Below are 55,429 nucleotides of genomic sequence, written 5' to 3'. Positions count from 1 at the left end.
CCAGGAGCCGTACAGGGCCCGCTCGCGCTCGACGAGCAGCGGCAACGGCTCGGAGCAGGTGACCAGTTCCCGCAGCGGATACCGGGTCAGGATCTCGTCGACCTCGGGGGTCAGCGCGTTCGCCAGACGGGTGTGCAGGGGGAGGGTGTCGTCGCCCAGGGCCCGGGCCGCCGCCGCGACCCGCTCGCGCTCCGCTCCCGCGGGCATCCGGGCGGCCGCGCGCGCGTACAGTTCGGCGCCCTCCTCCAGGACCAGACCGGTGTCGATGCCCGCCGGGATCTTCATCCGGGCGTGCCGCCGCCAGGTGGTGAGCGGGGCACTCCAGGCCTCCACGTGATACGTCCAGCGGCCGGTCGCGTCCGGGGTGACCTCGGCGCCCCAGCGGTCGGTACCGCGCACCAGCTCCCGCATCGGGGTCCAGGGACCGGGCCGGCCCGCGGGGTCGCACAGCACCACATTGGCGCCGACGGCGTCATGACCCTCGCGGAAGACGGTGGCGGTGACCCGGAAGGTCTCGCCGGGGACCGCCTTCGCCGGACGCCCGCCGCCGTCCACGGCCGGTTGCACGTCACGCACCGGAACACGGCCGATGGCCTCTGTCGCCTTCATGGGTCTCACCTCCGCCATGCGCGGAGCCGGGCCCGTGGCCCGGCTCCGCGGTCCGTAGTGCGCGGGCGGACGAGGTGTCCTCCCGCGGGGTCCGCCTGCGGATCACTGCCGCGCGGAACTCCGGTCCGAGGGCGGACCCCGCCGGACCTTCCCGCTCAGCTGGGCCCGCCCGCCCTGTTCCCGCAGATAAGTGACGAGGCTGGTGCGCAGATAGCGCTCGGCCGCGTCCACCGCCTCCCGGGCGCAGCGCTTGCCCATCAGCACACACAGCGTGTAGCCCGAGTCCTCGAAGGTGGACCGCACCTCGCGGTCCTGCGGCGAGGCGAGCATGACGCGCTCCCACGCCCGGTAGCGCCGCAGCTGCCGGGCCACCTCGGCCTTCGCGGGTAGCAGCATGGCCGTGTCTTTCCTTCCGACGCTCTCGAGTGGGCACGTGTCCCCGACGGTCGGGGAGCGTCCGGGCACGGAAGGGCACGGAGCCGTTACGGCGAATCGAGGCTTTCACTCATGGTGCACGGATGACGACGGAGCGTCTTGTTGGATCTTCAACCACCCCACGCGGCTCTCGTGTTGCACGAATGGCGTAGCGCCCGCACTGTGGGAGGTGACTCAGAAGCGATCAGTGCTCACGCTACGCGTCGGGAACGGATTTCCGGACGGGTGAGGGGAGCGGGAGCCGCGCCGGGTGAGGAGCCAGCGACAATGAAGACCGCAGTGCCCTGCTACTACCACCTCGACGTGGAGGTCAGCCCGGAACGGGTGGGACAGGTCAGCCGCATCTTGGCCGCCCATCTGCGCTACTGGGACCTCGACAACCTCGTGGACCCCGTCTGCCGCGGTGCCGAACTGCTGCTGACCGCCATCGACCAGCATGCGACGGACAAGCACATGTCCATCGAGATGTGGTGGAACGGGCAGCATCTCATCACCGCCATCGGTGACGACGACCGTGATCTGCGCCCCGATCAGGACCTGCGGTCGTGCCTGGCGCACCTCGCCGCCACCAGCGACGGCTGGGGGTGCTGTGCCCCGGAGACCGGCAGCAAGATCATCTGGTTCTCGCAGCGAGCCCGGTCCGGTGAGCGCGTCCCGCTGGTCACGACCGCGCCGGCGCCCAGCCTGCGCCGGACGCTCCGGGTGCCCCGCGCCGTCCCCGTCGCCCAATTGGCCGCAGCCGCCGAAGGCGTCCTGGAGGGCGCCCGGTGACGGCTCGGAAGTCCCGGAAAGGGGTGCCCGTATGGAGCGGGCACCCCTACCCGTTGGGCGCCTCCTTCGACGGACAGGGCACCAACTTCGCCCTGTTCAGCGAGGTCGCCGAGCGGGTCGAGCTGGTCCTGGTGAACGACGCCGGCACCCAGCGGCCGGTGCCGCTGACCGAGGTCGACGGCTTCGTCTGGCACGCCTACCTGCCCGGCGTCGGGCCCGGGCAGCGCTACGGCTACCGGGTGACCGGCCCCTGGGACCCGGAGGTCGGCCACCGGTGCAATCCGGCGAAGCTGCTCCTGGACCCGTACGCCCGGGCGGTCGACGGCCAGATCGACAACCACGCGTCCCTGTACGAGCGCACACCGGGCGGGCCGGCCCCGGCCGACAGCGCCGGGCACTCCATGCTCGGCGTGGTCACCGACCCCTACTTCGACTGGGGCGACGACCGGCCGCCCCGGCGGGCCTACTCCGACTCGGTGATCTACGAGGCCCATGTCCGCGGCCTCACCCGCACCCATCCGGAGGTACCCGAACGGCTCCAGGGCAGCTACGCCGGTCTCGCGCACCCGGCCGTCATCGAGCACCTGACCTCGCTCGGCGTCACGGCGGTCGAGCTGATGCCGGTCCACCAGTTCGTGCAGGACGGGGTGTTGCAGGACCGGGGCCTGTCCAACTACTGGGGCTACAACACCATCGGCTTCTTCGCCCCGCACCACGCCTACGCCGCCTTCGGCAGCCGGGGCCAGCAGGTCAACGAGTTCAAGGCGATGGTCAAGGCGCTGCACGCGGCCGGCCTCGAAGTGATCCTCGACGTGGTCTACAACCACACCGCCGAGGGCAACGAGATGGGCCCCACGCTGTCCTTCCGGGGCATCGACAACGCCTCCTACTACCGGCTGGTCGACGGCGACTGGGCGCACTACTACGACACCACCGGCACCGGCAACAGCCTGCTGATGCGCCACCCCTACGTCCTCCAGCTGATCATGGACTCGCTGCGGTACTGGGTGACCGAGATGCATGTCGACGGCTTCCGCTTCGACCTCGCCGCCACCCTGGCGCGGCAGTTCCACGAGGTGGACCGCCTTTCGGCGTTCTTCGACCTGATCCAGCAGGACCCGGTGATCAGCCGGGTGAAGCTCATCGCCGAGCCCTGGGACGTGGGGGAGGGCGGTTACCAGGTCGGCAACTTCCCGCCGCTGTGGTCGGAGTGGAACGGCAAGTACCGGGACGCCGTACGGGACTTCTGGCGGGCGGAGCCGGGCTCGCTCGGTGAGTTCGCCTCCCGGCTCACCGGCTCCTCCGACCTCTATCAGCACCGGGGGCGCCGGCCGCGCGCGAGCGTCAACTTCGTCACCGCGCACGACGGTTTCACCCTGCGCGACCTGGTGTCCTACAACGACAAGCACAACCAGGCCAACGGCGAGAACAACCGGGACGGCGAGAGCCACAACCGGTCCTGGAACTGCGGCGCCGAGGGCGACACCGAGGACCCGGCGGTCCTCGAACTCCGGGCCCGTCAGCAGCGCAACTTCCTCGCCACCCTGCTGCTGTCCCAGGGCATCCCGATGCTCAGCCACGGCGACGAACTCGGCCGCACCCAGCGCGGCAACAACAACGCCTACTGCCAGGACAACGAGGTCTCCTGGACCGACTGGGAACTCACCGAGGAACAGCGGACGCTCAGCGACTTCAGCCGGTACGTCATCGGGCTGCGCGCCGCCCACCCGGTGCTGCGCCGGCGCCGCTTCTTCCGCGGCGAGACCGCCGTGCACCGCGGACAGCCGCTGCCCGACCTGGTCTGGCTGCTGCCCGACGCCAGCGAGATGACCGACCAGGACTGGGAGCGTCCCGACGCGCACTCGGTCGGTGTCTTCCTCAACGGCGACGCCATCGCCGAACGCGACCCCTACGGCCGGCGCCTGGTCGACGACTCGTTCCTGCTGCTCCTCAACAGCTTCTGGGAACCGGTCGACTTCCGGCTGCCCGACGACTCCTACGGCGAGCGCTGGACGGCCCTCATCGACACCGCCGAACCCGACGGCATCCCCGACGAGCGTGAGCGCAAGGCGGGGACCAGGCTGCGTGCCGAGGCCCGCAGCCTGGTCCTGCTGTCCCGGCCCTCCCGCGGCAAGGGCTGAGGAACCGGAGGGATCAGGGACGCAAGGGGCGCGCGGTCACGGTGAACTGCGCCCCGTCCGGGTCGCGCAGGATGGCCTCGGTGTCCTTCTCCTGCAGGACGCTGCCGCCGTGCTTCTCGGCCGCGCGGGCACACTCGGCGACGTCGTTGGCCGCGAAGTGGATCTGCCAGTGCGGCCGTACGGTGGGATCGGGGGCCGCCTCCACCGCCCCGGAGTCGATCCGGGCCACGGCGTCGCCCCGGCTGCGCAGCACGACCTCGCCGCCGTCGTACTCGACCTCGCAGCAGCCCTGTTTCTCGGAGGCCCAGCCGAGCACCTCGCCGTAGAAGATCGCCGAGTCGAAGGCGTTGCGGGTGTGCAGGCGGATGAAGGTGGGTGCGGCCTGCCGCCAGATCTCCCAGTTGGAGACCAGCTGGCCCTCCCAGATGCCGAAGATCGCCCCGTCCCGGTCCGCGAGCAGTGCCGCACGGCCGGGCGGGAAGGACAGCGGCCCCACCGCCGGCGTACCGCCGCGCTCACGGGCCCGGGCGACCGCCTCGTCCGCGTTCTCGACGGCGAAGTACGGCGTCCAGGCCACCGCCATCTGCCACATCGCGGCGACCGCGGCGATGCCCGCGACCGGCACCCCGTCCGCCAGGGCGATCCGGAAGTGGTCGCCGAGCCGGACACTGCGCCATCGCCAGCCGAGTACGGCGCTGTAGAAGTCCTCGGTCGTCTGCAGGTCGCGGCTGGTCAGGCTCACCCAGCACGGGGCGCCGAAGACCGAGTGCGTGGAGACGATGTCTCGCTGCTTCTTCACGGGGCCGGGGGCAGGCGTGTCGTTGTTCATGGCACTCGCGTCCTGGGGTCGGGGCCGGCCGGGGGAACCACCGGTCTGACACCAGTGTCCAACCGGAAGCGGCCGGGATGCCTGCCGAGTACCCCGGTGGCACTCCACCAGGCGAGTGACGACGACGGGGGAGTGGGCGAGAGCGGGGGCGGACTCGGCCCTCCACCGGGGCGATGCCCGCCGAGATCCGTGCCGAACCGCAGGACGCCGCCGACTCGTACGGGCCTACGCGGATTCCCGGCGCACCGTCCGGGTGAGACTCAGCCCGTCTCGGCGAGCAGCTCCTCGCGCAGCCGCTCGAAGCAGGCCGTGAGCAGACGGGACACGTGCATCTGCGACACGCCCAGCTGCTCGGCGATCCGGCTCTGTGTCATACCGCGGAAGAACCGCAGGTAGAGGATGAGCCGGTCGCGCTCGGGAAGGCTCTGCAGGCAGGGCTCGGCCGCGGTGCGGTCGACGACCAGGTCGTAGCCCGGATCGGGGCCGCCCAGGGTGTCACCGAGCGCGTAGCCGTCGGCGCCGGACACCTCGGCGTCCAGCGACAGCGCCGAGAAGCAGTCCAGGGCCTCCATCCCGGTCCGCACCTCGCTCTCGGTGAGCTGGGTCCGCTCCGCGATCTCGGCGACGGTGGGCATGCCGCCCGGGGAGGCCTGGTCCAGCTCCTTGAGGGCGACCCGGACCCGGTTGCGCAGTTCCTGGACCCGGCGCGGCACGTGCAGGGTCCACATGTGGTCACGGAAGTGGCGCTTGATCTCACCGGTGATCGTCGGCACGGCGTACGCCTCGAAGGCCCGCCCGCGCGCCGGGTCGTAGTGGTCGACGGCCTTGACCAGCCCCAGCGCGGCGACCTGGCAGAGATCCTCCAGGGCCTCCCCGCGGCCGCGGAACCGTACGGCGATCCGCTCGGCCATGGGCAGCCAGAGCTCGACCAGCCCGTCCCGCAGGGCCCGGCGTTCCGGGCCCTCGGGCAGCCCGGCCAGCCGCACGAAGTCCGCTGCCGTGTCGGGGGCGTCGTCGTGTGGATGGGGCTTGGTGGTGACGGTGGTGGCACGCATGGGGCGCACCTCCCTCAACGGGTGCTGTGTGGACGGACACCGTGGGAGGAACGCACCTCGGACCCCGGGGAGAACACGGGGGCACCGGCGGAAGGCGGCTCCCACGCACGTGCCTCCGGTCCGAAGCACTGACAAGCAGATGCCCCGAATGGGGCAAATCCAAACAATCCGCCTGAAAGGGCGAGATTGCTGTCGCCACTTCGGCCTCCGGCTCTTGACCGTCCCTTGGGTGGGATTACCTCTGTAGCAGAGGTAATCTTCCAGGTGTGAAATCGGAGACGTTCCCGGAAGAGCTGGCCGACGCGCTCGTCGGGATTCAGCGGCTGATCCGCCGCCGACTACGCCGCGGGCTCGCGCTGCCCCGGCTGCGCGGCGCCGAGGTGGAGCTGCTGCGGCTGGTCGAGGCGCGGCCCGGGATCGGCATCTCGGACGCGGCCAAGGAGCTGTACCTGGCGAGCAACTCGGTGTCGACCCTCGTCAACCAGCTGGCCAGGGACGGCTTCCTGCTCCGCGAGACCGACCCCGGGGACCGCAGGGCCGCCCGGCTGCTGCTGACCGAGGCCGCCGAGAAACGCCTCGCCGACTGGCAGCGGCGCCGCGCGGACCTGGTCGTGAGCCATGTGTCACGGCTCGACGAGGCGGACCGGGCGGCGCTCGAGGCCGCGCTTCCGGCGCTGCGCAAGCTGGCCGTCACCCTGCACGAGGAGGCCGAGGAATCATGACGCCGGACACCACCGCAGTCGCCTGCACAGGGCTCTCCTACACCTTCGGGGAGACCAGGGCCGTGGACGGGCTCGACCTGACCGTCGGCGAGGGCGAGGTCTTCGGACTGCTCGGCCCCAACGGCGCCGGCAAGACCACCGCCATCCGCTGCATCACCACCCTGCTTCCGGTCCCCGCCGGGATGGTCCGCGTCTTCGGCCATGACACCGGCCGGGAGCGGATGGCCGTCCGCAGACTGCTCGGCTACGTCCCGCAGCAGCTGTCCGCCGACAGCGGGCTCACCGGACGCGAGAACGTCGCCCTGTTCGCCCGGGTCTTCGACGTCCCCCGGCGCGAGCGCGCCGAGCGGGTCGCACAGGCGCTGGAGGCCGTCGACCTCGCCGACGCCGCCGACCGGCTCGCCGGCACCTACTCCGGCGGTATGGTCCGCCGGCTGGAACTGGCCCAGGCCCTGGTCAGCGCGCCCCGGCTGCTGATCCTCGACGAGCCGACCATCGGCCTCGACCCGATCGCCCGCACCGGGGTGTGGGACCAGATCAACGCCGTGCGCGAAGCCACCGGCATGACCGTCCTGGTCACCACCCACTACATGGATGAGGCCGACCAGCACTGCGGCCGGGTCGGGCTGATGCACCGCGGCCGGATCCGCGCCCTCGGCACCCCCGACGAGCTCAGGCGCGGCCTCGCCGAACGCCAGGGCACCGACACCCTGCCCACCCTCGAAGACGTCTTCCGCGACGTGGCCGGCAGCGGCCTCGACGACCAGTCAGGAGGTTTCCGCGATGTCCGAAGCACCCGCCGCACCGCGAACCGCGTCGGCTGAGCGCACGGCGGCAGCATCCCTGCTGCTGACGCCGCCCCAGCCGCGCTCCGGGTGGCGGCTGCTGCCGGCCCGGGTCGTCGCCATGTGCGCCGTCGAGCTGCAGAAGCTCCGCCACGACCGCACCGAGCTCTACACCCGGGCGATACAGCCCGCCCTGTGGCTGCTGATCTTCGGGCAGACCTTCACCCGGATCAAGGCGATACCCACCGGCGGCATCCCCTACATCGACTACCTCGCGCCCGGCATCATCGCCCAGTCCGCGATGTTCATCGCGATCTTCTACGGCATCCAGATCATCTGGGAACGCGACGCCGGCATCCTCAACAAGCTCCTCGTCACCCCCACCCCGCGCTCGGCCCTCATCACCGGCAAGGCCTTCGCGGCCGGGGTGAAGTCCCTGATCCAGGCCGTCGTGGTGATCGTCATCGCCGCGATCCTCGGGGTCTCGCTCACCTGGAACCCGCTGAAGCTGCTCGGGGTCGGGCTGGCCGTCGTCCTCGCCTCCGCGTTCTTCTCCTGCCTGTCCATGAGCATCGCGGGCATCGTCCTCAGCCGTGACCGGCTGATGGGCATCGGGCAGGCGATCACCATGCCGCTGTTCTTCGGCTCCAACGCCCTCTACCCGGTGGCGATCATGCCCGGGTGGCTCCAGGTGGTCAGCAAGATCAACCCGCTGAGCTACCAGGTCGACGCCCTGCGCGGGCTGCTGCTCGGCACGCCCTCGCACCTCGGCCTCGACTTCGCCGTGCTGGCGGTCGCCGCCGTCCTCGGCATCACCGCGGCCTCCTCGCTGCTCGGCCGGCTGGCCCGCTGAGCCGGCCGCAGGGCTGACGGACGCCGACGTGATGTGCGGCACGCGGCCGCGACCCGTCCCGGGCCCCCGGGGCGGGATAACCGCTGCGCAACGCTTGATCAGCGATCAAAGCGGGCGAACCCCCTGGCCACAGCGCATTCCGCTCATTTGACAGTGCGCTGAGCGCACAGATAAACAGCGGGGGTCGAGAGGGGCACTGTGTACGAGCCGAACGTGGTCGGGGACTGGCACGAGTACGACGAGCATGCCGGTCTGCGGGTCCGCGTCCACCGCCTGGAGGAGTCCGAGCCGCCACGCGGCCGGGACGACGCCGCGGCTGGGCTTACGTACTTCAGTGCCCGGGTGACCATCGAGAACCGCGGCTCCCGTCACTTCAGCGTGCAACTGGAGGACGGCCAGATCGACGTCCGGGTCGGCCCCGACGGCGAGGGCGCGTTCATCGACTGGCGCAACTCCCAGTTCATCGAGGGCTTCGACGTCTACCCGCTGCGCCGCGCCACCGCCGTCCTCTACGCCGCCGGCCCGGAGGCCGCCCTGACCCAGGTGGACATCCAGGTCCACCTGCGTGTCGACGAGGAGTGGACGGAACGCCGGCTGTGGGCGGGCGGCATCGGCGTGCTGGAGTCGACCACCGCCGCGGCCTGCCAGAGCGCCGCACCGGGCAGCCTGGCCCACCAGGTGACCGCCTTCCTCAAGGACCAGACGGAACCAGGACCGACCACTTCCTGAGCGACAACGCGCCCCGGAAGGGGCGCGGGGATGTATTGAATGTGCGGCTGCCGCCGCGTGGGCGCGACCAGCCACGACGACGCCGCACCCGAACGACGACCCATCACGGCGCGGCGCCACCAGCGAAGCCCCTAGTGCGGGATGCCGTCGATGATCTCGCGGGCGCCCTGGCGCAGCAGGGCCACGGCGACCGAGGTGCCGAGCGTGGCCGGGTCGAGCCGGCCCGCCCACTCGTGCGCGTTCAGCCGGGTCTTGCCGTCCGGGGTGAACACGCAGGCGCGCAGCGACAGCTCACCGCCGCCGTCGACCCGGGCGTAGCCGGCGATCGGGCTGTTGCAGTGGCCCTGGAGCACGTGCAGGAACATCCGCTCGGCGGTGGCCTCCCGGTAGGTGTCCGGGTCACCGAGCCCGCTGACCACGTCGATCAGCTCGGAGTCGCCCTCCCGGCACTGCAGGGCGAGGATGCCCGCGCCGATCGGCGGCATCATCGCCTCCGGGTCCAGCACCTCGGTGATCACGTCCGTGCGGTCGATCCGCTCCAGGCCCGACACCGCGAGCAGCAGCGCGTCGGCGTCCCCGGCGGCGAGCTTCTCCAGGCGCCGGTTGGCGTTGCCGCGGAACGGCACGCACTCCAGATGCGGGTGGGTGGCCGACAGCTGGGCGACCCGGCGGACCGCGGAGGTGCCGATCCGGGTACCCGGCGGCAGCTCGTCCAGGGTCAGGCCGCCCGGGTGGACGAGGGCGTCACGGATGTCGTCCCGCTTCAGGAACGCCGCGAACACCGTCCCGGCGGGCAGCGGCCGGTCCGCCGGCACGTCCTTCACGCAGTGCACGGCGAGATCCGCCTCGCCGGCCAGCAGGGCGGCGTCCACTTCCTTGGTGAACGCCCCCTTGCCCTCCACCTGCGACAGATCGCCCAGCCACTTGTCGCCCGTCGTCTTCACCGGCACGACCTCGGTGCGCACCTGCGGATGAAGAGCGGCCAACTCGGCCCGGACCCGGGCCACCTGAGCGAGCGCCATCGGGGAGTCGCGGGAGACGATACGGATCAACTCTGGCACGGACATGGGGACACGATAGACCTTCGTGCCGACCGCGCATTCCGACATGCTGTCGGCCGCCGCGCACGGCCGCCGTGGCCGGGCCGGGTGCCGTGCGCAGCGGGCGACGGGCCTGCCGCAGGTCACGGCGCCCGGCCGGGCGCCCGGGTCAGGCTGCCGGGTCGAAGGTGATTCCCGACGGCTTCGCCGAGCTGAGGTGGGAGGCGAAACTCGCGTCCTTGAGGCCGAAGTTGGCGCTGCCGAAGTCGTAGGCGCTCAGTTTGTCGCGCAGGCCTGCCGGATAGCCGTTCCAGCCGACCAGCGGCGGGTACTGCCAGGTGCCCTTGTGGTTCTCCGGCGGCTCGTCGTTGGAGTTGGCCAGCCGGAAGCAGTGCGTGCTGACACCGTCCTTGTGGTAGACGATCTTCGCGTGGGTGCCGTCGAAGCGGACCTCGGACGCCGCGTGCACGGTGAACGAGCCGTGGTTGGACGTCGACACGTACTTGATCTGGCCGCTCTGCACCCACACCACGACGTGCTCCCAGTCGTGCCGGTGGCCCCCGATGCTGCTGCCCGCTATCGCCTGGTCCTTCTCGAAGTACAGGCCGTACAGGTAGGCGCACCAGCCGTTGTTGCACTTGTAGCGCGAGTAGCTGTTGGTGTTGTCGAGGTCGGAGGCGTCCCGGCACGAACCGTTGAGCGCGCCGGTCGGGTTGAGGCCGCCGTTGACCGTGCCGTCGGGGCCGATCGCGGGCGTCGGATAGCAGCCGTCGGTGTCGTAGTCGAAGGCCGGCTGGTAGGTCTTCTCGACGGTCTCGGCGTTGGCGGGCAGCGCCTGCGGCGGGGCGGCGAAGGCGGCGGCGGGGAAGGCGACGACCAGGGCGGCGGCACCGGCGAGTCCGGTCAGCCATCTGCGGCGACCGATGCGGAACGTCCGTGACGACACGGGGTCCTCCAACTGCGGTGGGGGGAAGGGACGTTCAGCTTCCCCTTCGGTCAAGACCTTGCCAAGACGGCCTGGGCGTCCCGCCGGTGAAGCCCCGCCCAACAGTCGGTCGGCGTGCGCCGGATCCGCGCCGGTCGGCGTGCGCCGGATCCGCGCCGGTCGGTGTGCGCCGGATCCGCGCCGGTCGGTGTGCGCCGGATCAGCGCCGGTCGGTGTGCGCCGGATCCGCGCCGGTCGGTGTGCGCCGGATCCGCGCCGGGTCGATGTGTGCCCGATCAGTGCCGGCGAGGGTCAGTCGACGCCGGCCGGCAGGTCCGCCGCGGACTCCTCCGGCGTGAGGTCCGGGCGCAGCCGCAGCCAGGACGGCTGGCGCAGCAGTCCGGCCCGGGTGCGGGTGCTGTAGTTGACCTCGCCGACCAGCCGGGGCAGCACCCAGTGCGCGCCCGGCACCGGCGGGACCGGGTCGAAGGGGCACGCGTCGGTGCCGGCGACCCGCAGCAGCGCGGCCAGTTCGGTCCGTTTCGCCTCGCTCCAGCCGGTGCCCACCCCGCCGACGTATCGCAGCCGTCCGTCGGCGGACCGCTGGCCGACCAGGACCGCGCCCGGCAGCCCGGTCAGGCGCCCCTTGCCCGGCAGCCAGCCGCCGACGATCACGTCCTCGGCGCGCATGTTCCGGATCTTGATCCAGGCACGGGACCGCACCCCCGGCTCGTACGGCGAGTCCAGCCGCTTGCAGACCAGACCCTCGAGGCCGTGTTCCCGGGTGGCCCGCAGCGCCTCGGCGCCGTGCCCGACGACGGCCCCGGGCGTCGACCAGTAGGGGCCGTCGAGCCCCAGCGACTCCAGCCGGGTGCGCCGCTGCGCGTAGGGCACCCGCAGCAGCGGGCCGCCCTCCAGGTGCAGCACGTCGAACAGCACCAGATGGACCGGGACCCGGGCCGCCATCCGCGCCGCCCGGGCCGGGGCGTGGGCCAGACCCATCCGGCTCTGCAGCAGCTGGAAGTCGGCGCGCCCGTGCTCGTCGAGGGCCAGCACCTCGCCGTCCAGGACCGCCGGAACCCTTCCCAGCATCGCGCCCAGCGGGCGCAGTTCGGGATAGGCGGCGGTGATGTCCTCACCCGACCGGGCGCGCAGCCGCAGACCGCCGTCACCGGGCAGATAGACGACCGCGCGCTGACCGTCCTGCTTGGTCTCGTACGCCCACCGGGCGTCCTGCGCGGCGGGCGGCAGCCTGCCGGGTGTGGCGAGCATCGGCGGGATCAGCGGCAGGGCGGTGGTCACGGCAGGAGATGTGAACCGAGTACGGCAGCGGCACGCGTCCCGCGGCGCCGGTTCCCCCGAACAGCCGTCAGGAGCCGCTCGCCGGGGGCCGCAGCCGCACCAACCCGTCTGATGGGCCATCACCACGCGTTGGGCCCGGCCGCGGGCGTCCGGCTTGGTCATCGCCCGGTGGATGTGAGGGGCTGTGCGGGTACGCCGGACGGGGCCCGTGGAGCGGGCCGCCCCCCGAAGGCACGGCCCGCTCCCCGCCCGGTCGCTCAGTGCACCGACTCGGCCGCGGGCTCGGCCGGGGCCGAGTCGGGCTCCGCGTCCACCGGCCGGTGGCCGGGCAGGAAGGAGGCGAGGACGAAGGCCAGCACGGCCGCGCCCGCACCGACCGCCATGACGACCTTGAACGCGCTCTCGGAGGGCAGGGTGGCGCCGCCGAGGCTGATGGTCAGCTGCGCCAGGATCACGCCGGCGACGGCGCTGGCCACCGACGTACCGATGGACCGCATCAGCGTGTTGAGGCTGTTGGCGGCGGCCGTCTCCGACGCCGGGACGGCGCCCATGATCAGCGCGGGCATCGCGCCGTAGGCGAAGCCGACACCGGCGCCGATGATGCAGGAGACCAGGATCAGGTGCCAGACCTCGGACATCAGGACGATGTTCAGGCCGTAGCCGGCGGCGACGATCACCGCGCCGGTCATCAGCGTGATCTTCGGGCCCCTGGCCTTGGTGATGGCGGCGGAGACCGGGGCGAAGGCCATCATGACCAGACCCTGCGGGGCCATCACCAGACCGACGGTCATCATCGACCTGCCGAGGCCGTAGCCGGTCTGGGCCGGCAGCTGGAGCAGCTGCGGCAGCACCAGGGACATCGCGAACATCGAGAAGCCGAACGCGATCGAGGCGAGGTTGGTGAAGAGCACCTGACGGCGAACCGTGGTGCGCAGGTCGACCAGCGGCTGGGTGGTGCGCAGCTCGAAGTAGCCCCAGGCGACCAGGACCACGACCGCGAGCGCGAACAGGCCGAGCGTGGTGCCGCTCGCCCAGCCCCAGTCGGCGCCCTTGGAGACGGCGAGCAGCAGCGAGACCAGGCCGACCGCCAGGCCCACGGCGCCGACGGCGTCGAAGCGGCCCCCCGAGCGCACCTTGGACTCCGGCACCAGGAACAGGACCAGCGCGAACGCGACGGCACCGAGGGCGGCCGAGGTCCAGAACAGCACATGCCAGTCGAAGTGGTCCGCGATGAAGGCCGCGGACGGCAGGCCCAGCGCGCCGCCGACGCCCAGCGACGCGCTCATCAGCGCCGTCGAGCCCGCGAGACGCTCCGGCGGCAGCTCGTCGCGCATGATGCTGATGCCCAGCGGGACCACGGCGGCCGCCAGACCCTGGAGGGTCCGGCCGACGATCATCGGGACCAGCTCGTCGCTGAGCGCGCACACCACCGAGCCCGAGACCAGCAGCACCAGGCTGATCAGCAGCATCAGCCGCTTGCCGAACATGTCACCGATACGGCCGGCCACCGGGGTGGCCACGGCGGCGGCCAGCAGGGTCGCGGTCACCGCCCAGGCCGCGTTGGACGCGGAGGCGTCGAGGTACTTCGGCAGCTCCGGGAGGATCGGGATCACCAGGGTCTGCATCAGCGAGACGGTGATACCGGCCAGGGCCAGCACCGCCACCACCGCGTTCGGATTGGGGCGTGCCGGTCTCGGGGACCCGACGGACCGGACAGGGGCTTCGGACATGGGAGAGGGCCTCCATAGGCGGAACAGGGCAGAACAGGGAGCCGGCAGAACAAGGAGACGGCGGGACAGGGAGCGACGCGGCCACCGGGCTCACCGACGCGCTCCTCGGGCTGTGGCCGGCGCCCGTCACCGCTACGCATCGAAGGTGACGACGACCTTCTCCGCGGCGCCCGGTGTCAGGGCCAGCTCGAAGGCGTGGTGGACCTCGGTGAAGGGGACGCGGTGGCTGATCAGCTTCGCGAACCGCTCGTGGTGCTCGACCAGTTCGGGGGTGACCTCGAAGATCTCGGTCGGGTAGCCCTGCGAGGCGACCAGGGTCAGCTCGCTGCGCAGCATGCCGCCGAGATCGACCTCGCCCCTCTTCTGGACGGCGACCATGACCAGCCTGGCGTGCCACCTGGCGTTGGCCACCACGGTGTCGAAGACGGCCGGCGCACCAGCCGCGTCGATGAAGACGTCGGTGCCCGGGCGGGGCTGGCCCAGCGCGTTGGCGCTCTGCCCGTGCAGCTCGGTCAGCCGCGCGGTGACGTCCTCCTCGGCCGAGTTGACGACCGCGTCCGCGCCCACGGCCAGCGCCTTCTCCAGCCGGGCCGGGATGACGTCGGCGACGACCACGTGTCTGACGCCCCGCAGCTTCAGCCAGATCGCCGCGCCCAGCCCGATCGGTCCGGCGCCGAACACGACCACCTTGTCGTCGGGTCCGGCGGCGGAGCGGTTGACCGCGTGCCGGGAGACGGCCATCGGCTCGTTGAGGGAGGCGACCTCGAAGGGCACGGTGTCCGGGAACACCGCGACACTCCGGCCGGCCTCGGCGTTCTCGATCAGCAGGTACTCGCTCAGCGAGCCGTACCGGCCGCCGCAGCCGATGATCCCGGTGGGCGCGTCCTGCGGGTTCACGACCACCCGGTCGCCCACCTTCAGCCCCGTGACCTCGGCGCCGGCCTCGACGATCTCGCCGGCCGGCTCGTGGCCCAGGGCGATCGGGACCAGGTCGCCGCCCAGGTGGGCACGGGAGGGCATGCCGCCCATGTGCAGGAAGGTGACGTCGGTGCCGCAGATGCCCCCCGCGCGGATCTTCAGCAGCACGTCCTTGGGGCCCGGTACGGGACGTTCGACGTCCACGACCTCGATCCTGCCGACGCCGCCGGTCTGTACGGACTTCATCGTGGCCATGGGGTGACTCTCGCTCTCTGGGGGTGCTGACGCGGGCGGGCGTCCGGCTTCGCCCGGCGGTGGTGCGACCGGGGAGGTGCCCTCGGGCCGGGTGCCGGGCCGGGGGGAGTGGGCCGGTGTCCCGGCCCGAGGGCGGCGCAGGTCCCCGTCCCCACGGGTCCGGCGCCAGGGCCTGTCCGCCGGGGCAGACCCTCGGGGCGGCCGCCGCTCAGTGGCGCCCCGGTTACTTGAGTTAGGCAAGCACATGTGGCTTACTTGAGTCAAGCAAGCTAATTGCCCGAGCATCGAACGAATGGGTCAACCCATGTACGACAGCTCTCCCGCACCCCGGCCGCCGGCCCGCGGCAGCGGACAGCGGCTCCTGGTCGCCGTCGGCGACCAGGACACCGCCGATCTCCTCACCACCACCCTGGAGCTGGCCGGCTACCGGACCGGTGTGGCGGGCGGCGGGGCCGAGGTGGCGCGGCGACTCGTGGCGCAGCGGTTCGACCTGGTCGTCCTGGACGCCGAACTGCCCGGCATGGCCGACCTGGCCCGGGGGCGCTTCGAGCCGGTGTACCGCCCGCCCGTCCTGCTGCTGGCCGCCTGCGAGTCCCTGGCCCGGCTGGTGCCCGAGATCGGCGCCGGTGAGCGGGACTACGTCACCAAGCCCTTCCGGATCGCCGAGGTCCTCGCCCGGCGACCGGGCTGGACGTGACGGACCGTACGGTACGTCTGGCCGACGGGTCCCTGCTGCCGTACGACGGGCTGATCGTGGCCACGGGTGTCCGGCCGCGCCGGCTGCCCGGGGAGGGCGCGCACGTGCTGCGCACCCTCGACGACACGCTGACCCTCCGGGAGCGGATCGGGCCGGGACAGCGGCTGGTGGTGGTCGGCGCCGGGTTCCTCGGCGCCGAGGCCGCCGCCGTCGCCTGGAAGCTCGGGGCGCGGGTCACCCTCCTCGAACCGGCGCCGGTGCCGCTCGCGCACGCGGTCGGTGAGGAGGTGGGGAGGGTGCTGGCCCGGGCCCACCTCCAGCGCGGCGTGGACCTGCGGACCGGGGTCGCCGTCGCCGAGGTGACCGATGACGGGGTGCGGCTCGCCGAGGGGGAGACGATCGACGCCGACGAGGTGCTGGTCGCCGTCGGCTCGCTGCCGAACGTGGAGTGGCCGGCCGGGAGCGGGCTCACCGTGGGCGACGGGGTGGTCTGCGACGAGTACTGCGAGGCCGCGGGGGACGTGTACGCGGCCGGTGACGTCGCCCGCTGGTACAACCCGCTGTTCGGGGTGTCGATGCGGATCGAGCACCGGACGAACGCGGCGGAGCAGGGGATGGCCGCGGCGCGCAATCTCCTCAACCCCGAGGCGCGCAAGCCGTTCGCGCCGGTGCCGTACTTCTGGTCGGACCAGTACGACATGAGGATCCAGGCGTACGGGTATCTGCGGGGTCACGACGAAGTGCGGGTCGTGGAGGGGGAGTTGACGGCGGGGCGGTTCGTCGCCGGGTACCGGACCGGGGAGCGGTTGAGCGGGGTGCTCGCGGTGGGGGTGGCGCCGAAGGTTCTTCGGGGATGGCGGCAGGCGATTGCGGTCGGAGCGGGGTGGGGGGAGGCCGTGAACTGAGACGGCGGTTTCGGTGGTGGGTGAGGTGCGGGCCGGATGTGGCTGGTCGCGCCCACGCGGCGGAGCCGCATGTCGATACGGCCCCGCGCCCCTATCGGGGCGTCAGACTCACCGCGTTGGCCACTACCACCGCTCCTGTCCCCGCCCACTCCGGCATCCCCGGGCTCTGCCCCAGTACCGCCCAGCCGGCCACCGCTGCCAGGACCGGGTTGACGCTCATGAACAGGCCGAACGTCCGGGCCGGAACCTGGCGCAGGGTCAGGAGGTCGGCGAGATACGGCACCGCCGACGACAGGACACCCGCCGCCACCGCGCACAGGACGGCCCCGGCCGTCGGCGGGTGCCGTAGCGCCACCACGACTCCGATCGGCAGGAACGTCAGTGCCGATACGGATGCGGCCGCCGCCGACCCCTGCGCTCCCGGTATCCGCCGCCCCACCACTCCGTTCAGCAGGATGTACGACGCCCAGCAACCCGCGGCGATCAGGCCGAGGCCCATCCCCAGGTAGTCCGTCGACGGCTGGGGGCGCATCAGCACCACCACCCCGGCCGCCGCCAGCGCCGCGCACCCCGCGTCCACCCGGCGGCGGGACGCGGCCAGGGCGATGGTGAGCGGGCCCAGGAACTCCAGGGTGACCGCCAGACCCAGACCGACCCGGTCGATCGCGGTGTACAGGGTCAGGTTCATGGTGCCGAGGACCGCCGCGAGCAGCAGCACCGGCCACCACTGCCGCCAGGTGAAGGCGCGCAGCCGGGGACGGCCGACGGCCACCAATACGAGTGCGGCCACGTACTGCCGTACCGCCACCACGCCGAGCGGGCCGAGGACCGGGAAGGCCAGGGCACCGATCGCCGCGCCGGTCTGGTTGGACAGGCCGCTGCCGAACATGGTCGCCACGCCGGCCAGGCGTCCCGGCTCGGCGGCGGCGGCCGTGGTCGTAGGGGCCGGGCGTATCAGGACTCGTCGCATGACAGCAGATTCCGCGCCGCCGAGCGTTGCGCAAAATGCATGCCTTCCCGGATCTATACGCTTCACGTATGGATGACGTCGAGCTGCGGCAGCTGCGCTGTCTGGTCGCCATCGTGGACGAGGGCACCTTCACCGACGCGGCGATCGCCCTGGGGGTGTCCCAGGCCGCGGTGTCCCGCACCCTCGCGGGGCTCGAACGGGCCCTGGGCGTAAGGCTGTTGCGGCGCACCTCGCGCGAGGTGACGCCGACCGCGACCGGGCTGCGGGTGGTGGAGCGGGCCCGCCGGGTGCTGGCGGACGTCGCCGACCTGGTGCAGGAGGCCGGCTCGGGGCACACCCGGGTGCGGATCGGCTATGCCTGGTCGGCGGTGGGGCGGCACACCGTGTCCTTCCAGCGGAGCTGGACCGCCGCGCACCCCGGGACCGACCTGCATCTCGTGCGGGTGAACACGGCCTCCGCCGGACTGGGTGAAGGAGCCTGCGACCTGGCCGTCGTACGGCGGCCGCTCGCGGACCGGCGGTTCGACACGGCGATCGTGGGGCTGGAACGGCGGCTGTGCGCGGTGGCATCCGACGACCCGCTGGCCCGGCGCCGCTCCGTGCGGCTCGCCGACCTCACCGGCTGGACCGTCCTGACCGACCGGCGCACCGGCACCACCACTGCTGAACTGTGGCCGGCCGCATCCCGCCCGGCCGTCGAGGAGACGCATTCCGTCGACGACTGGCTCACCGAGATCGCCGCCGGGCGCGGTGCCGGCGTGACCCCGGAATCGACCGCCCACCAGTATCCGCGGCCCGGCATCGTCTACCGGCCGGTGCGGGACGCCGAACCGGTCGCCGTCCGGCTGGCCTGGTGGCGGGACGATCCGCACCCGGCGCGCCAGGGGGTTCTGGAACTGCTCAGCGAGCTGTATCGCACCGGCTGAGCGCACGGGGCCGCCGGTTCGCCCGGCAATACGGCGGACAAAATTGTTGACAATCTTGTTTGGCTAGATTTACGTTCGACAGGCACTCACTCAGGGAGGGCAAACGATGCCGAAAGAAGCCCGTCCGAGCACCGGAGAGCAGGCCAAGCAGCATGCGCTCGCGCTGTTGCGGCAGGCGATCCTGCACGGCGAGATGGCCCCGGCCCAGCGGCTGGTGGAGAACGAACTCGCCGAGGAGTTCGGTGTGACGCGGGCCAGCATCCGTGCGGCACTGATCGATCTGGAGGCCCAGGGACTGGTCGAGCGGATCCGCAACCGCGGTTCGCGGGTGCGGGTGGTGACCGTGGAGGAAGCGGTCGCGATCACGGAGTGCCGCATGGTCCTGGAGGGACTGTGCGCGGCGAAGGCGGCCGTCGCGGCCGGCGACGAGCACCTCGCCGAACTCGCCGACCTCGGGACGGCCATGACCAAGGCCGTCGCGGACGGCGAACCGGTCACCTACTCCGAGCTGAACCACGCGCTGCACGACAGGATCCGGGAGATCTCCGGCCAGCAGACCGCCGTGGCACTGCTGGAGCGGCTCAACGCCCAACTGGTGCGGCACCGCTTCCAGTTGGCGCTGCGCCCGGGGCGTCCGCAGCAATCCCTGAACGAGCATCTGGCGATGATCGAGGCGATCAGGGCCAGGGACCCGCAGGCGGCCGAGGCGGCCGTCCGCGCCCACCTCACGAGCGTGATCGACGCACTGAGCGACTGAGACGCCCGGGGCTGGGTGGGCGCACACCTGTCCACCAAGGAGATTTCTGCAATGACGCACGCCAACGCGCCTTCCACCCCACCGCGATCCACCCTGGTCGTCACCGCGCACGCCGGGGACTTCGTGTGGCGGGCGGGCGGAGCCATCGCCCTGGCCGCGTCCCGGGGCGAGAAGGTCACCATCGCGTGTCTGACCTTCGGCGAGCGCGGGGAGTCCGCCAAGGCGTGGCGCGAGGGCAAGAACCTCGAGGAGATCAAGGCGATACGCCGGGAGGAGGCGGAGAAGGCCGCCGCCGCTCTCGGCGCCGAGGTCCGCTTCTTCGACGCCGGCGACTACCCGCTGGTCGCCTCCGCCGAGCTGACCGACCGGCTGGTGGCCGTCTACCGCGAGACCCAGCCCGACGTCGTGCTCACCCACCCCGTCGAGGACCCCTACAACGGCGACCACCCGGCCGCCAACCGGATGGCCCTGGAGGCGCGCATCCTGGCCCAGGCCATCGGGTACCCGGGCGAGGGCGACATCATCGGCGCCCCGCCGGTCTTCTACTTCGAGCCGCACCAGCCCGAGATGAGCGGCTTCAGGCCCGAGCTGCTCCTCGACATCACCGAGGTCTGGGACACCAAGCGCAAGGCGATGGAGTGCCTCGGCGCCCAGCAACACCTCTGGGCCTACTACACCGACCTCGCCGTCCGCCGCGGCGTCCAGCTGAGGCGGAACGCCGGCCCCAACCTGGGCCTGGCGCACGACACCATGGCTGAGGCCTTCATGCGGCCGTTCCCGCAGATCGCGAAGGAGCTGGCATGAGCGGCGTGATCGTCACCGACCCGCCGAAGGCGGAGCTGAAGGACGTGGACGCCCTCGCCGGTTTCGGTGTCGCCACCGTCAGCGAGGCGATGGGCCGGACCGGCCTGCTGGGTCCGGGGATCCGGCCCGTCCAGCAGGGCGTGCGGGTCGCGGGCACGGCCGTCACCGTGCTCAGCTGGCCCGGCGACAACCTCATGATCCACGCGGCCGTCGAGCAGTGCGGCGCGGGCGACATCCTGGTCGTCACCACCACCTCGCCCTGCACGGACGGGCTGTTCGGCGAGTTGTTCGCGACCGCCCTGCGGCAGCGCGGCGTACGCGGGGCCGTCCTGAACACCGGGATCCGCGACACCCAGGAGCTGCGGGACATGGGCTTCGCCGCCTGGTCCCGGACGGTCTCCTCGCAGGGCACCGTCAAGGCCACCGGCGGCTCGGTCAACGTGCCGATCGCGATCGACGGCCAGGTGATCAACCCGGGTGACGTGATCCTCGCCGACGACGACGGGGTCGTGGTCGTACCCCGGGAGCGGGTCCGCGAGACGGCCGAGAGGTCCGAGGCGCGCGAGGCCAAGGAAGCCGCGACCCGCGCCGCGTTCGTCGAGGGCCAGCTCGGCCTGGACCGCTACGGACTGCGGGACACCCTGAAGCGGCTCGGGGTCGAGTACCGGTCATATGAGGAGTACAAGGGACCCGAGGAGCACGAGGAGTCCGCCCCGTGAGCGGGCCCGCGGAGGTGCGCTGCATGCTGATGCGCGGCGGCACCTCCAAGGGCGCCTACTTCCTGGCCGAGGACCTGCCCGCCGATCCCGCGGCCCGCGACGACCTGCTCCTGCGGGTGATGGGCAGCCCCGACCCGCGCCAGATCGACGGCCTGGGCGGTGCCCACCCCCTCACCAGCAAGGTCGCGGTGGTCGCGCCGTCCGCCGACCCCGAGGCCGACGTCGACTACCTCTTTCTCCAAGTAGCCGTCGACCGGCCGGAAGTGACCGATCGTCAGAACTGCGGCAACATCCTCGCCGGAGTCGGCCCGTTCGCCGTGGAGCGGGGGCTCGTGGCCCCCGGTGACGGTGCGACCTCCGTACGGATCCGCATGCTCAACACGGGGGAGCTGGCCATCGCCGGCTTCCCCACACCCGGCGGCCGCGTCGACTACACCGGGGACGCCGAGATCTCCGGCGTGCCCGGCACGGCCGCCCCGGTGGTGATCGAGTTCCCGGCCGGGCAGAGCCCGCTGCTGCCCACCGGGAACGTCCGCGACACCGTCGCCGGTACGGCGGTGACCTGCGTCGACAACGGCATGCCCACCGTGCTCGTCGCCGCGCGCGACCTCAGGGTCACCGGGTACGAGACGCCCAAGGACCTCGAGGAGGACCTGGCGCTGGCCGACCGCCTGCACGAAATCCGGCTGGGGGCGGGCAAGTTGATGGGCCTCGGGGACGTGGAGACCGCCACCGTGCCCAAGCTCAGCCTGCTCGCCCCGCCCCGCGACGGCGGCGCGGTCACCACCCGGACCTTCATCCCGGTCCGCTGCCACACCTCGATCGGCGTCCTCGGCGCCGCGAGCGTGGCCGCGGGCCTCAGGCTGCCCGGCAGCGTGGGGGAGGGGATCGCCCGGCTCCCGGAACACGGTGACCGGATCCGCATCGAACACCCCACCGGATTCCTGGAGATCGACACCAGCGTCGACCCCGGATCCGACGGCTCCCCGCCGGCCGCCCGCCGCACCGCGGTCGTCCGCACCGCCCGCAAGATCTTCGACGGCACGGTCTTCCCCCGCGCCGCCGCCATCCCCGCACAGCCCCAAGGAGGCAACGATGGCTCCGCCCCTCGGTGACATCGCCCATATCGGCCACGCCCAGCTGTTCACCCCGGACCTGGACGCCAGCGTCGCCTTCTTCACCGACTACCTCGGCCTGACCGTCAACGGCCGGGACGGCGACACGGTCTATCTGCGCACCTTCGACGACTACGAGCGCCACAGCCTGGTCCTCACCGCCCGTGACCGGCCCGGCCTCGGCCGGATCGCGCTGCGCACCTCCAGTGAGGAGGCCCTCGACCGGCGTGTCAGGGCGGTCGAGGAGGCGGGCGGCACCGGCCACTGGGCCGAGGACGAACCCGGCCTCGGCAAGCTCTACGTCACCACCGACCCGGACGGCCACGAGCACGCCCTCTACTGGGAGAGCGAGCACTACCGGGCCCCCGACGGGCTCAGGCCCGCGCTGAAGAACCAGCCGCAGGCCAAGCCCAACCGGGGCGTCGGAGTACGCCGCCTGGACCACATCAACTTCCTGGCCGCCGACGTGCTCGCCAACGCCGAGTTCCAGGAACAGGTGCTGGGGGCCCGGCCGACCGAGCAGATCCGGCTCGACACCGGGAAGGTCGCGGCCCGCTGGCTGACCTTCACGAACAAGTCGTACGACGTCGTGTACACCTCGGACCGGACGGGCTCGACCGGGCGGCTGCACCACATCGCCTTCGCCACCGACACCCGCGAGGACGTGCTGCGGGCTGCCGATCTCGCCATCGACACCGGGGTGTTCATCGAGACCGGCCCGCACAAGCACGCCATCCAGCAGACGTTCTTCCTGTACGTCTACGAGCCGGGCGGCAACCGCATCGAGCTCTGCAACCCGCTCACCAGGCTGGTGCTGGCGCCCGACTGGCCGCTGATCACCTGGACCGAGGCCGAACGCGCCAAGGGCCAGGCCTGGGGCCTGAAGACGATCGAGTCCTTCCACACCCACGGGACACCGCCGGTCGACTGACCCGTCTCGGTCAGCAGGGGGGTGGGTGACGCGCTGCCGTGCGTCACCCACCCCCCTTTGCCACCTGGGTGTTTGCCCCGTCCACCGGGTGGCCGGGCCGGTGTCTGGGTTGTTGCTGAGATTGTTGACAAAAACGTTGACGCCTTCGGGTCCCGATCCTTAGCGTCTACGCACCACGGGTCAGCCGCACGAGCCGCGTCGACCCCTCACCGCTTCCCCTCCAGGGAACGCCTCCTGGACGAGAGGAAAACAAAGATGTCCTCCTCCCCCGCCCTGTCCGCTCGCGGCAGCAGACTGGCCCTGCTGGTCGTCGGTCTGTGCTGGCTGGCCGTGCTCTTCGACGGCCTCGACATGTTCATCTACGGCTCGGTGCTGCCCCACCTGCTGGAGACCAAGACGTTCGGCCTCACCGCGGACCAGGCCGGCGACCTCGGTTCCTACGCGACCTTCGGCATGCTGGTGGGCGCCCTGACCGCGGGCACCGTCGCGGACCGGATCGGCCGCAAGCAGCTGATGACCGGCTGCGTCACGCTGTTCTCGCTCGCCTCCGGCATCTGCGCGGTCTCGGGCAGCGTCGCGGTCTTCGGCCTCGGCCGCACCCTGGCCGGCGTCGGCCTCGGCGGGCTGCTGCCGACCGCGATCAGCATGGTCTCGGACTACGCCAGGGGCGGCCGGGTGGCGATCACCATCGGCATGCTGATGACCGCCCACCACGCCGGCGGCATCCTCTCCGCCTACGTCGCCAAGTGGCTGGTCGAGCCGGTCGGCTGGCGCGCCGCCTTCTGGGTCTGCGTGCTCCCGCTGCTTTTCGTGCCCGTGCTGCTGAAGCTCCTGCCGGAGTCGCTGAGCTTCCTGGTCGCCAAGGGGCGCGGCGAGGAGGCCCGCGCGCTGGCCGACCGCTACGAGGTCGAACTGCCCGCCGCCGTCGGCCGGAAGACCGCCGCCGACCGCTGGGACGCGCTGCTCGGCCTGTTCCGCGGCGGCGAGTGGATCCAGACCCTGCTGTACTGGCTGGCCTCCTTCGGCGGTCTGCTGCTGGTGTACGGCGTCGCCACCTGGCTGCCCACCCTGATGCGCGGCGAGGGCTACGAGCTCGGCAGCGCCCTGACCTTCGTCGTCGTCTTCAACCTCGGCGGCATCGTGGGCATGCTGGCCGCCGGCCGCGCCGCCGACCGGTTCGGCGCCCCGCGCATCTCCGCCGTCTGGTTCGCCCTGACCGCCGTCGGCGTCTACCTGCTCAGCATCCACATGGCCACCGGCGTGACCATGGTGGTCGTCTTCCTCACCGGCGTCTTCCTCAACAGCGCCCAGACGATGATCTACGCGACCGTCTCCATCCGCTCCACCCCGGCCAACCGGGCCACCGCCGTCGGCTGGACCTCGGGGATGGGCCGCTTCGGTGCCGTCTTCGGCCCCTGGCTCGGCGGCCAGCTGCTCGCCGCGGGCAACGGCGACTGGGGCTTCACCGCCTTCGCGCTGGCCGGCGTCTCCTCGATGGTGTTCATCGGCATCGCGGCCCTGCGCTCGGCCGGGCAGCCGCAGCGCAGCAACGACCAGGAGGAAGTGGTCGCCGCACACTGACCGGTGGCTTCGGCCGGTCCGGCGCCGGGCTCCCGCCACGGGCGCGGCGCCACCGCTCACTCCTCCAGGTCGCCGGGTTCGGCCTCGAGGCCGGTGCACGCCAGCTTCCCCCCGACGTCCGCACACGCCTCCACCCCACGGGGCGTCGGCACGGCGAGCATCGGGCTGGTGTAGCCGACGGAGTCCTCCGCGGGATAGCTCGCGGAGAGCACGTCCTGCCCGGTCCGGACCGAGACCTCCCGGGCGTGCGGGGTGTGCATCCGCACCTCGGACCAGGCCGTACGGCAGGCGGGGGAGTAGCGCAGCCGGACGTCGTACGCGCTGCCGGTGACCCTGCTCTTGGTCTGCGCGTCCCGGGCGCACGCCGAGGCGTCCGGCAACTCGCCCTGGCAGGACCGCCCGTGGCAGCGCGGCGCCCCCGACACCGGTTGCGCGCCCTGGGCGGCCCGCCGGTCGGACACGCTCACCGCAGCCGCCGTCACCCCGGCCACCGCGAGCAGCGCGAGCGCGGTCAGCGGCAGCCGCCACCACCGCCGCGCTCGCGGCGCCGCCGGTGCGGGAGCGGCGGGCGGCTGCTCCTCGGCGGTCTCGCACAGCGCGAGTACGGCCGCGGGGTCGACGCCCGCGAGCCGGGCCAGGGCCTCCACGGCCGGACGCGGCGGCCGCTTGGCGCCGGTGAGATAGCGGTGCCAGGCGGACTTGCTGTACGGGGTGCGGGCGGCCAGCGCCGCCAGGCTCAGCCCCGTACGCTCCTTCAGTTCGCGCAGGCTCGCCGCCGGCGACTCGTCGGGTGGGGTGGTGGTCGCTCCTTCGGAGTGCCGCATGTTGCGTGCCTCGACTTCATTACGCTATGGGCGTTTCACCCCTGTTGTCGGGATGGCTTCCCATGGATACCGGGGCCGCAATCGGCGAACAGGTGTGAAGACGGTGAATCAGGGGGTGCATGCCGAAGGCCTGTTCGGGAACGAGGTTCCCGAACAGGCCTTCGGCGGTCAGGGAGTGCGGTGGGACGGACCCGTCAGCACCACGGAACGGCGTGGCCTACCCGGACGTAGCGGCCGGAGACGTACCCCTTGCGGTGCGGGAGCCGGTACCAGGTGTGGTTGCCGCGCACCGAACCGCCGTACGTCTTGCAGGCCACCGGGACCAGCCGGTTGCTGTGACGGTGGCCGACCACGCGGTAGCGGGTGCTCGGGCCGGAGCGGACGTTGAGCCGGACGTGGCGCGTGGTCACCCGGCCGACGGTGCGGTAGTAGCCGTGGTGGCGCTGGACCGCGGGGGCGGGCAGGGTGGTGTAGTCGTAGTACTGGACGATTCCCTGCGGTGCGGGGATCGTGGCGGCGCTCGCGGTGGCGGCCCCGGCCGTGGGCAGGAACGCGAACACCGCGACCGTGGCCAGCAGGCCGCTCTTCAGGATCCGACGGGACATGGAAACCTCCGTGCTGTCGTGCTCGTGACCACGAAGCGCGATCACGATTCGGAGGATTGCCATGGCCGAGGGCCGTCATGTCGTCCCCGCGTGCCCCGGGACGCCTGGGACGTCCCCGGGGACGGGACTCAGCCCATCCGGTCGTCGGCGGAGAGGTGCTCGACCGTTTTTCCCGTCCCCGTGAAGGTCCGGGTGACATACCCCGACGAATACACCCACAGGATCCGCAGCGGGGTGTCGCCGACGTTGCGGAACAGGTGAGGGACGGGGGACGGGACGTAAGTGGTGTCCAACCGCTCCAGCCGGGTCACCTCGCCGTCCACCCACACCTCCGCCTCGCCCTCCAGGACGGTCACGTGCTCGTCGCAGTTGTGCGAGTGCAACGGCGCACCGGAACCCACCGGATAGACACTCATCCCGCTCGTGATCAGGTTCTCCCCGCCCGCCGACGGCGTGGTGATCAGCGGTGTCGTCACGACCGAGCCGCCCCGGTCGAGCAGGGGCACGGACGCGGCCTTGATGATCGTGGTCATCCGGGGATTCCTCTCCACTGCGATGCGATACGCCGACCGACGTTAGGCCGCGTCCACGCGATCGGGTGCCCCCTGGCGTGCAGTTTTACCTTGCGCTCCGGGAGGGGTGAGGCGACCGGATCCGGCTGTAGCGTCACCTGGCATCCCACGGCCGCCGGCGAGAGAAAGCAGGTACCGGCCCCCATGAGGCTCCCCGTACTCGGCGAAGAGGACATGGACCCACGGCAGCAGGAGCTGGCCGCCCGGATCGCGGGCCGCCGCGGCGCCGTCCGCGGCCCGTTCCGGGTCTGGCTGCACAGCCCCGAGATGTGCGAACGCGCCGAATCGCTCGGCGCGTTCGCCCGGTTCGACTGCAGCCTGCCCCGACACCTGCGCGAACTGACCCTGCTGATGGCCGCCCGCAACTGGGACGCCCAGTACTCCTGGAACGCCCATGTCCACCAGGCGATCGAGGCCGGCATCCCGGAAGCCGCCGTCAAGGCCATCGCCGAGAACCGCCCGGCGGTCTTCGACGACGAGGCCGACCAGGCCTTCTACCAGTTCTGCCGGGAGATCCTGGAGGAGCACTTCGTCACCGACGGGACCTTCGCCCGCGCGCTGGCGCACTTCGGCCCCAAGCGGCTGGTCGACACCGTCGGCGCGCTCGGCAACTTCACCATGCTCGGCATGTGCCTCAACACCTTCCAGGTGGACCTCCAGGCCGATCGGGAGCCGCCGTTCCCCGACGTCCGCGGCTACCGCCGGATCACCCCGGACGGTGCTTGACCCCAGGCCCCATCCAGGGCCTGACCATGAGAAACGCGGCCGATCTTTTAAGCGAAGAACCGTTGACAGGATTGCCGACATTCGATTTGTGTGGGTGACCGGCGCGAGCCGCACGCGCGTTCGGAGGAAAAAATGGATCGCCTGCTCCTGATGCACAGCTTCGTCACCGTCGCCCAGGTCGGCAGTTTCAGCGGAGCCGCCAAGAAACTCGGCTCCTCCGGATCCCTGGTCTCCCGGCACGTGGCGGAACTGGAGCGGCAGATCGGTGTCCGCCTGGTCAACCGCACCGCCCGCTCCGTGAGCCTGACCGAACCGGGCCAGCGGTACGCCGAGTTCGCCGCGCGCATCCTCGACGAGATCGAGGCCGAGGACGCCGGCATCGCCCAGCTCCACGACCGGCCCGAGGGAACCCTCAGCGTCATCTGTCCCAAGTGGATAGGCAGTCTCGACCTCGGGGACGCCATCGCCGCGTTCTCGGCCGCCCATCCGAAGATCCAGGTGCGGTTCGAACTCGGCGGGATGTCCGACCGCACCTACGATTTCCTGGACAGCGGTTTCGACGTCGCCTTCCACACCCGGGACCTGAGGGACTCCAGTGTCCGCTTGAAGAAAATCGCCTCGCTGCCGTTCGTGCTGTGCGCCTCCGAGGAATACGTCGAGCGGTGCGGGACGCTCGCCCACCCGAACGACCTCGCCGCCCACGACTGCCTGGTCCACCTCAACGACCCGGTCTGGCGGATCGGTCACGGGCACGCCAGCACCCTGCACAAGATCCGCAACATCGCGTTCTCGTCCAACTCCTACATCGCCCTGCAGAAGGCGGCGGTGCACGGCCGCGGCATCGCCCTGCTGCCCCAGCGCCCGGCCTACGACGACCTGGTCTCCGGCGCCCTGCAGGTGCTGCTGCCCGACCTCGCCGTACCCGACCGCCCGCTGTACGCGATCTACGGTCCCGGGCAGGACACCCCGCGCAAGATCAGCGTGTTCCTGGAATTCCTCGCCGAGTGGTTCTCGCAGAACCCGATTCCCACGATCCGGTCGTAACCGGGGCCGCAAGAAACGCTTGCGCATTCCGTAGAGCTCAGGCCATTGAGGCCCTCGCCGGCCGAAATCTACGCTCGCGAGGCGACCTGGAAACGAGGAATCCATGGGAATCCAGAGAATCGAATCGGTCACCTACGGTATCGACGACCTCGACACCTGCGTACGGTTCTTCGACGACTTCGGGCTGTTCCCGGGGGAACGGACCGACGAGCACGCCGTGTTCGAGACCCGCACCGGCCAGACCCTGCATCTCGACACCCTGCCCGGACCGCTGCTGCCGGCCCCGGTCGAGGACGGACCCACCCTGCGCGAGGTCGTCTGGGGCGTCGACACGCCCGCCGAACTGGAGCGGCTGGTGGCGGCGGCGGGCCGGGACCGCGAGATCCGGGAGAGCGCCGACGGCGTCCACCACACCGTCGACGAGACCGGCTTCGGTGTCGGCCTGACCCTGGCCCGCCCCCGGCCGGCCCCCGTCACGCCCCGCGCCGCCAACACGCTCGGCACCGTCAACCGCTGGAACACCGCCCTGGAGCCGATCACCCGGGTCCGCCCGCTGCGCATGTGTCATGTCGCCCTGAACATCCCGAAGCAGGGCCGCGAACAGGCCGTCGGCTTCTACGCCGACCGGCTCGGCTTCCGCCCGACCGACGTGGTCGAACCCATGGGCGTGTTCATGCAGGCGCCCGGCGACGACGACCAGCACACCATGCTGCTGTGCCACCGGCCCGACCAGGCGGGGATCAACCACATCGCCTACGAGGTGCCCGGCTTCGACGACGTGATCGAAGGCGGCAACCACATGATCGAGCAGGGCTGGCGGGAGGCCCGCAGGCTCGGCCGGCACACCATCGGCTCCAACGTCTTCCGCTTCCTGTACGCCCCCTGCGGCGGCCGCGTCGAGTACGCCGCCGACATGGACCGGGCCGACGAGAAGTACGGCACCCGGGTTCACGAGACGACCCCGCCGCACCACATCTGGGCCCTGCGCACCAACCGCGACCAGGAAGCCCCCACCGCGTCCTGACCCTGAGAGGGCACCCCTTCATGACCACCGACCACGGCTATCCCGCCGTCCGCATGTACATAGCGGGCGAGTGGTGCCAGGGCTCCACCGGACGGACCGCCCCCGTCGTCAACCCGGCCACCGGGGAGCCGATCGGCAAAGTACCCCTCGCGACCACCGCCGACCTCGACCGGGCGCTCGAAGCCGCCGCCGAGGGCTTCAGGGTGTGGCGCGCGACCTCCGTCGCCCGCCGCTCCGCGACCCTCGACCGCGCCGCCGACCTCATCGCCGAACGCGCCGCCGAGATCGGCAGGGTGATGACCCTGGAGCAGGGCAAGACCCTCGCCGAGTCCACCGGCGAGGCCAGGCGCACCGCCGACACCCTGCGCTGGCACACCGAGGACGCCCGCCGCGCCTACGGCCGTATCGTCCCCTCCGCGCCCGGCACGGTCCTCACCGTCCGCCGCGAACCGATCGGCCCCGTCGCCGCCTTCGTCCCCTGGAACTTCCCGGTCGGCGGCCCCAACCGCAAGATCTCCTCGGCGCTCTCGGCAGGCTGTTCACTCATCGTCAAGGCCTCCGAGGAGACCCCGGCGACGGCCGCCGCGCTGGTGGAGTGCTATGCGGACGCGGGCCTGCCCGCGGGAGTGCTGGGCCTCGTCTTCGGTGAGCCCGCCGAGGTCTCCGCGCACCTCATCGCCTCCCCGGTCACCCGGATGATCGCCTTCACCGGTTCGGTGCCCGTCGGCAAGCTCCTGGCAGCCGAGACCGGCAAGGTCATGAAGCCCACCCTGATGGAACTCGGCGGCCACGCGCCGGTGATCGTCTGCGCCGACGCCGACCCCGGTCAGGCCGCCCGGCGCGCGGCCCAGGCCAAGTTCTTCAACGCGGGCCAGGTGTGCACCTCGCCCAGCCGCTTCCTCGTCCACGAGTCCCTGGTCGAGGACTTCACCGCCGCGTTCGTGAAGGCCGCCGAGGCGGTCGTCGTCGGCGACGGCCTGGCCCAGGGAACCACCATGGGCCCGCTCGCCAACGAGCGCCGGCTGCGGTCGGTCGAGCGGCTGACCGCGGACGCGGTCGGCAAGGGGGCGACCGTGCGCACCGGCGGCGAACGCCTGGACCGCCCCGGGTACTTCTTCGCGCCGACCGTCCTCACCGACGTGGGCCCGGACGCGGAGCTGATGTCCGAGGAGCCGTTCGGGCCCGTCGCGCCGATCGTGCCCTTCACCGACCTGGACGAGGCCCTGGCCGTCGCCAACTCCCTGCCGTACGGCCTGGCCGCCTACGGCTTCACCAGGTCGGCCGCCACCGCCGAGAAGCTGTCCGACGGGTTCGAGGCCGGCATCCTGTCCCTCAACCACTGCGGCGGCTCGGTGCACGAGGCACCCTCCGGCGGGGTCAAGGACAGCGGGTACGGCCGGGAGGGCGGGCCGGAGGCGCTGGACGCCTACCTGGTCACCAAGCGTGTCTCCCACCTGCTGACGCCATGAGGTACGCGCGCGTGTCGGTCGACGGCCGGGCGGTGTGGGGCCGGGTGGGGGAGCCGGACGTCGAACTCCTCGCCGGCTCGCCGCTGGTGGCCGACCCCGATGTCCTCGGCACCGTCGCCGCCGCCGAGGCCGTCTGGCTGCCGCCCGTCGTGCCCGGCGTGTTCTACGCCGTCGGCCACAACTACCCACGGCATATCGAGCACGCCGGCGCCACGACACCCGACCGCCCCGAGGTCGGCTACCGGGCCAACAACGCCCTCACCGGCCACCGTTCGCCGATCGTCAAACCGGCCGGGGTGACCGGACGGTTCGAGGCCGAGCCGGAACTGGTCGCCGTCATCGGCCGTACGGTCCGGCACGCGACCTACGACGACGCCCGGAGGTCGGTCTTCGGCTGGACCATCGGCAACGACGTCAGCGCCCGCACCTGGCAGCACCAGGACCGCACCTTCTGGCGCAGCAAGAACAGCGACACGTTCAAGCCCATGGGTCCGTGGATCGAGACCGACGTCGACGCCCTCGCCCAGACCACCACCCTGCGCGTCAACGGCGAGGTCCGTGCCGCGTTCCCGACCGGGGACATGGTCTTCGACCCCTTCGACCACATCGTCGCGATCACCCGGCACATCACCCTGCACCCCGGGGACGTGCTGTGGATGGGCGCCGAGTCCACCTGCCAGATCGAGCCCGGCGACACCGTGGACGTCGAGATCAGCGGCATCGGCGTGCTGTCCAACCCCGTACACCTGGAAGGGAACCACTCATGAGCGCGGAACCCCGTTACATCCACCACGTCAACTTCCCCACCACCGACCCCGACCGGACCGCCGCCTGGTACACCAAGGTCTTCGGGATGAAGCGCATCATGCCCAGGTCCAACACACGGGTCGTCCTCATGACCCGGGGCAACTTCGACCTGCACTTCACTCCTGTCGAAGAGATGGAGCGCATGGCGCCCTACCACTTCGCCGTCGAGGTCGACGACTGGGACGACTTCCTCGCCCATCTCAAGGAGCTGGGCATCCGGCACACCCGGCCGATCGAACGCCCCGAGAACCAGTCCAAGTTCTGCTACATCCACGACCCCGACCACACCATGATCGAACTTGTCCACCACGGCCGCCGTCCCAACTAGACGCGCAAGTACGGGAGTCCACCCCATGCCCTTCGCCGACTCCGACGGCACCTCCATCTACTACGAGCGCCACGGCAGCGGCCCGGCGATCCTGTTCGTGCACGGCAGCGGCGGTCACCACGCCGCCTGGTGGCAGCAAGTGGCCGCACTGCGCGATCAGTTCACGGTCGTCACCGTGGACCTGCGCGGCTTCGGCAAGTCCGACGCCCCTACCCCTCCGTACTCGTCCAGGCCCGAGTTCGACGGCCAGGACTTCCCCACAGACGTGGTCGCCGTCCTCGACCAGGAGGACATCACCGGCGCCATGCTGGTCGGCCAGTCCATCGGGTCCGTCGCCGCGCTGCGGGCCGGCCTGCTGCGCCCCGAGCGGGTCTCCTCGGTCGTCCTCGGCCACTCCCTCGGCGGCATCAGCCACCCCGAACTGAGGGAACTGGCCGCCGCCGACCGGGCCGAGGCCGTGCAGCTGCCGGTGATCGACCGGCTGCTCACCAGGTCGTTCCAGCGGGAGCGGGCCGATCTCACCTTCCTGTTCCAGCAGATGGGCACGTTCAACGTCGCCAGGATGCAGGACCTGCGCAACCTCGACACCGACGGCCCCTCCCTGGAGGAGATCCAGGGCTCCGGCGTCAGGGTCGCCTTCCTCGCGGGCGAGAAGGACGCCGTCCTGAGCGTCAGGACCGTCACCCGCGCCCACGAACTGCTGCCCGGCTCGCACCTGGAGATCGTCCCGGGCGCCCCGCACTCCATGTACTGGGAGACGCCCCAGCCGTACAACGCGGCCGTCGCCCGGCTCCGCCGCACCCTCACCGCACCGAAGGAAGCAGCATGAGCAGCCTCACCCTGGCCGCCGCCGAGGAGATCATCGACGCCGCCCACCGGCGCGGCCGGGAGATCGGCAAGGCGGTGAGCGTCGCCGTCGTGGACGCCGGCGGCTTCCCGGTCGCCATCCGCCGCCCCGACGGAGCCCGCCCGCTCACCCCCGACATCGCCCGCGCCAAGGCCTACACCGCCGCCGTGATGCAGCGCCCCGGCCCCATGCTGAAGAAGTGGCAGGAGAGCCAGCCCGTCTTCTTCTCGCAGCTCTCCCAGCTCCCCGGCGCCGCCCTGCCGATCATGGCCGCCGAGGGCAGCGTCACCATCAAGAAGGACGGCGAGATCATCGGCGGGCTCGGCATCGCCGGCGGCACCGCGGACGAGGACCAGCGGATCGCCGAGGAGGTCCTGAAGGACCTCGGCTACGAGCTGGAGTTCGCCGCGTGGGGCGTCACCGGCGGAAAGGACTGACACCATGGCGGACACGTTCAACTACCGCATCGACCACCACGGCAGCCTGGTCCGGCCGGCAGGCCTGTCGACCGACGACCCGGAGGCCGTGGCCGCGGCGGTCCGGGAGGCGGTCGCCCACCAGCGCAGGCTGCGCTCCACCGTCGTCACCGACGGCGACTTCCCCCGCGAGGACTTCCGCAGCGCGGTCCTCGACGGCGTGTCGGGCCTGCGCCGCACCGGCGAGACGGGGCCGGACGGCCTGGTGCGCTGGGTCGCCGAGTCGCTGCCCCAGGCCGACGGCCCGCTGCTCGCCGACTCCGCCGCCCGGCTCGCCGAACTGACGGTGATCGCCCCGAAGGTCACGCTGCCCTCCCCGGGGTATCTCGCGGCCACCACCTACCAGCCGGGGCTCGGCGTCTGCTCGGCGCGTGACCTGGGGGAGGCCTTCGCGGAGATCGTCCGGGCGGAGATCGGGCTGCTGGTGTCGCGGGGCGTCCGCCTGATCCAGCTCGACAACCCGCTCCTCCTCGACCAGTTGAGCACCGACCCGGGAGACCCCGGGGCACTCTCCTTCGAGGACTCGCTCGCCGTCGACGCGCTCGCGGTACGCCTGGACGAGCGCCCCGAGGCGGTACGGATCGGCCTGGCCCCCGGCTGGACCGCCCCGGCCGAGGTGGACCGGGCTCGCGTCGAGCGGCTGTACGCCACCGTCGGCGCCGACCGCTGGATCCTCCCGTTCGACCAGGGCACGCAGTCCGAACTCGACCTCGTCAAGGCACTGCCCGACGACCGCGACTTCTGCCTGGGCGTGGTCGACGCGACCACCGCCGCACTGGAGGACATCGACACGGTGATGTCCCGCATCGACGCGGTCGGCGAGGTCAAGGACTTGGAGGACGGCGCCGTTTCCCCCTCACGGGGCTTCGCGGACGTGGCCGCACGGCCGCTCCTGAGCGCAGAGAACCAGCGCCGCAAGCTCGTACTGGTCGAGACCATCGCCCGGTACTGCTGGGGCAACGAGTTCTAGGCGCCCCGCTCCGCTGGAAGTGCCACGATCCGCCGTCTGCCGACTGCGGCGCCGTCGTGGCCGGTCGCGCAGTTCCCCGCGCCCCTTCAGGGGCGCTCGTGCAGCACCGCCTTCATTCAGGGGCGCGGAGAACTGCGCGAGCAACCACGGTCCACTCGCGCCCTCTTCACGCGCACCAGCCCGGCAGACGCTAAATCACCTCGGCGAAAGTCACCGTGCGCTCCGTCAAAAGGGGGAGCACCACGCCCACGATCACCTCGGCGAAGTGGGCCGAGGCCCGGTGCGCCTCGAATCCCTCCCGGTCCACATACCGCTCGTACAGCAGGAACCCACCCGGCTCGCCCTCCATCACGTGCACCTCGTACATCAGGCCCGCGGGCTCCGTGCGGGTGGCCTCCCGCGCCTTCAACAGCGCGGCCCGCACCGTCGCCTCGTCGGCGGGTGCGCAGCGGTATCGGGCGACGACGGCGTATGCCATGCGGTTCCTCCAAGGATCGTGTCCGGCCGGCCGATTCCAGCATGGATCACGCGCCCGCCGACCCGCGCACGGCGCAACCAATGCCTGCCACCGCGGGGCTGGTGGACCCCCTCCCACATGGTGTGTTGTCGCATCCGGCCCGCACCGGCGGCGCCGTGGCCGACGAAGGAAGTGATCTCCATGCGCACCCTGGAAACCCTCTCCGGCGGGGAGTGGACGAGGACCGGCGAATGGATCGACGTCCACGACCCCGCCGACGTCCGCACCCCGCTCGCCCGGGTCCCGGCCCTGTCCGCCGAGGACGTCACCCGCGCCTACGACCACGCCGAGCGCGGCTTCGCCGGCTGGAAGCGCACCAGCCCCTTCGAGCGGGCCCGGGTCTTCACCGAGGCCGCCCAGCTGATCCGGGAACGGGCCGGGGAGATCGCCGCCGACGTCACCGCCGAGAACGGCAAGACCCTGGCCGAGGCGACCGGCGAGACGCTCAAGGCCGCCGACTTCCTGGAGTACTACGCCGGTCTGGCCCGCCAGGGCTACGGCACCCTCCTGCACGACGTACGCCCGGACCACCGCACCCACACCCAGCGCGAGCCCATCGGCGTGATCCTGGTGATCAGCCCCTGGAACGACCCGCTGATCACCCCGGCCCGCAAGCTCGCCCCGCTGCTCGCCGCCGGCAACGCGGCCGTGTTCAAGCCGGCCACCGAGACACCGTTGTCGGGCCTGCACTTCGCCCGCGCCCTGCACGACGCGAGCCTGCCCGCCGGTGTCCTCAACGTCGTCACCGGCCGCACCGCCGAGATCGAGGAGGCGCTCCTCGACGACCCCCGGATCGCCGGCATCACCTTCACCGGTTCCAACGCCGTCGGCAACCGCATCCGGCGCCGCCTGGCCGACCGCAACGTCCGCTTCCAGGGCGAACTCGGCGGCAAGAACGCCTCGGTGGTGCTGCGCGACGCCAATCTGCCGGCCGCCGCGAAGGCCGTCGCGGCCGCCTCCTTCGGCCAGGCCGGGCAGCGCTGCACCGCCACCAGCCGGGTGATCGTCGAGCGGCCGGTGCACGACGAGTTCGTCGCGCTGCTGGTCGCGGAAGTGGCGGCGCTGACGGTCGGCCCGGGCAGCGATCCGGCGACCACCCTGTGCCCGCTGTCGAGCCCGAAGCAGCGCGACAGCGTCCTCGCCGACCTGAGCCGGGCGGTCGAGCAGGGGGCGACCGTCCTCGCCGGGGGCGGGGCGGACTCCGAACGGCCGCACGGCTGCTACGTACAGCCCACCGTCCTGGCCGGGATCACCCCCGACATGGCCGTCTGGCGCGAGGAGGTCTTCGGGCCGGTCCTCGCCGTGCGCGCGGTCGACGACTTCGACACGGCCGTCGCGGCGGTCAACGACTCCGCCTTCGGCCTCGCCGCCGCCGTGTTCACCCGCGACCTCGCCTTGGCGTACCGCTTCGCCGACGAGGCCGAGTGCGGGCAGGTCGCCGTCAACACGACCACCACCGGCTGGGACGTCCACCTGCCGTTCGGCGGATTCCACGACTCCGGCACGGGCTACAAGGAGCAGGGGGAGGAAGTCCTGAGGTTCTCCACCCGCGTCAAGACGGTGGCCGTCCACTTCGGCGCGTGAGCACCGTAGGAGAGACATGACCACCGCACGAGAGAGAGGAGGACGCCGATGGCTGACGAGACGATCGGCGTGGTCGGCGCCGGCATCGTGGGCCTCGCCACGGCCCGTGAGATCGCGCTGAGCCGCCCCGGTACCCGGGTCGTGGTGTTCGAGAAGGAGCAGGAGGTATCCCGGCACCAGACCGGCCACAACTCCGGTGTGGTGCACGCGGGGATCTACTACACACCGGGCAGCCTCAAGGCCGACCTGTGTGTGCGGGGCGTGGCGCTGCTGCGCGCGTACTGCCAGGACCGGCAACTGCCGTACCAGGAGATCGGCAAGCTGGTGGTGGCCGTCCGCGAGGACGAGCTGGGCCGGATGGAGAACCTGTACCAGCGGGCCAGGAACAACCACGTGCCGGAGCTGCGGAAGATCTCCCGCGAGGAGATCAAGGAGCTGGAGCCGCACGCCGGCGGCATGGCGGCCCTGCACTCGCCGCGTACCGCGATCACCGACTACCCGGCCGTCGCCCGGGCGTTCGCCGGGGACATCACCGACTCCGGCGGCGAGGTACGGCTGGGCTTCCCGGTCACCTCCATCACCACCGTGCCCGGCGGCATCGAGGTCGCCTCCGGGCAGGACCGCGTGCGCGTGGACCGGCTGATCCTCTGCGCCGGCCTCCAGTCCGACTCCGTCGCCCGGCTCGCGCAGGACGGACAGGAGCCCCGGATCGTCCCGTTCCGCGGCGAGTACATGCTGCTGAGACCGGACCGGACGGATCTGGTGCGCGGCCTCATCTACCCGGTGCCCGACCCCCGTTACCCCTTCCTCGGCGTGCACTTCACCCCGCGCGTCGACGGTTCCGTGGAGGTCGGCCCCAACGCCGTCCTCGCCCTCGCCAGGGAGGGCTACCGGCGCAGCAGGGTCTCGCCCCGGGACCTGCTCGGGCTCGCCGCCTACCCGGGCGCCTGGAGGATGGCCGCCCGGCACTGGCGTACCGGCGTCAAGGAGTACCGCGGCTCCTTCTCCGCCGCCGCCTTCATGAAGGACGCCGGGCTGTACGTCCCGGGTGTCGGCGTCCGGGACGTGGTGCGCGGCGGGGCGGGCGTGCGCGCCCAGGCCCTGGAACGCGACGGCACGCTCGTCGACGACTTCCGCATCCATCGGGTCGGCCGGATCACGGCCGTACGCAACGCCCCCTCGCCGGCCGCCACGGCCTCCATGGCGATCGCCGAACACATCACCGCCGCCGTCTTCGGCGACTCCTGAACGAGCTGTTCGCGGCGCCCCGACAGGCGCCGCGAACAGCGCACTTCCGCGCAACAACAGCTTGCGCTCCGGGATCTCCGCAAGAGCTCACCAGCCGCCTAGCGTTCCTTCCACAGCACCCCGAGCCCCGCTCCTAGAGAAAGAGTTCGCGCCATGTTCGTCGTCGACACGCAGATCCACATCTGGAAGGAAGAGACCCCGGACCGCCCCTGGGTGCCCGGCGCCCGCGAGCGGATCCGGCTCAACGGCCACCGCGAGGACCCCTTCTCCTACGAGGAGGCCCTGGAGCTGATGGACGAGGCCGGTGTGAACCGGGCACTGATCCTGCCGCCGTCCTGGGAGGGCGACCGCATCGACTACGCCCTGGAGGCCTGCGAAGCCCACCCGGACCGGTTCGGCATCATGGCCCGCATCCCGCAGAACAAGCCCGAAGAGGGCAGGGCGATGCTCAAGGACTTCGCGCAGAACCCGCATGTGAAGGGCACCCGGCTGACCTTCCACCGGCCGCAGGACCGCAACTGGATGATCGACGGCACCAACGACTGGTACTGGCCCATCGCCGAGGAGCTGCGCATCCCGACCATGGTGCACGCCCCGATCTGGAAGCGGGAGCTGGGCGAGATCGCCGCCAGGCACCCCGAGCTGAAGATCATCATCGACCACATGGGCATCATGGCCCGCTGCGTCGACGACGCGATCGGCTACTGGGTCCAGGAGACCGCCGACCTGCACGTCCACCCGAACATCTACGTCAAGGTGTCCGCGCTGCCGGGCTACTCCACCCAGCCCTTCCCGAACAGCAACATCCAGAAGTACGTGCGCGAGATGGTCGACAGGATGGGCCCGCAGCGCTGCTTCTACGGCACCGACATCACCCGGCTGCTCGGCCACGGCATCACCTACACCGACACGATCGAGCAGTTCACCAAGCACTGGGACTTCACGCCCGAGGAGCTTGAATGGATCCTGGGCCGCGGTATCTCCGAGGTCCTGAACTGGCCGATCGAGGGCTGAGGGACACCGGCCATGACCAACACTCCAGAAACCGACGGCGGTGACGCGCTCGTCGCCGCCTTCAACGCCGTCGGCGCCGACTACCTCTTCTGCTCCTCGGGGTCCGAGTGGGCCCCGGTGTGGGAGGCGCTGGCCCGTCGACACCGCGACGGCGAACCCGCGCCGGAGTACCTCGACCTCACGCACGAGACCGTGGCCGCCGGTATGGCCACCGGCTACGGACTGGTCAAACGCCGTCCGCAGGGCGTGCTGCTGCATGCGGCGCCGGGTCTGCTCCAGGGCTCGATGGCCGTGCACGGGGCGTTGCTGGCCGGCGTGCCGATGGTCGTCGCCTCCTCGGAGTCGACGACGTACGGCGACGCCCCCGGGCACGACCCGGGCGGCCAGTGGTACCGCAACCTCTCGATCGTGGGCGGACCGCACGGCATCGCCCAGCCGTTCACCAAGTGGTCGGCCGAGGCCGCCAGCGTGCACACGCTGCCGACCATGATCACCCGGGCGGCGGAGCTGGCCTGGCGGGCACCGGCCGGACCGGCGTACCTGAACATCCCGCTGGAGATCCTCCTTGAGGAGTGGGACGGCCGCGAGGCCATGCCCGTCGTCGCGCCGGGCTCCACGCACAGCTCGCCCGAAGAGGCCGACTCCGTGGCCCGGTTGATCCGCGAGGCCGCCAACCCGGTGATCGTCACGGAGACGGCGGGGCGTGAGACGGGCGGCTTCGAGGCGCTGGTCGCCTTCGCGGAGGCCTGGAACATCCCGGTCGTCGAGCCGGACTCGGCGGTGTGCGGCAACTTCCCGCGCACCCACCCACTGCACGCCGGCAGTGACATCGGGCCGTGGATGGACGAGGCCGACCTCATCCTCCTGGTCAACTGCCGGGCCCCCTTCTACCCGCCGTCCAGGCGCCCCGGGAAGGCGAAGGTCGTCGTCATCGACGAGGTCCCGCAGCGCCCGCACGTCGTCTACCAAGTGCTGTTCGCCGACACGTACCTGGAAGGCGGCGTCACCAACACGCTGCGCCAGCTGACCAAGCGGGCGAAGGATCTCGACGAGCGCGCGGTCGAGGTCCGCCGGGCGGCGCAGGCGGAGCGGCACGCCGCCGAGCGGTCGGCGATCGCGACGACGGAGACCCGGGCCGAGGAGGCCACCGGCGTCGACCCGGTCCTGGTCGCCGCCACCCTGCGCAGGTTGCTGCACGGGCAGGACGCGATCGTCGTGGACGAGACGATCACCCACAGCCGGGTGGTCAGGCGCCATCTCCAGGTCGCCGGCCCCGATTCCTACTTCTACGTCCAGGGCGGACTCGGCCAGGGCATCGCCGTCGCCCTCGGCGTCAAACTCGCCGCGAGGGAAAGGCCGGTGGTGCTCACCATCGGCGACGGCGCCTTCACCTACAACCCGGTGATCCCGTCGTACGACGCCTCGAACGCGTACGAACTGCCCTTGCTGATCGTCGTGTTCAACAACCGCATGTACAAGTCGATGAACCTCAACCACCGCCGCTTCTACCCCGACGGCGCGGCCGCCGACACCGGCGAGTGGCTGGGCACCGACCTGCACCGGCTGCCCCGGCTCGCCGCGTTCGCCGAGCCGTTCGGCATGCACACCGAGACCGTGGACACGACGGAGGCGCTCGCGCCGGCGCTGGAGCGCGCGCTGAAGGCTGTGACCGAGGGGACGACCGCCGTGGTCGACGTCCTCGTCACCCGCTGAGCGCCGCGCCGTAGACGCCGTTCCCCATCCCCCCGCCGTCCGTGGCCGGTCGCGCCCGCGCGGCGGCAGCCGCGGATCGACGCGGTCCCGCGCCCCCGACGGGGCCCTGTAGCCCAGGAGGCTCTCGCCGTCATGCCCGACACACCCCCCAGGATCCTGGTGCCCGCCGAGGACCTGCGCACCTTCTCCGCCGCCCTGCTGGAGAAGGGCGGTCTGAGCGCCGAGCACGCCCGTACCACCGCCGACGTGTTCGTCTGGGCCGCGCAGCGCGGCGTCGACTCGCACGGCACCGCGCGTGTTCCCGCCTACCTCGACCTGCTGGCCAAGGGCGTCGCCAACGCCGGCCCGCGGCTCACCGTCGAGTCCACGGCACCGGCCGCCGCCGTCCTCGACGCCGACCGTGCCCCCGGCCCGGTGGCCCTGACCGCCGCCGCCGACGAGGCGGTACGGCGGGCCCGCGAGACCGGCATCGCCTCGGTGGGCGTCCGCCGCACGGTGCACACCGGCGCCATCGGCTACTACGTCTCCCGGATCGCCGGCCAGGGCCTGGTCGGGCTCGGGTTCGTGGCCGGCATGCCCAACATGGGCTACAGCGGTGTCAGGGGGGCGGCCGTCGCCACCAGCCCCCTCGCCATCGCCGTGCCGGCCCGCGACCACGCCCCACTGCTGCTCGACATGGCCACCGCCACCATCGCCCTCGGCAGGATCCGTCAGGCGAGGGCGAGCGGCACCCCGCTGCCCGAGGGCGCGGCCGCGACGGCGGACGGCACCCCGACGACCGACCCGGAAGAGGCGGTCATGCCGCTGCCGCTGGGCGGCGCGAAGGGCTCCGGCATGTCCCTGGCCTTCGAACTCCTGACCAGCGTGCTGGTCGGAGCCCCGATCTTCGCGTCCTTCCACGCGGGCGACCGCAAGCACCGCCAGAACGCCCTGCTCATCGCCCTGGACCCGGCCGCCTTCGGTGACCCGGAGGCCTTCGTGGCGGCGGTCGACGACACCCTGGGGACGCTGAAGGACCTGCCGGTCGCGGACGGCGCCGATGGGGTGTTCTACCCGGGGGAGCGCAGTGCGATGGTGGCCGGGCAGCGGGCGGAGAAGGGGATCCCCGTGGCGCCGAAGGTCTGGCGGGAGCTGACGGAACACGCCGAGCGGCTGGGTGTGGCACTGCCGGTGTGAGCGGGAGCGGGCCCGCGGCAGGCATTCTGGGAGATGATCGCGCGGGCCCGGTCCGCGAGATGATCGCGCGGGCCCGGCCCGGGGCCGCGCGCAGTACCGGGCGTACCCGCACGCGACAACTTACTTGAGTTACGCAATGACATGGTAAACTGGTCGGTATGTCCACAGAACCCGTGCCGGCCGTCCCCGCCGCCACCCCGGAGGTCGTCGAGATCGAGCGTGCGCTGACGCGCATCACCTATCTGAGCACCCGGGCCAGGCAGCACGAGCGGCTGATGGCCCTCGCCGGTGTCCCGCTGGACCGCGCCGCGGTGGCTCTGCTGCGCCAGGTCGCCGACTCCGAGCCGCTGCGCCCGGGGGAGCTCGCCCAACGGCTCGGTGTCGAGGCGTCCCATGTGACGCGCACGGTGCAGCAGCTCCAGAGGTCGGGCCATGTCACCCGGGTCCCCGATCCCGACGACCGCCGTGCCCAGCGGATCGAGCTCACCGACGCCGGACGGGAGGCCGTCCACCGGGTCCGGGACGCCGGGGCGCGCGGGATGCAGCTGGCCCTGGGCGAGTGGAAGCCGGAGGAACTGCGCCAGCTGGCCACGCTGTTCCACCGTATGGTCGACGACTTCCTGGACTACGCGGTCGAGGACGAGTCCGGCCCGGAGCCCGGCGAGACGGTGTCCTCCGGACGCGCCGTGTGAAGGAGCGGCACGCTCGCACGCCCCGGCGGGGATCGGGGTCGGTACCGCCCGGTAATATGCGCGCCAGATCTTCAGAGGAGGCGGCGTGGCCCGGTCCCAACGTTCACCCCTGCTGCTGGCGGGCCTGCTGGCCACCGCCGGAGTCGCGCACTTCGCGGCGCCGAAGTCGTTCGACGCCACGGTCCCGAAAGCACTGCCGGGCTCGCCCCGGGCCTGGACGTACGGCAGCGGGGCCGTGGAGCTGGCGCTGGCGGCCGGGATCGCCCTGCCGCGCACCCGCAAGGTGGCGGCCCGGGCGGCCGCCGCCTTCTTCGTCGGCGTGTTCCCGGCCAACGTGAAGATGGCCGCCGACTGGCAGCAGCGGCCCCAGCCGCTCAGGACCGCGGCCCTCGCCCGCCTGCCGCTCCAGATCCCCCTGGTGCTGTGGGCGCGCGCTGTCGCCCACAACGTCGCCCACAACGAGGAGGGCCGATAAATGGCGGGAACCGTCGAGGTCGGAAGCAAGGTCGAGGACTTCGCGCTGCCGGACGAGACCGGCACGACACGGACGCTCACGGAACTGCTGGCCGACGGGCCGGTCGTGCTCTTCTTCTACCCGGCCGCCCTGTCGCCCGGCTGCACCACCGAGGCCTGTCACTTCCGGGACCTGGCGGCCGAGTTCGCCGCCGCCGGCGCCCGGCCGGTCGGGATCAGCGGGGACAGCGTCGAACGCCAGCAGGAGTTCTCCGGGAAGCACACGCTCGGCATGCCGCTGCTCTCCGACAGCGACGGCACGATCCGCGAGCGGTTCGGTGTCAAGCGCGGCTTCGCGCTCGCCCCCACCAAGCGGGCCACCTTCGTCATCGGCCAGGACCGCACCGTCCTGGAGGTCGTCCGCAGCGAGCTGCGCATGAACACGCACGCCGACCGGGCGCTCGCCGCACTGCGCGGTCAGCAGGGCTGAGACAGGCCGTCCCCGCGCTTGATGCGGTCGGGCATAGGTCCCATCCTGGGGCGTATGGAGCGTGTCGCGGCCGCGGCGATCATCGATGCCCTGGGCAGGGTGACGGGGTGGAGCGAAGGCGCGCGGGCACTCACCGGACGACCGGCGGAGCAGGTCGTGGGCCGGCCCGCCGCCGACCTGCTCGCGGAGGCGGTCCCCGCGGCGGCGCTCGCTGCCCGCTCCGGGACCGTCGCTCTGCGCCACGCCGACGGACGCAGCATGGAGATCGCTCTGACCGCCTGCCCGGTCCTCGGTCCCGACGGCGAAACCACCGGATACGTCCTCACCGCCGACCCGCCCGGGAAGGCCGGGCCCACCCTGGCCGAACAGGCCTTCCAGCAGGCCTCCATGGCCATGTCGGTCTTCGACGTCCGCCAGCGCTACCTCCGCGTCAACGACGAGGTCTGCCAGCTCAAGGACGTCCCGGAGGCGGCCCTGCGCGGCCGCTTCTTTCTGGACACCGTCGAGGACGCCCCGCACAACCGGGGCTTCCTGAGCCACCTGCGCCGGGTCGTCGAGACCGGCCGGCCCACCCGCTACGAGAGCTTCACCGGCGCCCCGGGCCTGAACCGGGAGCACGCCTGGAACATCGAGATGTGGCCCCTGCACGCCACCGACGGCGAGCTGACCGCCGTCGCCCTCGCCGCCTTCGACAGCACCGAGCAGTACCTGGCCCGCCTGCGGCTCGCCCTGCTCAACGAGGCGGCCACCTCCATCGGCACCACCCTGGACGTGGTGCGCACCGCCGAGGAGGTCGTCGAACTCATCGTCCCGCGCTACGCCGACTTCGCCAGCGTCGACCTGCTCGACTGGGTGCTCACCGCCGACGAACTTCCCACCGTCCCGGAGGGGGACATCGAACTGCGGCGCGTCGCCCACGGCTCGGTGACCGAGGGCACCCCCGAGGCGGCGGTACGGCTGGGCGAGACGGAGGTGCATCTGGCGTCGTCCCCGCCGGCCCGGGCGCTGCGGGAGGGGCGCGCTGTGGTCAGCCAGGCCGGCGAGCCGGAGTTCCGCCGCTGGGTCGCGGAGCGCAACGCCCGCGCGCCCGAGGGCCGCAAGTACCGGCGGGGCGTCCACTCCATGATCGCCGTACCTCTGCGGGCCCGGGGCGTCCTGCTCGGCGTCGTCGTCGGCGTGCGCATGCGCCACCCCGACGACTACGCCATCGACGACACCGTGTTCGCCGAGGAGATCGGCAGCCGTGCCGCCGTCTGCATCGACAACGCCCGCCGCTTCGCCCGCGAGCGCTCCACCGCCCTAGCGCTCCAGCACAGCCTGCTGCCCAGCGGACTGCCCGGGCAGGCCGCCGTCGAGGTGGCCCACCGCTATCTGCCCTGCGGGTCACTGGCCGGCATCGGCGGCGACTGGTTCGACGTGATCCCGCTCTCCGGCAGCCGGGTCGGCCTGGTCGTCGGCGACGTCGTCGGCCACGGCATCCGCTCCTCCGCCACCATGGGCCGGCTGCGCACGGCCGTACGCACCCTCGCGGACGTCGACCTGCCCCCCGACGAACTCCTCACCCACCTCGACGACCTGGTCAGCCACCTGGCCGCCGACGGCAACGGCGAGGAGGTCGCCGAACTGGGCGCCACCTGCCTGTACGCCGTCTACGACCCGGTCTCGCGCCGTCTCACCCTCGCCGCCGCCGGCCATCCGGCGCCCGCCCTGGTGCTGCCCGACGGCGAGGCCGAACTGGTCCCGATGACCGCGGGACCGCCGCTCGGCGTCGGCGGTCTGCCCTTCGAGGCGGTGGAGCTCGACCTGCCCGAGGGCGCCGTCGTCGCCCTCTACACGGACGGCCTGATCGAGGACCGGGACCGGGACGTGGACCGCGCCACCGAGGAGATGTGCCGGGCGCTGAGCGCGCCCGCCGACTCGCTGGAGGCCCTCAGCGACAACGTGCTCAAGGCCGTCCTGCCGGAACAGCCCTCCGACGACGTCGCCCTGCTGCTGGTCCGCACCCGTGCGCTCGGCGCCGACCGGGTGGCCACCTGGGACGTCCCGCCCGACCCCGCCGAGGTCGCGCACTTCCGGCAGGCGGCCACCGAACGCCTGGCCGCCTGGGGCCTGGACGAGGCCGCCTTCGTCACCGAACTCGTCGTCAGCGAACTCGTCACCAACGCCATCCGCTACGGCGAACCGCCCATCCAGTTGCGCCTGATCCGCGACCGCGCGCTCATCTGCGAGGTGTCCGACGGCAGTTCGACCTCACCGCATCTGCGGCGCGCGCACGCCTACGACGAGGGCGGCCGCGGCCTGCTCCTGGTCGCCCAGCTCACCCAGCGCTGGGGCAGCCGCCAGACCTGCACCGGCAAGACCATCTGGGCCGAACAGCCGCTGCCCGAAGGGCCGTTGCCGGTCATCGACGCCTGAAGCGGCAGCCGGCCTACTCGAAGTCGCAGCCCGGGTTCGGCACCGACTCGGAGTACGGCGAGCCGTGCGGGAGGATGTACAGCACGTCCAGGACGAGGTCGGTGTCGCCCAGGTTCGCGCCCAGATGCACATCGCCCGCCCCGCCCGGCTCGTAGACCGTGCCGCCCTGCCGGTAGACGCCGTCCGCCGCGCAGTCCGAGTGGAAGTGGCTGAGCGTGCCCTTCTGGACGTATCCGTAGACCGGGCCGTCGTGGAAGTGCCAGCCGGTGCTCTGCCCGGGCGGGACGGTGATCTCGCGCAGCACGTAGTCCGTGCCGCCGATCGTGGTCTGGCTGATCACCCGCCCGGTCACACCCGGCCCGGCGGGGGTGGCGTAGGCGGTGCCGCAGGTCAGCAGAGTGCCGGCGGCGACCGCCCCGGCCAGCGCGGTACGGAGCGCGGTGCGCATACGGAGGGCCTCCTGAGCCGAAGATCGAGTACCTCCGTGAACATAGGCCCCCACGGGGTCGCCCGGGGCGGGAACGCCGCAATCCCGGTGCACCGGGATTGCGTCCTCCGGCCCGTCGAACCAGGTGCCCCGGTAGGCGAAGCCGGGGACCGGGTACGGCCCGTCACTCCGTGCCCGCGTCGGCCGCGACCTGGGCGAGGGTGCGGCCGGAGGTCACCGAGCGGGCCCGCCGGGGATCGGGCGTGCCGTGACCGCCCGACCGTGCGGCCCCCTTCTTCACCAGCAGCCAGGCGTCCTCGCCGTCGCTGCCCCGGAACCGGGTCAGCGCGTACTCGCCGTGCAACTTGGAACCGTGCAGCCGGAACGTGGCGTGCCCGCGCTCCAGCGACGGTGCGAAGCCGACCGGCCGGCCCTGGCGGTCGTGGCTGAGCGGCTCGTACCAGCCGTGGTCCCAGACGATCAGCGGGGGCGACGCGTTCCGTGGCGTCTGTCGCCGGGCGCGCCGGGCTGTCACGATCTTCGGGGAAGGCGGTACCGGCGAGCATCGGAGTACGCATGACGACGGACAGGGGCACGGCGGAGCAGGCGGAGCGCGTCGCGGGGGCCGAGGTGAAACCCGTCGCCGGGCACATCGGGGCCGAGATCACCGGCGTCGACCTCGGCGGGGACCTCGACGACGCCGTGGTCACGTTGATCCGGGAGGCGGTGCTGCGCTGGAAGGTCGTCTTCTTCCGGGGGCAGCGGCTGGACCACGCCGGGCATGTCGCCTTCGCCCGGCGGTTCGGCGAGCCGGTCGTGCTCGGGCGACGGGGCAGCGCCTCGCCCGCCGGCTTCCCCGAGGTGGAGACCACCGCCGACCGGCTGGAGCTGGGCGGACGGTTCGGCATGGAGCACGAGGAGTGGCTCCAGCGACGCCGGCACACCCTGCTGCGCGGCTGGCACTGTGACCACGGCGCCCGCATCGACCCGCCCGCCGCGACCGTCCTGCGTGCCGAGACCGTCCCGCCGTACGGCGGCGACACCACCTGGGCCAACCTGGCCGCCGCCTACGCCGGGCTCTCCGCACCCGTGCGCGCCTTCGTCGACGGACTGCGTGCCGAGCACCGGCTTGGCGTCGGCTACCAGTCCCGGCCCGGCGACGACGCCTACCTCCGCCATCTCCTCGACCATCAGGTCGCCTCGGTGCACCCGCTGGTGCGCGTCCACCCGGAGACCGGCGAGCGGGTCCTGTACGTCAACGGCTACTACGTCGAGCAGATCACCGGCGTCTCCCGGCCGGAGAGTGCCGCGCTCCTGGAGATGCTGCTCGAACAGGCGGTACGGCCCGAGTACACGGTCCGCTTCCGCTGGGAGCCCGGCAGCGTCGCCTTCTGGGACAACCGGGCCACCATCCATCTCGCGCCCGGGGACAACGCCCACCTCGGCTTCCCCCGGGTCATGCACCGGGTGATGCTGCACGGCGAGGTGCCCGTCGGAGTGGACGGCAGGCCGTCGCAGCCGGTCACCGGCACGGAGGCGGGCCGCTGGTGACTCAGGCGGCCGCGGGCCGCCAGCCGAGCGCCGGGCCCAGGTGGGTCGCCATGTCCGTGAGGATCTGCACGTAGTCCTCGTGTTCGAACGAGAACGGCAGGGCGAACGCCACCTCGTCGACCTCGCGGAACGCGGCGTGCGCGTGCAGCTGTTCGGCGATCTCGGCCGAGGTGCCCACCAGGTCGGGCGCGAACAGCAGCCGCGCCGGACCCTGCGGGGCCGTGGTGCGGGGCAGCCGCTTGGCCGCGTACGCCTCGTACTTGGCGCGCTGCTCGGGCGTGGCGGAGTCGGTGGGGATGACGACCAGGCCCTGCGAGACCCGGGCCGCCTCACCGTCCGGGTGGTGGGCCCGGAACTCACGGATGTGCGAGAGCTGGATCTCCGCGAAGTCGTGCGCGTCCTTCGGGTCCCCGGCCCGTACGACACTGCTGGTCAGGAAGTTCATGCCGTGCTCGCCCGCCCAGCTCGCCGAGCTCAGGCTGCCGCCGCCGTACCAGAGCCGCCGCCCCAGGCCGGGGGAGTGCGGCTGGACCACGTCCGAGAACACCTCGAAGCCCTCGACCCCGCTGAAGTCGGTGGCCGGCTTGCCCCGCACGAAGTCCAGCAGCCGCCGCACCCGCTCGTAGCTGAAGTCCTCGGCGTGAGCCGTGTCCGGATAGAGGGCTTCTCTGACCTGCTCGTAGTGCATGGGAGGCCCGACGCTCACGCCGGGGTTGAGACGGCCGCCGGACAGGATGTCGACGGTCGCCAGGTCCTCGGCGAGCCGCAGCGGGTTCTCCCAGCCCAGCGGGATCACGGCGGTGCCCAGTTCGATACGGCTGGTGCGCTGCGAGGCCGCCGCGAGGACGGCCACCGGGGACGATATGCCGTACTGGAGGTGGCGATGGCGCACCCACGCGCTGTCGAAGCCGAGCCGCTCGCCCAGCCCGATGATCTCCAGCGTGGACTCGTGCCCCTTGCCCGGATCGGCCCCGTCGAACAGGCCGATGGTGAGGAAGCCCAGTCTGCGCAGCGGGCGGGGGGTGGACGGCACGGGTCCTCCAGCGGTCGTACGTCAGTTCTGCCCCGATTGTGACACCCGAACATTGCGGGAGTGTGATCAGCTGCGGATCAGGTCAGCGGGATGATGATCTCGTCCTCGACCGGCGGATCCAGCTCCTGCACACGGTTCCCGGTCGCCGCGAAGCAGCGCAGCCGTACCGCCTCCGGGCTCACGTCGAGGCGCAGGAAGCACTTGAAGAAGGGCGGGCTGTAGGTGGCCGAGCCCGGGGAGAACAGCTGGGTGTAGATCTTCTTCACCGGCAGCCGGAAGCGGGAGGTGCGGTCCGGGCGGCCGCCCGCGCCGAGCAGGCTCGCCACCAGCCGGGTACGGCGGGTGCCCCTGGTGTCCGGGCCTGGCGTGCGGCTGGGCTTGATGCCGAGGCGTTCGGAGATCACGGCCGTCGCCTCCGCCGCGGTGAGCGTGAAGAACCGGGGCATGCGCAGCCTGCGGCCGTACAGCCGGCTGTAGAAGGCCAGGGAGTCGCCGCGCAGCGGGTAGCAGCGGAAGTCGTCCTCGGTGACGTTCGCCACGGAGACCCGGGGGATGGTGTGGGTGGCGTGCATGAAGGCACCGCCGCCGCCCGCGACCACGTACTGGATGGTGCGGCCGGCCACGTCGACCGGGTAGCGCTGGTAGTTGTGGATGTCGCCGCCGATCGCCGCCACATAGTGGTGCGCCGGGTCGCGGACGATGTCGTCGACCGTGCCGCCGCCGTCGATCGGGCAGGGATGGTGCTCGCCGTCCACGTACAGCGGGGAGCCGGTGACCAGGATCTTCGGGCGCGGCCCCCGGGACACCTCGCGCAGCCAGGCGCCCTGTTCGGCGTCGATCGTGCCGAGCAGACCGGTGTCGATGCCGATGATCCGGACCGGGCCGGCGTCGATGGCCCAGTAGGGGCCGGGCTGTACGGCATGCTGCTCCGGCCTCGGCCGCAACTTGCGCGCCTCCGCAAGGAGTTGCTCGTCCGCAAGGCTCGGACGGTGCCACAGCAGGTCACGCCACCAGGCGCGGGAGAGGGGGCGCGGCTTCGGCTCGGGCGGGAGTGGCGGGGCGTCCTCGCAGAAGACGCGCATGAACGCGCCGAGGTCCTCGTACCAGTCGTGGTTGCCGGGTATCGCGTAGATCGGCGCCGGATAGTCCTGGTACGGGCGGAAGAACTTGGTGCCGTAGTCGTCGGTGGCGCCGACCGGATAGATCACGTCGCTCGCGATCACCGCGAAGTCGGTGTCCTGACTCACCTTCAGGAAGCCGGGCACGACGGCGTACTGGGAGTCGTCGCCCTCGCCCGTGTCGCCGATCACCATGAACGAGAACCGGTCCGCCTCGGTACGCCGGATCACCTTGTCGGCCGCCGCCCCGGCGGCCGCCCGCTGCGCCACCCAGCGGCCGCGGGTACGGCCGGTCGGGTCGCCGAACCAGGACGCCAGCACGCCGTTGCGGGCGGCCCACATGGTTCTTGGGTTGAACCAGAACAGCTTCTCGACATGGCTCGGCATCAGCCGGCGATAGGCACCGCGCTCGGCCTCGCCCCAGCCGGCGCCTTCTGCGGATTCGCGTGAGGAGTCAGACACGCGGGCACCGTAGCAATGATCAACGACCGGGTGCGGCGGAGGGGTTGGCGTGCTGCGGGCGGTCACCATTCGTACGGGTTCGAGGGGGCGCCGTAGGGGTCGTCGGGGCGGGTGGGGGTCCCGGGCCGGCCGGGGCCGCCGGGTGCCGGGCGGTCCGGGGCGCCGTACCGGCCCGGAGTGCCGTACCGGTCCGGGGCGGGCGGCGCGGTGCGTGCGGCCGGGCCCGCCGCCGAGCCCGGCTGGGCCGCGCCGCCCGGTGCCGGGTGCGGCGCACGGCCGTGCCGGCCGCCGGGGGTGCGCCCGCCGCGCGGGCCCGGCGGCCGTGAGCGGGCCGCCCGGGGCGGGTTCGCCGGCCTGTACTTCCCGGCTCCCGGCTGCCGGTCCCAGTCGCCCTCGCCCAGCACCAGCAGCGGGTCGAACATCACCACCACCCCGGCCAGCAGCAGGAAGACGGCCGGGCCCAGCAGCATCGGCAGCAGCAGCGAGGTGGGTGACGCGCTCGACCAGGAGGTGGCGGACGCCGGGTGCACGTCGACGCTCACCGCCGTCATGGCGGTGAAGTGCATGCCGAACACTGCCAGGCCCATCACCAGGCTGGCGCCCAGGCTCGCCAGGAAGCCCCGGACCGACACGGCGGCCCACAGAGCGGCCGTCGCCGCCCCGATCGCGATCAGCACGGAGAGGGCGACCGTGACCCGGTCGTAGTGAATCGTTCCGTCAAGGCGGAGGGCGGCCATGCCCAGGTAGTGCATGGCGGCCACGCCGAGACCGGTGACGACACCCGCGGTCGAGAGCGTCCCGGCGGTCGCGCCCCGGTAGCCGACCGCGAAGACGCCGATGCCGACCACCAGGATCGCCACCGCGAGACTGAGCAGGGTCAGGCCCACGTCGTAGCGGATCTCGGTCTCCTGGACATGGAAGCCGATCATCGCGATGAAGTGCATGGTCCAGATGCCGCAGCCGATCGAGGCCGCGCCGAGCGCGAGCCAACCGGGCTTCCACGACTGCCCGCTGTGGTGGAGCGAGCGGACGATGCAGCGCAGCCCCAGGGCTCCGCCCAGACAGGCCATCAGATAGGCCGCGACCGGAGTGACCGCGCCGTAGTGGAACCCGCTCGTCGTGCCGTGCATAAATGCAACTCCCCCCAGAGCCACGACTGTTGGGGGGACGGTACTACGCGCCGGGGGGCGTGCGCCCCGGCGTTCAGCGGGACTTCGGCCGCCTCTCGAGCGCCACGGGTCGGCACACCTTCTCCACCGGCCGTTCTCGGTCCGGGCACGGCACCGGCTCAGGGAGTGACGATCTTGAGCGCACTCATCCAGCCGTGCCCCTCGGGGCGGGTCTGCAGCGCCATGTGCAGCAACTGGATGCCCTCCAGCTCGCGGGCGTGCCGCAGCCCGCCGACGACCACCGGGTTGAGTCCGCCGGAGGAGACCAGTTCGGCCACCTGGTCGCGGGCCGCCGCGTCGTCGCCCGCGATGAACACGTCCAGCGGGAGCCCGCCGACCTCGCCCGCGACCAGCGCGCCCGCGAACGTGGTGTTGAAGGCCTTCACCACCCGGGTGCCCGGCGCCGCGGCCTCCGCGATCTGCTGGGCACCGGAGCTGTTCGGGGGCACGGTGAGCGAGTCGAAGGTGGCGAAGTCGACCGGGTTGGAGATGTCGACGACCGTCTTCCCGGCGAGATGGTCCCCGTACTCGGCCACCACCTGCCTGGCCACGTCGAACGGCACGGCCAGCACCACCACGTCGGCCGACCCGACCGCGTCCGGAACGGCGGGTGCCACATCGGCGCCGGGCATCCGCCGGCCCAGGGCGTCCGCGAGGTTGGCGGCCTTCGCCGGATCGGTGCCGACCAGCCGGACCATGTGCCCGCCCGCCAGGGCCCGGGTGGCGATGCCGCCCGCCATGTTGCCTGTGCCGACGATGAAGACCCGCATGGGGAGCCCTTTCCGTGGGGTGGGAGGTGAATCAGGATAAACGGGATGAATCGGCAAACCGGTCGCGACTCGGGCCGGGTGCGGAGTGTTTCGCCGTCACACGGTGGAGCGCGCTCCGTACGCGCGGGATGCCGGGAAGGAACACCGGACCACTGGGTAGCCTGGCCGGTCGTGGGGGACTGGGCGATGCGGCCGGCGTCGCCGGTGGACGTCGAGGCGGTGGCCGAACTGCGCGCCGTCGTGCTGCGGGCCGACCTGGAGCGGCTCGGGCGCTACGACCCGTGGCGCGTTCGGCAGCGGCTGCGGGACGGGTTCGACGCGGCCCACACCTGGGTGATCGAGGTGGGCGGCGCCTTCGCCGGCTGTGTCGCGCTGCGGCCGGCCGACGGCGCCCACTGGCTGGAACACTTCTATCCGGCCCCCGACTTCCAGGGTGCCGGCATCGGTTCGGGCGTGCTGCGCGAGCTGCTGGCGCGGTGCGACCGTGACGGCGTCCGCGTCCGGTTGAACGTCCTGTGCGGCAGCGCGGCCCGACGGCTCTACGAGCGGCACGGATTCACCGTCGAGACCGAGGATCCGGTGGACGTCTTCATGGTGCGCTCACCGTCGTCGTGAGTCCTGCTCCGCCTCAACCGCCCCAGGTGGCATAGGGAAAACCCTCGATTGACCTCGACTTGAATGACATGCGCGGGTCAAGGCTGGAATCCTCGCTCAGCACACGCTTTCTCCATGGCGTGTCCACGGATCACGGACCCCGTATCCAGGTCCCCCGATCCCGGCCCCGCACAGCTCAGCTCGTCCCGGACAGCACACCCCCGTCTGCCCGGTCTGTCACCGGCCGCGACCCGGCGGCCGCAGCAGGAGGAGTACGAGTGAGACGCCTTCCCCACAGACGCGCCACGGTCGGAGCCGCCCTGGTCTCCACCGTGGCGTTGTTCGCCGTCGGCATCCAGTCGGTCCCGGCGAACGCCAAGCCCGCCACCCCCCACCCCAGCCCCCTTCGCACCGGCGGCCTGGAGGCCGAGCTCAGCCCCGCCCAGCACACCGCGCTGATCAGGAGCGCCCAGCAGCAGACGGCCGCGACCGCCCGCACCATCGGCCTCGGCGCCAAGGAGAAGCTGGTCGTCAAGGACGTCGTCAAGGACAACGACGGCACCGTGCACACCCGTTACGAGCGCACCTACGCCGGCCTGCCGGTCCTCGGCGGGGACCTGGTCGTGCACACCCCGCCCGCCACGCTGGCGGCCGGCACGGTCAGCACCACCTTCAACAACAAGCGCACCATCAAGGTGGCCTCCACGACGGCGGCCTTCACCAAGTCGGCCGCCCAGGCCAAGGCGCTCAAGGCAGCCAAGGCCCTCGACGCCGAGAAGCCCGCCGCCGACAGCGCCCGCAAGGTGATCTGGGCCGGCAACGGCACCCCGAAGCTCGCGTGGGAGACCGTGGTCGGCGGTTTCCAGGACGACGGCACCCCCAGCCAGCTGCACGTCGTCACGGACGCCACGACCGGCGCGGAGCTGTACCGCTACCAGGCGGTCAAGTCCGGTACCGGCAACACCCAGTACAGCGGCACGGTGACGCTGAACACGACCCTGTCGGGTTCGACGTACCAGCTGTACGACACCACGCGCGGCGGCCACAAGACGTACAGCCTCAACAACGGCACGTCGGGCACCGGCACCCTGATGACCGACGCCGACGACGTCTGGGGCACCGGAGCCGGCTCCAACACCCAGACCGCCGGCGCCGACGCCGCCTACGGCGCCCAGGAGACCTGGGACTTCTACAAGAACACCTTCGGGCGCAGCGGCATCAAGAACGACGGCGTCGCCGCGTACTCCCGGGTCCACTACAGCAGCGGCTACGTCAACGCCTTCTGGGACGACTCCTGCTTCTGCATGACCTACGGCGACGGCTCGGGCAACACCCACGCCCTCACCTCGCTGGACGTGGCCGGCCACGAGATGAGCCACGGCGTCACCTCCAACACCGCCGGTCTCAACTACACCGGTGAGTCCGGTGGGTTGAACGAGGCGACCTCCGACATCTTCGGCACCGGCGTGGAGTTCTACGCCAACAACTCCTCCGACGTCGGCGACTACCTCATCGGCGAGAAGATCGACATCAACGGGGACGGCACCCCGCTGCGCTACATGGACAAGCCGAGCAAGGACGGCGGCTCCGCGGACAGCTGGTACTCGGGCGTCGGCAACCTCGACGTGCACTACTCCTCCGGCCCCGCGAACCACATGTTCTATCTGCTCTCCGAGGGCAGCGGCACCAAGACCATCAACGGCGTCACCTACAACAGCACGACCTCCGACGGCGTCGCCGTCGCCGGCATCGGCCGGGCCGCGGCCCTGCAGATCTGGTACAAGGCGCTGACGTCGTACATGACGTCCAGCACCAACTACGCGGCCGCCCGCACGGCAGCGCTCAACGCCGCGACGGCTCTGTACGGCGCGAGCTCCGCCCAGTACGCGGGTGTGGCCAACGCCTTCGCGGGCATCAACGTCGGCAGCCACGTCACCCCGCCGACCTCGGGGGTGACGGTCACCAACCCGGGCAGCCAGTCCTCGACCGTGGGCACCGCGGTCAGCCTGCAGGTCTCGGCCAGCAGCACCAACAGCGGTTCGCTGACCTACGCGGCGAGCGGCCTGCCGACCGGCCTGTCGATCAACAGCTCCACCGGTGTCATCTCCGGGACCCCGACGACGGCGGGCACCTACAGCACGACCGTCACGGTGACCGACTCCACGGGCGCCACCGGCACCGCCTCCTTCACCTGGACGGTCAGTTCCAGCGGGGGCGGCGGCAGTTGCACCGCCACGCAGCTCCTCGGCAACGCGGGCTTCGAGTCCGGCAACACCACCTGGACCGCCACCAGCGGGGTCATCACCAACGACACCGGTCAGGCGGCACACGCGGGCTCGTACAAGGCGTGGCTGGACGGCTACGGCTCGACCCACACCGACACGCTCTCCCAGTCGGTGACGATCCCGAGCGGCTGCACCAACACCACGTTCACGTTCTACCTGCACATCGACACCGCCGAGACCACCAGCAGCACTGCCTACGACAAGCTGACGGTCACCGCCGGTTCGACCACCCTGGCCACGTACTCCAACCTCAACAAGGCCACCGGGTACGTGCAGAAGTCCTTCAGCCTCGGTTCCTTCGCGGGCAGCACCGTGGCCCTGAAGTTCACCGGCGTCGAGGACTCCTCGCTCCAGACCAGCTTCGTCGTCGACGACACCGCCGTGACGACCGGCTGACGCACGCAAAGGTGGGCGTCCCGCACCCGGACTCCGGGGGGGGGGGGCCCCGGCGGGTGAGGGCAGCCGGGGGCGCGGGTGGGTGGTGTGGGTCGGGGTGGGGGGGGTTTTCATCCGAGCGAGGGT

At 71.9% G+C, this 55,429-nt stretch carries 54 protein-coding genes and 2 pseudogenes; 36 read left to right on the top strand and 20 right to left on the bottom strand.

Annotation, left to right across the window (positions count from 1 at the left end; translation table 11 throughout):
• Together ACWDGI_RS42265 and ACWDGI_RS42260 are read right to left on the bottom strand one after the other, a co-directional pair.
• The coding region (locus ACWDGI_RS42265; RefSeq protein WP_450768365.1) for a maltotransferase domain-containing protein at positions 1-609 on the bottom strand (609 nt) is incomplete at its 3' end.
• A gap of 102 nt (positions 610-711) precedes the next feature.
• Positions 712-1,005, bottom strand: a complete 294-nt coding sequence (locus ACWDGI_RS42260) for a DUF5133 domain-containing protein (protein WP_360494053.1) — start codon at positions 1,003-1,005, stop codon at positions 712-714.
• Between the two features lie 306 nt (positions 1,006-1,311).
• Here ACWDGI_RS42260 and ACWDGI_RS42255 point away from each other — a divergent pair, with 306 nt between their 5' ends.
• Together ACWDGI_RS42255 and glgX are read left to right on the top strand one after the other, a co-directional pair.
• A complete protein-coding gene (locus tag ACWDGI_RS42255; RefSeq protein WP_450768364.1) occupies positions 1,312-1,815 on the top strand; it encodes a pep a2 in 504 nt (167 codons plus the stop codon).
• Positions 1,812-3,956: a glycogen debranching protein GlgX gene (glgX, locus tag ACWDGI_RS42250; RefSeq protein WP_450768363.1), complete on the top strand. Its 2,145-nt coding sequence runs from the start codon at positions 1,812-1,814 to the stop codon at positions 3,954-3,956. The genes ACWDGI_RS42255 and glgX overlap by 4 nt, the downstream gene beginning before the upstream one ends.
• Positions 3,957-3,969: 13 nt before the next feature.
• Here glgX and ACWDGI_RS42245 read toward each other — a convergent pair whose 3' ends face one another.
• Both ACWDGI_RS42245 and ACWDGI_RS42240 read right to left on the bottom strand, forming a co-directional pair.
• A complete protein-coding gene (locus ACWDGI_RS42245) occupies positions 3,970-4,785 on the bottom strand; it encodes a VOC family protein (RefSeq protein ID WP_450768362.1) in 816 nt (271 codons plus the stop codon).
• 260 nt (positions 4,786-5,045) lie between these two features.
• Positions 5,046-5,840, bottom strand: a complete 795-nt coding sequence (locus tag ACWDGI_RS42240; RefSeq protein WP_450768361.1) for a SigB/SigF/SigG family RNA polymerase sigma factor — start codon at positions 5,838-5,840, stop codon at positions 5,046-5,048.
• A gap of 266 nt (positions 5,841-6,106) precedes the next feature.
• Here ACWDGI_RS42240 and ACWDGI_RS42235 point away from each other — a divergent pair, with 266 nt between their 5' ends.
• From ACWDGI_RS42235 to ACWDGI_RS42220, 4 genes are all read left to right on the top strand, one after another.
• A complete protein-coding gene (locus tag ACWDGI_RS42235) occupies positions 6,107-6,562 on the top strand; it encodes a MarR family winged helix-turn-helix transcriptional regulator (RefSeq protein ID WP_450768360.1) in 456 nt (151 codons plus the stop codon).
• On the top strand, positions 6,559-7,386 hold the full coding sequence (locus ACWDGI_RS42230; protein ID WP_450768359.1) for an ABC transporter ATP-binding protein: 828 nt from the start codon (positions 6,559-6,561) through the stop codon (positions 7,384-7,386). Before ACWDGI_RS42235 ends, ACWDGI_RS42230 begins: the two co-directional genes overlap by 4 nt.
• The gene (locus ACWDGI_RS42225) at positions 7,346-8,200 is read left to right on the top strand and encodes an ABC transporter permease (RefSeq protein WP_450768358.1); all 855 of its coding nucleotides are present in this window, start codon (positions 7,346-7,348) and stop codon (positions 8,198-8,200) included. The genes ACWDGI_RS42230 and ACWDGI_RS42225 overlap by 41 nt, the downstream gene beginning before the upstream one ends.
• 198 nt (positions 8,201-8,398) lie before the next feature.
• Complete coding sequence (locus tag ACWDGI_RS42220; RefSeq protein WP_450768357.1) at positions 8,399-8,929, top strand: hypothetical protein; 531 nt, start codon at positions 8,399-8,401, stop codon at positions 8,927-8,929.
• Between the two features lie 131 nt (positions 8,930-9,060).
• Here the strand turns inward: ACWDGI_RS42220 and hemC are convergent, their stop codons facing one another.
• From hemC to ACWDGI_RS42195, 5 genes are all read right to left on the bottom strand, one after another.
• The gene (gene hemC, locus ACWDGI_RS42215; protein WP_450768356.1) at positions 9,061-9,996 is read right to left on the bottom strand and encodes a hydroxymethylbilane synthase; all 936 of its coding nucleotides are present in this window, start codon (positions 9,994-9,996) and stop codon (positions 9,061-9,063) included.
• Between the two features lie 142 nt (positions 9,997-10,138).
• Complete coding sequence (locus ACWDGI_RS42210) at positions 10,139-10,915, bottom strand: NPP1 family protein (RefSeq protein WP_450768355.1); 777 nt, start codon at positions 10,913-10,915, stop codon at positions 10,139-10,141.
• 291 nt (positions 10,916-11,206) lie between these two features.
• Positions 11,207-12,166 carry an ATP-dependent DNA ligase gene (locus tag ACWDGI_RS42205; protein WP_450768368.1) on the bottom strand — a complete coding sequence of 320 codons (960 nt, stop codon included), beginning with the start codon at positions 12,164-12,166 and terminating at the stop codon, positions 11,207-11,209.
• 287 nt (positions 12,167-12,453) lie between these two features.
• Positions 12,454-13,926, bottom strand: coding sequence for an MFS transporter (locus tag ACWDGI_RS42200; RefSeq protein ID WP_450768354.1), 1,473 nt, complete (start codon positions 13,924-13,926; stop codon positions 12,454-12,456).
• A gap of 132 nt (positions 13,927-14,058) precedes the next feature.
• Positions 14,059-15,099, bottom strand: a complete 1,041-nt coding sequence (locus ACWDGI_RS42195) for a zinc-dependent alcohol dehydrogenase (RefSeq protein WP_450768353.1) — start codon at positions 15,097-15,099, stop codon at positions 14,059-14,061.
• A gap of 292 nt (positions 15,100-15,391) precedes the next feature.
• Here ACWDGI_RS42195 and ACWDGI_RS42190 point away from each other — a divergent pair, with 292 nt between their 5' ends.
• Positions 15,392-15,796, top strand: coding sequence for a response regulator transcription factor (locus ACWDGI_RS42190; protein WP_450768352.1), 405 nt, complete (start codon positions 15,392-15,394; stop codon positions 15,794-15,796).
• Positions 15,772-16,701 (top strand): annotated as a pseudogene (locus ACWDGI_RS42185) (NAD(P)/FAD-dependent oxidoreductase); the annotation flags it as partial. The gene ACWDGI_RS42190 and the pseudogene ACWDGI_RS42185, both read left to right, overlap by 25 nt.
• 91 nt (positions 16,702-16,792) lie before the next feature.
• On the opposite strand, the gene ACWDGI_RS42180 reads toward ACWDGI_RS42185, so the two are convergent.
• Positions 16,793-17,599 (bottom strand): EamA family transporter, encoded by an 807-nt coding sequence (locus tag ACWDGI_RS42180; RefSeq protein ID WP_450768367.1) that lies wholly within the window; start codon positions 17,597-17,599, stop codon positions 16,793-16,795.
• A gap of 140 nt (positions 17,600-17,739) precedes the next feature.
• On the opposite strand from ACWDGI_RS42180, the gene ACWDGI_RS42175 reads away from it, so the two are divergent.
• The 7 genes from ACWDGI_RS42175 to ACWDGI_RS42145 all read left to right on the top strand — a co-directional run bounded on the left by ACWDGI_RS42175 (position 17,740) and on the right by ACWDGI_RS42145 (position 24,504).
• On the top strand, positions 17,740-18,597 hold the full coding sequence (locus ACWDGI_RS42175) for a LysR family transcriptional regulator (protein ID WP_450768351.1): 858 nt from the start codon (positions 17,740-17,742) through the stop codon (positions 18,595-18,597).
• A 106-nt stretch (positions 18,598-18,703) separates the two neighbouring features.
• Positions 18,704-19,354, top strand: coding sequence for a GntR family transcriptional regulator (locus ACWDGI_RS42170; protein WP_450768350.1), 651 nt, complete (start codon positions 18,704-18,706; stop codon positions 19,352-19,354).
• 51 nt (positions 19,355-19,405) lie between these two features.
• Complete coding sequence (locus tag ACWDGI_RS42165; RefSeq protein WP_450768349.1) at positions 19,406-20,158, top strand: PIG-L deacetylase family protein; 753 nt, start codon at positions 19,406-19,408, stop codon at positions 20,156-20,158.
• Entirely contained in the window at positions 20,155-20,877 is a 723-nt protein-coding gene (locus tag ACWDGI_RS42160) for a 4-carboxy-4-hydroxy-2-oxoadipate aldolase/oxaloacetate decarboxylase (protein WP_450768348.1), read from the top strand. The genes ACWDGI_RS42165 and ACWDGI_RS42160 overlap by 4 nt, the downstream gene beginning before the upstream one ends.
• Positions 20,874-21,992: a 4-oxalomesaconate tautomerase gene (locus ACWDGI_RS42155; protein WP_450768347.1), complete on the top strand. Its 1,119-nt coding sequence runs from the start codon at positions 20,874-20,876 to the stop codon at positions 21,990-21,992. Before ACWDGI_RS42160 ends, ACWDGI_RS42155 begins: the two co-directional genes overlap by 4 nt.
• Entirely contained in the window at positions 21,973-22,923 is a 951-nt protein-coding gene (locus ACWDGI_RS42150; protein WP_450768346.1) for a catechol 2,3-dioxygenase, read from the top strand. Before ACWDGI_RS42155 ends, ACWDGI_RS42150 begins: the two co-directional genes overlap by 20 nt.
• A gap of 255 nt (positions 22,924-23,178) precedes the next feature.
• The gene (locus ACWDGI_RS42145; RefSeq protein ID WP_450768345.1) at positions 23,179-24,504 is read left to right on the top strand and encodes an MFS transporter; all 1,326 of its coding nucleotides are present in this window, start codon (positions 23,179-23,181) and stop codon (positions 24,502-24,504) included.
• Between the two features lie 56 nt (positions 24,505-24,560).
• On the opposite strand, the gene ACWDGI_RS42140 is transcribed toward ACWDGI_RS42145, so the two are convergent.
• The 3 genes from ACWDGI_RS42140 to ACWDGI_RS42130 all read right to left on the bottom strand — a co-directional run bounded on the left by ACWDGI_RS42140 (position 24,561) and on the right by ACWDGI_RS42130 (position 26,466).
• The gene (locus ACWDGI_RS42140; protein WP_450768344.1) at positions 24,561-25,328 is read right to left on the bottom strand and encodes an XRE family transcriptional regulator; all 768 of its coding nucleotides are present in this window, start codon (positions 25,326-25,328) and stop codon (positions 24,561-24,563) included.
• 194 nt (positions 25,329-25,522) lie between these two features.
• Positions 25,523-25,933 carry an SH3 domain-containing protein gene (locus ACWDGI_RS42135; protein WP_450768343.1) on the bottom strand — a complete coding sequence of 137 codons (411 nt, stop codon included), beginning with the start codon at positions 25,931-25,933 and terminating at the stop codon, positions 25,523-25,525.
• A 128-nt stretch (positions 25,934-26,061) separates the two neighbouring features.
• On the bottom strand, positions 26,062-26,466 hold the full coding sequence (locus ACWDGI_RS42130) for a cupin domain-containing protein (protein ID WP_450768342.1): 405 nt from the start codon (positions 26,464-26,466) through the stop codon (positions 26,062-26,064).
• A 213-nt stretch (positions 26,467-26,679) separates the two neighbouring features.
• Between ACWDGI_RS42130 and ACWDGI_RS42125 the strand changes: the two genes are divergently transcribed.
• From ACWDGI_RS42125 to ACWDGI_RS42085, 9 genes are all read left to right on the top strand, one after another.
• Entirely contained in the window at positions 26,680-27,231 is a 552-nt protein-coding gene (locus ACWDGI_RS42125) for a carboxymuconolactone decarboxylase family protein (protein WP_450768366.1), read from the top strand.
• A 132-nt stretch (positions 27,232-27,363) separates the two neighbouring features.
• Positions 27,364-28,275, top strand: coding sequence for a LysR family transcriptional regulator (locus ACWDGI_RS42120; RefSeq protein WP_450768341.1), 912 nt, complete (start codon positions 27,364-27,366; stop codon positions 28,273-28,275).
• A 103-nt stretch (positions 28,276-28,378) separates the two neighbouring features.
• Positions 28,379-29,299, top strand: coding sequence for a VOC family protein (locus ACWDGI_RS42115; RefSeq protein ID WP_450768340.1), 921 nt, complete (start codon positions 28,379-28,381; stop codon positions 29,297-29,299).
• Positions 29,300-29,319: 20 nt separating this feature from the next.
• Complete coding sequence (locus ACWDGI_RS42110) at positions 29,320-30,768, top strand: NAD-dependent succinate-semialdehyde dehydrogenase (RefSeq protein WP_450768339.1); 1,449 nt, start codon at positions 29,320-29,322, stop codon at positions 30,766-30,768.
• Positions 30,765-31,535, top strand: coding sequence for a fumarylacetoacetate hydrolase family protein (locus ACWDGI_RS42105; RefSeq protein ID WP_450768338.1), 771 nt, complete (start codon positions 30,765-30,767; stop codon positions 31,533-31,535). Before ACWDGI_RS42110 ends, ACWDGI_RS42105 begins: the two co-directional genes overlap by 4 nt.
• Positions 31,532-31,903, top strand: coding sequence for a VOC family protein (locus tag ACWDGI_RS42100; protein ID WP_450768337.1), 372 nt, complete (start codon positions 31,532-31,534; stop codon positions 31,901-31,903). The genes ACWDGI_RS42105 and ACWDGI_RS42100 overlap by 4 nt, the downstream gene beginning before the upstream one ends.
• Positions 31,904-31,928: 25 nt before the next feature.
• Entirely contained in the window at positions 31,929-32,732 is an 804-nt protein-coding gene (locus ACWDGI_RS42095; RefSeq protein WP_450768336.1) for an alpha/beta fold hydrolase, read from the top strand.
• On the top strand, positions 32,729-33,187 hold the full coding sequence (locus ACWDGI_RS42090) for a GlcG/HbpS family heme-binding protein (RefSeq protein WP_450768335.1): 459 nt from the start codon (positions 32,729-32,731) through the stop codon (positions 33,185-33,187). The genes ACWDGI_RS42095 and ACWDGI_RS42090 overlap by 4 nt, the downstream gene beginning before the upstream one ends.
• Positions 33,188-33,191: 4 nt before the next feature.
• Positions 33,192-34,196, top strand: coding sequence for a methionine synthase II (cobalamin-independent)-like protein (locus tag ACWDGI_RS42085; RefSeq protein WP_450768334.1), 1,005 nt, complete (start codon positions 33,192-33,194; stop codon positions 34,194-34,196).
• A 190-nt stretch (positions 34,197-34,386) separates the two neighbouring features.
• On the opposite strand, the gene ACWDGI_RS42080 is transcribed toward ACWDGI_RS42085, so the two are convergent.
• A complete protein-coding gene (locus tag ACWDGI_RS42080; protein ID WP_450768333.1) occupies positions 34,387-34,674 on the bottom strand; it encodes a putative quinol monooxygenase in 288 nt (95 codons plus the stop codon).
• Positions 34,675-34,854: 180 nt separating this feature from the next.
• Between ACWDGI_RS42080 and ACWDGI_RS42075 the strand changes: the two genes are divergently transcribed.
• From ACWDGI_RS42075 to ACWDGI_RS42035, 9 genes are all read left to right on the top strand, one after another.
• Positions 34,855-36,297, top strand: coding sequence for an aldehyde dehydrogenase family protein (locus ACWDGI_RS42075; protein ID WP_450768332.1), 1,443 nt, complete (start codon positions 34,855-34,857; stop codon positions 36,295-36,297).
• 48 nt (positions 36,298-36,345) lie between these two features.
• Positions 36,346-37,545 carry an L-2-hydroxyglutarate oxidase gene (lhgO, locus tag ACWDGI_RS42070; protein ID WP_450768331.1) on the top strand — a complete coding sequence of 400 codons (1,200 nt, stop codon included), beginning with the start codon at positions 36,346-36,348 and terminating at the stop codon, positions 37,543-37,545.
• Between the two features lie 153 nt (positions 37,546-37,698).
• Positions 37,699-38,559 carry an amidohydrolase family protein gene (locus ACWDGI_RS42065; RefSeq protein WP_450768330.1) on the top strand — a complete coding sequence of 287 codons (861 nt, stop codon included), beginning with the start codon at positions 37,699-37,701 and terminating at the stop codon, positions 38,557-38,559.
• Positions 38,560-38,571: 12 nt separating this feature from the next.
• The gene (locus ACWDGI_RS42060; RefSeq protein WP_450768329.1) at positions 38,572-40,272 is read left to right on the top strand and encodes a thiamine pyrophosphate-dependent enzyme; all 1,701 of its coding nucleotides are present in this window, start codon (positions 38,572-38,574) and stop codon (positions 40,270-40,272) included.
• Between the two features lie 132 nt (positions 40,273-40,404).
• Positions 40,405-41,448 (top strand): Ldh family oxidoreductase, encoded by a 1,044-nt coding sequence (locus tag ACWDGI_RS42055; protein WP_450768328.1) that lies wholly within the window; start codon positions 40,405-40,407, stop codon positions 41,446-41,448.
• A gap of 158 nt (positions 41,449-41,606) precedes the next feature.
• On the top strand, positions 41,607-42,140 hold the full coding sequence (locus tag ACWDGI_RS42050) for a MarR family winged helix-turn-helix transcriptional regulator (RefSeq protein ID WP_450768327.1): 534 nt from the start codon (positions 41,607-41,609) through the stop codon (positions 42,138-42,140).
• 85 nt (positions 42,141-42,225) lie between these two features.
• A complete protein-coding gene (locus ACWDGI_RS42045; RefSeq protein ID WP_450768326.1) occupies positions 42,226-42,615 on the top strand; it encodes a DoxX family protein in 390 nt (129 codons plus the stop codon).
• The gene (locus ACWDGI_RS42040; RefSeq protein ID WP_450768325.1) at positions 42,616-43,083 is read left to right on the top strand and encodes a peroxiredoxin; all 468 of its coding nucleotides are present in this window, start codon (positions 42,616-42,618) and stop codon (positions 43,081-43,083) included. It abuts the gene before it with no gap.
• Positions 43,084-43,137: 54 nt separating this feature from the next.
• The gene (locus tag ACWDGI_RS42035) at positions 43,138-45,498 is read left to right on the top strand and encodes a SpoIIE family protein phosphatase (RefSeq protein WP_450768324.1); all 2,361 of its coding nucleotides are present in this window, start codon (positions 43,138-43,140) and stop codon (positions 45,496-45,498) included.
• Between the two features lie 13 nt (positions 45,499-45,511).
• Here the strand turns inward: ACWDGI_RS42035 and ACWDGI_RS42030 are convergent, their stop codons facing one another.
• Both ACWDGI_RS42030 and ACWDGI_RS42025 read right to left on the bottom strand, forming a co-directional pair.
• Positions 45,512-45,946, bottom strand: coding sequence for a cupin domain-containing protein (locus ACWDGI_RS42030; protein WP_450768323.1), 435 nt, complete (start codon positions 45,944-45,946; stop codon positions 45,512-45,514).
• 163 nt (positions 45,947-46,109) lie between these two features.
• Positions 46,110-46,409 (bottom strand): annotated as a pseudogene (locus tag ACWDGI_RS42025) (DNA polymerase ligase N-terminal domain-containing protein); the annotation flags it as partial.
• 92 nt (positions 46,410-46,501) lie between these two features.
• On the opposite strand from ACWDGI_RS42025, the gene ACWDGI_RS42020 reads away from it, so the two are divergent.
• Complete coding sequence (locus ACWDGI_RS42020; RefSeq protein WP_450768322.1) at positions 46,502-47,476, top strand: TauD/TfdA dioxygenase family protein; 975 nt, start codon at positions 46,502-46,504, stop codon at positions 47,474-47,476.
• 1 nt (position 47,477) lies between these two features.
• Here ACWDGI_RS42020 and ACWDGI_RS42015 read toward each other — a convergent pair whose 3' ends face one another.
• From ACWDGI_RS42015 to ACWDGI_RS42000, 4 genes are all read right to left on the bottom strand, one after another.
• Positions 47,478-48,509, bottom strand: coding sequence for an LLM class flavin-dependent oxidoreductase (locus tag ACWDGI_RS42015; protein ID WP_450768321.1), 1,032 nt, complete (start codon positions 48,507-48,509; stop codon positions 47,478-47,480).
• A gap of 77 nt (positions 48,510-48,586) precedes the next feature.
• The gene (locus ACWDGI_RS42010) at positions 48,587-50,089 is read right to left on the bottom strand and encodes a metallophosphoesterase family protein (RefSeq protein ID WP_450768320.1); all 1,503 of its coding nucleotides are present in this window, start codon (positions 50,087-50,089) and stop codon (positions 48,587-48,589) included.
• A gap of 62 nt (positions 50,090-50,151) precedes the next feature.
• Positions 50,152-51,219 (bottom strand): MHYT domain-containing protein, encoded by a 1,068-nt coding sequence (locus ACWDGI_RS42005; RefSeq protein ID WP_450768319.1) that lies wholly within the window; start codon positions 51,217-51,219, stop codon positions 50,152-50,154.
• Between the two features lie 158 nt (positions 51,220-51,377).
• Positions 51,378-52,028 (bottom strand): NADPH-dependent F420 reductase, encoded by a 651-nt coding sequence (locus tag ACWDGI_RS42000; protein ID WP_450768318.1) that lies wholly within the window; start codon positions 52,026-52,028, stop codon positions 51,378-51,380.
• Between the two features lie 171 nt (positions 52,029-52,199).
• Between ACWDGI_RS42000 and ACWDGI_RS41995 the strand changes: the two genes are divergently transcribed.
• Entirely contained in the window at positions 52,200-52,643 is a 444-nt protein-coding gene (locus ACWDGI_RS41995; RefSeq protein ID WP_450768317.1) for a GNAT family N-acetyltransferase, read from the top strand.
• 257 nt (positions 52,644-52,900) lie between these two features.
• Positions 52,901-55,303, top strand: a complete 2,403-nt coding sequence (locus ACWDGI_RS41990; protein ID WP_450768316.1) for a M4 family metallopeptidase — start codon at positions 52,901-52,903, stop codon at positions 55,301-55,303.
• The last annotated feature ends 126 nt before the right edge of the window (positions 55,304-55,429 follow it).

The organism is Streptomyces sp. NPDC001220, from assembly GCF_053597895.1.
Note: the sequence above shows the minus strand (reverse complement) of the source record. Positions and strands in the feature narration are given on the sequence as shown.

Coding starts and splice junctions, on each gene's coding strand:
- ACWDGI_RS42260 (WP_360494053.1), bottom strand. CDS start 1,005: ATGCTGCTACCCGCGAAGGCCGAGGTGGCCCGGCAGCTGCGGCGCTAC.
- ACWDGI_RS42255 (WP_450768364.1), top strand. CDS start 1,312: ATGAAGACCGCAGTGCCCTGCTACTACCACCTCGACGTGGAGGTCAGC.
- ACWDGI_RS42245 (WP_450768362.1), bottom strand. CDS start 4,785: ATGAACAACGACACGCCTGCCCCCGGCCCCGTGAAGAAGCAGCGAGAC.
- ACWDGI_RS42240 (WP_450768361.1), bottom strand. CDS start 5,840: ATGCGTGCCACCACCGTCACCACCAAGCCCCATCCACACGACGACGCC.
- ACWDGI_RS42230 (WP_450768359.1), top strand. CDS start 6,559: ATGACGCCGGACACCACCGCAGTCGCCTGCACAGGGCTCTCCTACACC.
- ACWDGI_RS42225 (WP_450768358.1), top strand. CDS start 7,346: ATGTCCGAAGCACCCGCCGCACCGCGAACCGCGTCGGCTGAGCGCACG.
- hemC (WP_450768356.1), bottom strand. CDS start 9,996: ATGTCCGTGCCAGAGTTGATCCGTATCGTCTCCCGCGACTCCCCGATG.
- ACWDGI_RS42205 (WP_450768368.1), bottom strand. CDS start 12,166: ATGCTCGCCACACCCGGCAGGCTGCCGCCCGCCGCGCAGGACGCCCGG.
- ACWDGI_RS42200 (WP_450768354.1), bottom strand. CDS start 13,926: ATGTCCGAAGCCCCTGTCCGGTCCGTCGGGTCCCCGAGACCGGCACGC.
- ACWDGI_RS42195 (WP_450768353.1), bottom strand. CDS start 15,099: ATGGCCACGATGAAGTCCGTACAGACCGGCGGCGTCGGCAGGATCGAG.
- ACWDGI_RS42190 (WP_450768352.1), top strand. CDS start 15,392: ATGGGTCAACCCATGTACGACAGCTCTCCCGCACCCCGGCCGCCGGCC.
- ACWDGI_RS42175 (WP_450768351.1), top strand. CDS start 17,740: ATGGATGACGTCGAGCTGCGGCAGCTGCGCTGTCTGGTCGCCATCGTG.
- ACWDGI_RS42170 (WP_450768350.1), top strand. CDS start 18,704: ATGCCGAAAGAAGCCCGTCCGAGCACCGGAGAGCAGGCCAAGCAGCAT.
- ACWDGI_RS42165 (WP_450768349.1), top strand. CDS start 19,406: ATGACGCACGCCAACGCGCCTTCCACCCCACCGCGATCCACCCTGGTC.
- ACWDGI_RS42160 (WP_450768348.1), top strand. CDS start 20,155: ATGAGCGGCGTGATCGTCACCGACCCGCCGAAGGCGGAGCTGAAGGAC.
- ACWDGI_RS42150 (WP_450768346.1), top strand. CDS start 21,973: ATGGCTCCGCCCCTCGGTGACATCGCCCATATCGGCCACGCCCAGCTG.
- ACWDGI_RS42145 (WP_450768345.1), top strand. CDS start 23,179: ATGTCCTCCTCCCCCGCCCTGTCCGCTCGCGGCAGCAGACTGGCCCTG.
- ACWDGI_RS42140 (WP_450768344.1), bottom strand. CDS start 25,328: ATGCGGCACTCCGAAGGAGCGACCACCACCCCACCCGACGAGTCGCCG.
- ACWDGI_RS42135 (WP_450768343.1), bottom strand. CDS start 25,933: ATGTCCCGTCGGATCCTGAAGAGCGGCCTGCTGGCCACGGTCGCGGTG.
- ACWDGI_RS42130 (WP_450768342.1), bottom strand. CDS start 26,466: ATGACCACGATCATCAAGGCCGCGTCCGTGCCCCTGCTCGACCGGGGC.
- ACWDGI_RS42125 (WP_450768366.1), top strand. CDS start 26,680: ATGGACCCACGGCAGCAGGAGCTGGCCGCCCGGATCGCGGGCCGCCGC.
- ACWDGI_RS42120 (WP_450768341.1), top strand. CDS start 27,364: ATGGATCGCCTGCTCCTGATGCACAGCTTCGTCACCGTCGCCCAGGTC.
- ACWDGI_RS42115 (WP_450768340.1), top strand. CDS start 28,379: ATGGGAATCCAGAGAATCGAATCGGTCACCTACGGTATCGACGACCTC.
- ACWDGI_RS42110 (WP_450768339.1), top strand. CDS start 29,320: ATGACCACCGACCACGGCTATCCCGCCGTCCGCATGTACATAGCGGGC.
- ACWDGI_RS42105 (WP_450768338.1), top strand. CDS start 30,765: ATGAGGTACGCGCGCGTGTCGGTCGACGGCCGGGCGGTGTGGGGCCGG.
- ACWDGI_RS42100 (WP_450768337.1), top strand. CDS start 31,532: ATGAGCGCGGAACCCCGTTACATCCACCACGTCAACTTCCCCACCACC.
- ACWDGI_RS42095 (WP_450768336.1), top strand. CDS start 31,929: ATGCCCTTCGCCGACTCCGACGGCACCTCCATCTACTACGAGCGCCAC.
- ACWDGI_RS42090 (WP_450768335.1), top strand. CDS start 32,729: ATGAGCAGCCTCACCCTGGCCGCCGCCGAGGAGATCATCGACGCCGCC.
- ACWDGI_RS42085 (WP_450768334.1), top strand. CDS start 33,192: ATGGCGGACACGTTCAACTACCGCATCGACCACCACGGCAGCCTGGTC.
- ACWDGI_RS42080 (WP_450768333.1), bottom strand. CDS start 34,674: ATGGCATACGCCGTCGTCGCCCGATACCGCTGCGCACCCGCCGACGAG.
- ACWDGI_RS42075 (WP_450768332.1), top strand. CDS start 34,855: ATGCGCACCCTGGAAACCCTCTCCGGCGGGGAGTGGACGAGGACCGGC.
- lhgO (WP_450768331.1), top strand. CDS start 36,346: ATGGCTGACGAGACGATCGGCGTGGTCGGCGCCGGCATCGTGGGCCTC.
- ACWDGI_RS42065 (WP_450768330.1), top strand. CDS start 37,699: ATGTTCGTCGTCGACACGCAGATCCACATCTGGAAGGAAGAGACCCCG.
- ACWDGI_RS42060 (WP_450768329.1), top strand. CDS start 38,572: ATGACCAACACTCCAGAAACCGACGGCGGTGACGCGCTCGTCGCCGCC.
- ACWDGI_RS42055 (WP_450768328.1), top strand. CDS start 40,405: ATGCCCGACACACCCCCCAGGATCCTGGTGCCCGCCGAGGACCTGCGC.
- ACWDGI_RS42050 (WP_450768327.1), top strand. CDS start 41,607: ATGTCCACAGAACCCGTGCCGGCCGTCCCCGCCGCCACCCCGGAGGTC.
- ACWDGI_RS42040 (WP_450768325.1), top strand. CDS start 42,616: ATGGCGGGAACCGTCGAGGTCGGAAGCAAGGTCGAGGACTTCGCGCTG.
- ACWDGI_RS42035 (WP_450768324.1), top strand. CDS start 43,138: ATGGAGCGTGTCGCGGCCGCGGCGATCATCGATGCCCTGGGCAGGGTG.
- ACWDGI_RS42030 (WP_450768323.1), bottom strand. CDS start 45,946: ATGCGCACCGCGCTCCGTACCGCGCTGGCCGGGGCGGTCGCCGCCGGC.
- ACWDGI_RS42020 (WP_450768322.1), top strand. CDS start 46,502: ATGACGACGGACAGGGGCACGGCGGAGCAGGCGGAGCGCGTCGCGGGG.
- ACWDGI_RS42005 (WP_450768319.1), bottom strand. CDS start 51,219: ATGCACGGCACGACGAGCGGGTTCCACTACGGCGCGGTCACTCCGGTC.
- ACWDGI_RS42000 (WP_450768318.1), bottom strand. CDS start 52,028: ATGCGGGTCTTCATCGTCGGCACAGGCAACATGGCGGGCGGCATCGCC.